The sequence below is a fragment of the Protofrankia symbiont of Coriaria myrtifolia genome (genome assembly GCF_900634755.1).
GTDB classification, from domain to species: domain Bacteria; phylum Actinomycetota; class Actinomycetes; order Frankiales; family Frankiaceae; genus Protofrankia; species Protofrankia coriariae.
Genome location: NZ_CAAAFS010000258.1, coordinates 1 through 47,281, shown reverse-complemented (window position 1 = coordinate 47,281; position 47,281 = coordinate 1). Strand labels below are relative to the sequence as shown.

Sequence of the window (47,281 nt, the reverse complement as noted above, 5' to 3'; positions counted from 1 at the left end):
GGCGGGGAGGCCGAGGTTGTCGCGCAGGGTTGTGCCGGTGTATTCGGTGCGTAGGGAGCCGCGTTCCTGGAGGAGCGGGACCACCCTGTCGACGAACTCGTCCAGGCCGGTGGGGGTCAGGTGGGAGCCGAGGATGAAGCCGTCCGAGCCGTCGTTCTGGACGAAGGAGTCGATGCGTTCGGCCACCTGCACCGGCGTGCCGATGAACTCGGTGCGGCTGAAGACGTGGATGGCTAGCTCGCGCAGCGAGTAGTTGTTCGCCTCGGCCAGCGCCCGCCAGCCGGCCACCGTCTCGTGCGGGTCCTGGGCCAGGCGCGCCCGGCCCTGGATCGTCAGGGGGGCCTCCGGGTCGGGGCCGACATCCGGCAGCGGGCCGTCGGGGTCGTAGCCGGAGAGATCACGGTTCCAGACGGTCTCGAGCAGGATCTGCGCCGTCCGGCCGCTGACCTGCGTCCGGGTGATCTCCCGGTGCCGTTCGACGGCTTCGGCCTCGGTGTCGCCGAGCACGAACGACGCCGAGGGCAGCAGCTTGACCGAGCCGGCCGGACGGCCCTGGCGCAGCGCCCGGGCCTGGATGTCCTGGTAGAACTCCCGCGCCTCGGGCAGGTGGCGGTAGGGGGAGAAGATCGCGTCCGCGCTGCCGGCGGCGAAGTCCCGGCCCTGCGGGGACACCCCGGCCTGCAGGACGCCCGGACGGCCCTGGGGGCTGCGCGGGACGTTGAAGTGCCCGGAGATGTCGAACTGCTCGCTGTGCTGGCTGAACGCGCCCACGGTGTCGTCGCGGACGAACCGCCCGCCGTTCTTGTCGGCCACCACGGCGTCGGCGGGCCAGGAGTCCCAGAGCTTCCGGGCGGTGGCGAGGAACTCGCCCGCGCGGACGTAGCGGTCGTCGCGGTGCAGGAAGCCGCCGCGGCGGAAGTTCTGCCCGGTGAAGGCGTCGAAGGAGGTCACCACGTTCCAGCCGGCCCGCCCGCCGGAGAGGTGGTCCAGCGAAGCGAGTTGCCGGGCCAGTTCGTACGGCTCGTTGAAGGTGGCGTTGATGGTGCCGACCAGGCCGAGGTGTTCGGTCACCGCGGCCAGCGCGGCGAGCACCGGCAGGCTGTCCGGCCGGCCGACGATGTCCTGGTCGAAGATCAGGCCGAGCCGTTCGCGCAGGATCAGGCCCTCGGCGAGGAAGAAGAAGTCGAACCTGCCGCGTTCGGCGGTCCGGGCCAGGTGCTGGAACGAGGAGAACGCGATCTGGCTGCCGGCGGCCGGGTCGGACCACACCGTGTGATGGTTCACGCCACCGAGATAGGCGCCGAGGATGATCTGCTTGCGGGGCTTGCTCATACGTACGCTCCAGGCGCTCGATATCAGCCGGCGGGTCGTCAGGCGGCGGCGTAGCGGTTGGCGGGCCTGGGCAGCCCGAGCAGGCCGCGCAGCGTGTCCGCCTCGTAGGCGGTGCGGAACAGGCCGCGCTGTTGTAGCTCCGGGACCAGCGTGCGGGTGATCGCTTCCAGGTCGTGCGGGATCGCCCCGGGCCGCAGCCGGAAGCCGGACAGGCCCGCGCGCTGCCAGTCCCGCAGCAGGTCGGCGAGTTCGGCGGGGGTGCCGGTGAACACCAGCGCGTCGCTGCCGTACTCGCTGCCGGCCAGTTCGTCCAGGCGCTTGCGGCGGTCGTTCGCCGCCGTCGCGGCGGTGTCGAGGAAGACGACGAGATCACCGAAGACGTGCACGTTCTCCGTCCGTCCGGCGGAGTGCTGCTCGGCCCGGACCTCCTCGACGATCGCGCGCGCGTCGTCGGTGTCCCGCGGGGTCACGTAGACGACGTCGGCCGAGCGGGCACCGAACCGGTAGGGCAGCGTGCTGTGCGCGAGCGCGGTGACCAGCGGCTGCCCCTGCGGTGGCCGCGGCACGATCGACGGGCCGCGGACGCTGAACCACCTGCCCTTGAAATCGATGTAGTGCAGTTTCTCGCGGTCGATGAACCGACCGGTGGCGGCGTCGCGGATCTCCGCGTCGTCCTCCCAGCTGTCCCACAGCTGGCGGACCACCTCGACGAAGTCGCCGGCCTCCTCGAAGTACTCGGCGACCAGCGCCTGGCCCTCGGGTGTCGCGTAGTCCTCGAGCCGCAGGCGGGGGATGTCGCGGCGGCCGAAGTGGGAGTTCTCGCTGGGACGCGACAGCTGCGCCCGCCAGCCGGCCCGGCCGGTGCTGACGTAGTCCAGGGTCGCTACCGCCTTCGAGACGTGGAACGGCTCGGCGTGGGTGACGGTCGCGGTCGGGACGAGCCCGATGTGCGCGGTCAGCGGCGCGACCCGGGAGGCGATCAGCACCGCGTCCAGGCGCCCGCGCACCTGGTCGGTCCGCCCGTCCGGCCCGTCATAGCGGGAGGACTGCACGCCGAGGGCGTCCTCGATGGTGACGAAGTCCAGCAGCCCGCGCTGGGCCTCGGCGACCAGGTCGACCCAGTAGCGCGGGGTGAACAGCTCGAGCGGGCGCGCCCGCGGCTCCCGCCAGGCCGCGGGATGCCAGCCGGTACCGTCCAGCGCGACGGCGAGATGAAGTGGAAAGAGCGCGGGCATCAGACGTGTCGTCCCCTTCTCTTCTTTTTCTCTTTTTACTTCTCGGGTGTTTCCTGGGTGCTTCCCGGGCTCCGGGTGTGTCTCGTCGGCCGGCAGGGTTCCGTGACGGCGCGGGAAACGGCCGATGCAATGGCATCGAAACGGCGTCCGACACGGGGTGTCGATCGGTGTCCGCTCATCTCGGCAGGCCGCCGGCAGCACGGTGGGATCTTTTTACTTCCGGGCCCGGGTTACCCGCCGGATCGCAGCCACTGCCTTTCCTCGCCGACGCCGCTGGTCAACAGGTGTCAGCTACGGGAAATCGGAACACGGCCGCCTGGAACGCGGGACGACATGAATGACATGAACGGCATGTACACGGGCCTGACATCGCCGTACCGCACTGACGGGTGGACCGGCTGACGCTCCGTCAACGACAACAGAGAGAGCTTGCGAGACGAGAGAAGTCGAGGTACCTGCGGGTGACGAACGTTCCCCGCGCCGACGCGCTCTTCAACGCCGGCATGCTCGTCACCGCTCCGGCACTTTTCGCCGCCCGCGTACTTTTCGCTGCGCACGTCACTGCACATGCACTCTTCAGTGCCACAACTAGACCGTAGCCGAGGGTCGCGCGCGGCGCAATGACGCCGGCTCACGGGATTGCCGCGGCCGCCCGCGCGGGACCGTGTATCCACGCCCGTCCGTCGCGCGGCGGCACGTCTTTCATTTATTCCCTCTGCGTCCTTGTCACTTCCGCATGTGTTCGTACTGCTTCCGTGTGTGTTCGCGCCACGATGTAGTGGGCGTTGCGCCCGCTGCTGGAGCCACGGACGAGCCGGTCCGGGACGAGCCGGTCGAGCGCGCGCTTCGCCCCGGCCTGGGTGAGGCCGGCCAGGGCCGCAAGGGCCGGGTAGCGGCATACCTGCGAGAGCAGGTGCGTGCGGCGGGCTGGCGGCTCGGCGTGGGGAGGACAATCAGCTCTCGTGCGGCCAGATCCGGTACAGCCAGATGCTGTACAGCCGGATCCCGCGCGGCCGGGCCCGGCGCGGCTGGGGGCGACGCGGCTGGGGGCGGCCGTGGCGAAGTACGAGCCGTGGATGCGCCGCGCCCTGGAGATGGCGCGGGCGCTGCCGGACCCGGGAGCCGGCGATCCGCCCGTCGGAGCGGTGATCTACGGCCCGGACGGACGGGAGATCACTGCCGCGCACCACGACCGGCAGCGGACGGCCGACCCGACTGCCCACGCGGAGATCACCGTGCTCCGGCGGGCCGGGCGCGCGCTCGGGACGTGGAAACTCGACGGCTGCACCCTGGTGACCACACTCGAGCCCGGGGTGATGGCCGCCGGCGCCGTCGTCCTCGCCCGGATGCCGCGGCTGGTCATCGGCTCGTGGGACGAACGCAACGGTGCCGTCTGCTCCCAGTGGGATCTCGTGCGTGACCCGAGACTGAACCACTTCGTCGAGGTCATCCCCGAAGTCCTCAAAGCCGAATGCGACGCGCTGCTCAACCGCCACCTCGGCCCACGCCAGTCATCCGGACGCGGCTGACCGGGTGGCCTCGATACGCGCGGCTTGGCGCCAGGATGAAACGCGGGTCAGCGCAGGCGGGTGGGGATGCCTGCGACGACGTGCCAGACCTCGTCGGACTCGGCCGCGACCGCGGCGTTGAGGCGGCCGAGGGCATCGCGGAAGCGGCGTCCGACCGCGGTTGCCGGCACGACCCCGGAGCCGACCTCGTTGGTCACCGCGATCACGTGCCGACGGGTGTCCCGCCAGGCAGCCAGCAACTCCCGGAGCCTGGTGGGCCATTCCCCGGCCGACGTTTCGCCAGTCGCCGTTTCGCCGGTCGCGCCGTCGTCGGACGGACTGTTCCCGGCCCGGTGGCCGTCGTCCGGATGCTCCTCGCTCAGGTGGGCGGTCAGCCACAGGGTGAGGCAGTCGATCAGCAGCGGTGGGCCGTCCGCGCGCAGCAGCGGTGGTAGATCGGTTGTCTCCAGCGTCGTCCAGTGGGACGGCCGGCGGGTGCGGTGGGCGGCCACCCGCGCCGCCCAGTCGGAGTCGCCCGGCGGGACCGGGCCCGCCGTGGCCACGTAGACCACCTCCGGCCAGGCGGTGAGCCGTCGTTCGGCTTCCGCGGACTTCCCCGACCGGGCACCCCCGGTGATCAGGACGCGATACGGCCGGGGCGGGCCCACCGGGGGCCGTGTTCCGCGGAACACGGTGCGCTCGGGCCGGCCGCCGCCATCGGTACCGGCGGTGCCAGTGCCGCCAGCGCCAGTGCCGGCTGGCCCGAGCACGCCATTGGACGTAGTGCTGCCGGGCGCGCCGCTGGCTACGACGGTGCCGAGGACGTCGCCGCCGGCGGCATCGAGGACGTTGCCAGGGGCGGTGGTGCCGCGGACGCCACCGGTGCCGGTGCCGGTGGCGATGACGGTGCCATCGGGATAGAGGTGCGCGCCCATCAGCGCCAGCCGCCGGGCGAGTTCGTCGCCGGGCGGGTTGCGGTGGCTGAGATGGACGGCGACGACCCGGGTCGTTTCGACCACGGCCTCCCGCCGCCGCAGCCGCGCGAGGACGTCGGCGAACGTCGCCAGGTCGAGATGGTCGCCGAAGCCGGGCCGGTCGCCGTTGTTCTCCTCCATCAGCACGACGTCGAAGGCGCGTCCGGTCAGCGCGTCCAGGGTCGCCGGTGGCAGCGGCGCGGCGGTGTCGCAGGCGTAGAGCAGGCGTCCGCCGTCAGGGGCCGTGATGTCGTAGAGCAGCGCCGGGCCCACGAACGCGGCCCCGTGGTTGGCCGCCAGCGCGCGGATCTCGAAACCGTCCAGTGACAGGACGTCACCGGCGTGTGCCAGCCGGAACCGCAGCGCCCCCGTGTCCCCGTCCGGGGGCGCCACGAAGGGACGGCAGGCGTCCAGCGAGGCGGGCGGCCCGACGACGTCCAACGGACGGGTGGCCACCGTCGACCACGTCCGCCACAGCAGGGCCGCGGGGCCGGTGTGATCGCCGTGGGCGTGGCTGAACAGCAGGTGACGCACGTCGGCGAGCCGCACCCCGAACCTGGTGGCGGCGCGCGGCACGTCCGGCCCGCAGTCGATGAGCAGGCGGTCGTCGACGAGCACCGCGGTCTGGGTGCGCACCTGGTGTTCGCGGGCCCACTCGCAGGACGCACACCCACACCACGGGTTGGGCCAGCCGTCGGCCGACCCCGTGCCCAGCAGCCTCAGGCGCACTGGCCCGGACGCCTACGGGTGCGGATGGCGCCTGCGGTCGGCCAGCGTCATGAGCGCGATCACGACGCCGAGGAGCACGATCGCGCCGATCGTGACCAGCCCGACCTGCCACCAGACCAAGGGCGCCTCGTGCGACTCGGCGGTAGCCTCCGCGAGCAACGTCGTGACACCGTGCGAAGTCATGATCACGGTCTCCTTCCTCTGTGTCGACTGGCCCGGCCGTCCGACGGATCGTATGGGGTGTTTCCGTTCACCGGCCACCTGTCCGCCCGGCTACCGCCGCTGACCAGCGGCCACGCTCCGGATCCGCCACCGGTCGTCTCCTCCGGGCCCACCGTCGGTGTTGGATGGTGTCCGACGGACAGCGCGACGAGGACCGACGACCTGGACAAGGGGGCCAACGGTGAGCTGGACCTGGCGTTTCGAGACGGAGGACGGTGGGGCGGTCACTCCCGCTGGCTCGTTGCCGTCGGAGTCGTTCCCGACCCAGAGCGACGCCGAGACCTGGCTGGGAGAGATCTGGCAGGAGCTGCTGGCCGCCGGCGTCCAACAGGTGGTGCTCCACGAGGGCGATCGCAGAGTCTACGGCCCGATGAGCCTGCGCTCCGTCGACTAGCGGCCGTCGACCAGCGGCCCTGCCGCCGAACGCGCCGATCGTGTCTTGCGGGCGTTCGGCGGCCCGTGCCTGGTAGACCCACCGGTCAGGCCCACGGCCGCGGGCCTGACCAGGCTGGCTGGGCCGGGCGGCTAGCCGACGATTTCCGGATCGGTGACGACCACGCCGTCGAGCACGGAGTCGATGCGGGCCAGCAGGTCGGGGTCGAGCTTCACTCCGGACGCCCTGACGTTCTCGTGGACCTGCTCCGGCCGGGACGCCCCGATGATCGCCGACGCCACGTTGTCGTTCTGGAGCACCCAGGCCACCGCGAGCTGGGCCGGGGACAGGCCGGCGTCGGCCGCGACGGGCAGCAGGTCCTGCACCCGGGCGAGGACGTCGTCGCCCAGCAGCCGCTGGATGAAGTGCCCGCCGGTCGTACTGGTGGCGCGGGTGTCCACCGGCGGCGGCTGGCCCGGCCGGTACTTGCCGGTGAGCACGCCCTGCGCGACCGGTGACCAGACGATCTGGGAGATGCCGGCGGCCCGGGAAGCCGGGACGACCTCGGCCTCGATCGTGCGCCACAGCAGCGAGTACTGCGGCTGGTTGGAGATGATCCGGTCGAAGCCCAGTTCGTCGGCTGTCCGCACCGCGTCCGAGATCTGCGCGGCGCTCCACTCCGAGACGCCGACGTAGAGGACCTTGCCGGCCCGCACGAGGTCGTCGAAGGCCCGCAGGGTTTCCTCCAGCGGCACGGTCGGGTCGTACCGGTGCGCCTGGTAGAGATCGACATAATCGGTGCGCAGCCGCCGCAGCGACGCGTGGCAGGACTCGATGATGTGCTTGCGGCCGAGGCCCCGGTCGTTCGGGCCGGGGCCGGTCGGCCAGAAAACCTTGGTGAACAGCTCGTAGGACTCCCGGCGGACGCCGTCGAGCGCCTCGCCCAGCACGGTCTCGGCGCGGGTGCCCGCGTAGACGTCGGCCGTGTCGAAGGTGGTGATGCCCTCGTCGAGAGCGGCCTGTACACAGGCGAGCGCCTGGTCCCGTTCGACCTGGTCACCATGGGTGATCCAGTTACCGTATGAGATCTCGCTGACGGACAGTCCGCTACGCCCGAGTCGTCTGTGCTCCACACAGTCACCTTAGAACGCCTGTGCCCCGAGACGCCCGGCCGTGAAATCACACGTTCATCGTTGGCCGTCCCGACGGCTCACCCGGGGCCGGGGCATCCGCCAGCGGGGAGGCAGGAGCGCGCGCTGCACCGAGTAGGCCCGGACCCGGACTCGCGAGTCCGGGTACTTCCGTGCCACCCGACGGCTGACCTGGCGGGCCAGGACCACCGAGTCGACGGCCACCGCGAGCAGGCCCAGCAGCATCAGCGAGGTGGTGACCAGCCGCACGTACGCGTTGGGGACGATGCCACCGAGGAAGTACACCAGGGCGGCGGCGAGGAAGAACGGCCCGATGTTGCGGCGGGTGTCGACGAAGTCCCGGGCGAGCGCCCGCTCGGGGGCGCGCTCGCGCGGCGGCAGCCTGCTGACGTCACCGGAGAGCATCGCCGCCCGGTACTCCCGGCTCGACCGGCGGCGCTCCTCGCGGACGCGGGCCCGGGCCTCCTTGCGGGACGTCGGGGTGGGCAGGGCGCCGCCGCGTGCGCGCGCCGCCCGCGCCTGGCTGCGCTTCGGGGTGGGACGGCCCTTCCCCACCCCGTTGCCCGGCCGGTTCCCACGTTCGGTGTCGGCGGTGGGGGGAGCGGAGTCGGCCGTGGCCACCGGTGTGTCCGCGGTGTCCGCGGTGTCCGCGGTGTCCGCGGTGTCCGCGGTGTCCGCGGTGTCCGCGGGATCGTCGGAGACGGACGTGCGTCGTTTCAACAGTGCCATCAGGGCAGCGCCAGCATCTGGTCGAGGGCCTTCCGGGCGTATGCCGCGACGTCGGGGTCGACCGTGATGCGGTTGACCGTCTCGCCGCGGACCAGGGATTCAAGGGCCCACACGAGGTGGGGCAGATCGATACGGTTCATGGTGGAGCAGTAGCACACCGTACGATCCAGGAAGACGACGGTCTTGTCAGGGTGCCGGTTGGCCAGCCGCTGCACCAGGTTCAGTTCGGTGCCGACGGCGAACCGGGAGCCGGGCGGGGCCTCGTCCACCGCCTTGATGATGTACTCCGTCGAGCCGACCAGGTCCGCGGCGGTGACGACCTCGTGCCGGCACTCGGGATGCACCAGTACGGTGATGCCGGGTATCCGGGCGCGCACCTCGTCGACGCAGCCGAGGCTGAACCGGCCGTGCACCGAGCAGTGCCCCTGCCACAGGATCATCCGGGCGTCCCGCAGCTGTTCGCGGGTGAGGCCGCCGCCGGGGCGGTGCGGGTTGTAGACGACGCAGTCGTCCAGCGACATCCCCATCTCCAGCACGGCGGTGTTGCGGCCGAGATGCTGGTCGGGCAGGAACAGCACCCGCTCGCCGCGCCGGGCCGGCCCGAACGCCCATTCCAGCGCCCGGCGGGCGTTGGAGGACGTGCAGATGGTGCCGCCGTGCCGTCCGGTGAACGCCTTGATGGCGGCGGAGGAGTTCATGTAGCTCACCGGGACGGTGCCCTCGGCGAGGCCGGCGTCCGCGAGCGTCTCCCAGGCCTGTTCGACCTGTTCGGCCGTGGCCATGTCGGCCATGGAGCAGCCGGCGGCGAGATCGGGCAGGATCACCTGCTGGTGGTCGCCGGTGAGAATGTCGGCGCTCTCCGCCATGAAGTGCACGCCGCAGAAGACGATGTGCCCGGCCTCGGGCCGGGCGGCGGCCTGCTGGGCGAGTTTGAACGAGTCGCCGGTGACGTCGGCGAAGGCGATGACCTCGTCCCGCTGGTAGTGGTGGCCGAGGACGAAGACGGAGTCACCGAGGGCGGCTCTGGCCGTTCTCGCCCGTTCGACGAGCGTCGGGTCGGACGCGGGCGGCAGCGCGCCGGGGCAGTCGACCCCGCGTTCACTGTCGGGATCCGAGCCGCGTCCGAGTAGCAGCAGCTCGAGCGGCCCGGCCAGGGGCCGGGAGCGTGGCGGGGCCGGCGGTGTGACCGGAGGTGTTCCCGGCGCCGCGACGCCGGCGCGTTCGAGCGCGGGATGGGTCGTCATGCTCGCTCCTGAGGTCGACCGGCTGTCCGTGGCCTGGCCGCACGCATGGGGACGTATGGTCGGTAAGACTCTAACTCGCCACGGCCCTGTACCGCACCGTCTGGGACCTTCTGCCGTACCGCGCGGGACGAGTTCGTGATCACAGCCGCGGGTCGTGTGCTTGGTCGTGCGCGGACGACCTGCGTACGATGGGAAGGCAATCGCGGCGGGCGGTGTTCCATCCAGGCGTGTGCAACGGCTCGCTGGTGAGGACGGGAGGACTGTCGTCGCGACGGCACGAACGGCGACCGTGCATGAAGGGTGGCGTCGCGGGCATCCCATGTTGTTGCCTACAGTGATGCGCACGTACTGGATGCGCACGTATTGCGAGTAGCCGAATACCTCTGGCATCCCTGCACACGTATCCAATCGGCCGAAGGAGGAGCGACGGTGGCTGCCGTCGTGACTCCCCACGCCCCAGGGAATATTCACTAGGGAGCAGCCTCCATGACAGTCCAGGACACGACGACCGATACGGCGACCGGCGTGGACACAGCGACTCGTTCGAACACCGTCATCCTGACCGACGTGGCCGCGCACAAGGTGAAGGGCCTGCTCGAGCAGGAGGGGCGTGAGGACCTCCAGCTGCGGATCGCCGTCCAGCCCGGCGGCTGCTCCGGCATGCGCTACCAGCTCTTCTTCGACGAGCGGCAGCTTGACGGCGACACCGTCCTCGACTTCTCCGGTGTCAAGGTCGCGGTCGACCGGATGAGCGGCCCGTACCTCGGCGGGGCGACGATCGACTTCGTCGACACGATCGAGAAGCAGGGCTTCACGATCGACAACCCGAACGCGGCGGGCTCCTGTGCCTGCGGCGACTCCTTCCACTGATCCCTGGCGCCCTGCTGGTTCCCGGGGTCGGGCGCTGATTTCTGGGGCCCGGCCGGGCGTGTTGCCATGGTCGGGGTGGCGGTAGGCGTCCGTCGCCGAGGCGACATCAGCCGGTGGGTCCGGTCCGGGGTGCCGGACAGCGCCGGGGTTGCCGACGGTGTCCGTTCGGTGTGGCGTCGATGGTGGCGTGGGTTGTGACGTGTGGCCGGCTGGGAGTGGCCAGCCGGCCACACGTCTGCCGTGTCCAGATGTCGGATGGACCCGGCAGTTACGGACGATGGCCAGGTAGAATCACGCATCGTGCCTATTGCCGTTACGGGTTCCATCGCGACCGACCATCTCATGCGCTTTCCGGGCCGGTTCGCCGAGCAGCTACTGGCCGACCAGCTGGACAGGATCTCCCTGTCGTTCCTTGTCGACGACCTGGTCATCCGGCGCGGGGGAGCGGCCGCCAACATCTGTTACGGGCTCGGACGGCTGGGCCTGCGTCCCGTTCTCGTCGGGGCGGTGGGCGAGGACTTCGCCGACTACCGGTCCTGGCTCGACCGCAACGGTGTCGACACGAACTCGGTGTATGTGAGCGAAATTGCCCACACCGCCCGTTTCGTGTGCACCACCGACGACGACCTCTGCCAGATCGCCTCCTTCTATCCCGGCGCGATGAGCGACGCCCGGCTGATCGAGCTGCGTCCGATCGCCGACCGCCTGGGCAGCCTGGACCTGGTGCTGATCAGCCCGAACGACCCGGAGGCGATGCTCCGCCACACCGACGAGTGCCGCGAGCGGTCGATCCCGTTCGCGGCCGATCCCTCCCAGCAGCTCGCCCGGATGGACGGCCCGCAGATCCGCCGGTTGGTCGACGGCGCGGCCTGGCTGTTGTGCAACGAGTACGAGAAGAGCCTGCTGGAGAGCAAGACCGGCTGGTCGGACACGCAGGTGCTCCAGCGGGTGGGCGTCCGGATCACCACCCACGGCGCGGACGGGGTCGCCATCGAGGCCGTTGGGCAGGCGCCGATCCGGGTGCCGGTCGTGCCCGCCCGGGTCACCCCGGATCCGACCGGTGTCGGGGACGCCTTCCGCGCCGGCTTCTTCGCGGGACGCGCCTGGGAACTGTCGTTGGAGCGCAGCGCGCAGCTCGGCTGCCTGCTCGCCACGCTGGCGCTGGAGACCATCGGCACCCAGGAGTACGAAACCGTTCCGGCCGAACTGGTCAAGCGCCTGTCGGAGACCTACGGCGCGGACGCCGCCGCACAGATCGCGGCGCACCTGTCCACGGCCTGACCAGGGCCCCCCGGGGGGCCGCGGTCCCCGGGGCCACAGCCTGACCGGGGATTCCTGACCGAGGATTCAGGTGAGCCGGCGGACGAGGTAGGCCGTCCCGCCCGTGGGCAGCGCCCGGGTCGCGACCAGCTCCTGAGCGCGCATCCGGCACCAGGCGGGGACGTCGAGGTCCGCGGCCGGGTCGTCCGCCCACAGCACCAGGGTGGCGGCGAGGTCGAGATCACCGATGCGGCGGGCCAGTTCGATGATCGGCAGCGGGCATCGCCGGCCCCGTGCGTCCGCGGTGAACGCCGCCACGTCCCAGTGGATGTCGTCCGTATTATCCGTTTTATTTATATTTTTTGTCATAGCCCGACTGTTCGTCATGGTCCGGTTGTGCATCACGGTCCGGTTGTGCATCGCGGGCCGGTTGTGTGTCACAGTCCGGCGGCCCCGGCCCGTTCGCGGACGCGGGCGACCGCGTCCGGCAGGACCGCCAGCAGGGCGTCGACGTCCCCGCTGTCGGACTCCCGGCCGAAGGACACCCGAATGTTCCCCTGCGTCAACGCACCCATCGCGGCGAGCACGTGGCTCGGGGTGAGCGTGTCGGAGGTGCAGCTGGAACCGCTGCTGACCGCGATGCCCGCCCGGTCCAGTTCGTGCAGCAGCGACTCGCCGTCGACGTATAGGCAGGAGAAGGTGATCATGTGCGGCAGCCGGCCGGCCGGGTCGGGGTCGCCGAGCACCTCGACGTCCGCTATGAGCTCGGGCAGTCGGGCCTGTAGCCGTTCCACATAGCCGGCCAGGCGTGGACCCTCGGTGATGATTTCGTTGGCCCGGGCGTGCAGGGCCGCGGCCGTAGCGACGATCCCCGCGACGTTGGGGAAGCCGGCGACCCGCCCGCCCTCGCGCTCGTCCGCGGGCAGCGGGTTGACCCAGCGGCGTCCGGTGCGCACCACCAGGATGCCCACGCCCGCCGGCCCGCCGAACTTGTGCGCGCTGGCGCTGAGCAGGTCGGCGCCCAGCGCCGTGACGTCCACCGGTATCCGCCCGAGCGACATGGCCGCGTCCACGTGCAGCGGGACGCCCATGGCGTGCAGGACATCCGCGGCCGCAGCCACCGGCTGGATGGTGGCGACCTCGTGGTTGGCGTGCTGCAGGCTGGCCACCGCCGTGTCCGGCGGGGGAGTGAAGCTCACCGGATCGACACGGCCGAACCTGTCCACCCCGATGGTGCCGACCAGGCCGCCGGCGTGCTCGTGCCACTCGGCGGCGTGCAGGACACAGGAGTGTTCCACGGCGCTGACCAGGATGCGGCTGCCGGCGCGGCGGCGGGCCCGGGCCGCGCCGAGCAGCGCGAGCTGGGCCGCCTGGGTGCCCGAGGCGGTGAAGCTGACCTCGTCCGGCCGGGCGCCGATCACCCCGGAGACCGTCTCCCGGGCGGCGTCGAGCAGCATGCGGGCCTGCCGGGCGTCGCGGTACAGCCGGGCCGGGTCAGCCCACCCCTCGTCGATCGCGGCCAGCAGGGCCGCCCGGGCCGTCGGATGCAGAACGGCCGTAGAAGCATGATCGAGATAGGCCGGCACGCCTCCCACGGTATGCCGCCACGTTCACGCCATGCTGGCGCGCGGGCCCGTCTCGCCGCAGGCCCGAAGCGGCGGCCGAGAGCCACGACATAACTGTCCGACCCAGGAAAGATCGCCAAAAGTTTGTCGTTGACGGCCGTTCTGCCGGTCGATGTATCGTCCGGCTGCCCGGACACATCCTGAGAGCCGCCTTATGGATCCGGATGGTCACGACATTTCGTCCAGGCGCTGGTAGACGGTGGGGCGTCCTCTGCCGCCGAGCTGGACGATCAGACCTCGACCGCGCAGCCGACGAAGTGCCCTGCGGATGGTGGGGGCGGTCAGTCCCGGGTCTCTTTCCAGCTCCGAAACGGTCCGCGTTCCCTTGGCGAGAGCCTGGTGGATCCGCAGTTCCGTGGTGTTCAGATCCGTCTCGGCCGGCGTGGCTGTCCTCCGCTGGAGAACGACGGTGAACCGGATGCCGCTGTCGATGTAGTGGGCGGGCGGCAGATGGTATGCGGCGAGCGCGTCGGTAATGGTCGGGATGCCGCTTGCGAGAGCTTCGATGACGCGGGCCCCGGTCTCCGGGGAACGGACGTGCTGGCAGATGGCGACCAGCCTGGCGTTGCGTGCCGAGGTGACGGTGTCCCGGCTGAGGCGGTCGACGGTGATGCCGTACAGCCCGCCCGGATCCGCCACGACGAGGCGGTCCCGCCGCAGCCGTACCTCGACAGCGAGGCCGGCGGACCAGTGGTCGAGATCACGGTGGACCAGGGCGTTGGCGACCAGTTCACGGAAGGCGACGAACGGATAGGTAGGACTGTCGTGCTCGGTACCGTCCGCCTCGGAGACGATCGACGTGTCGAACGTACGTCTGGCCCACAGCAGCGCGGCGTCGAGCATCCGTGGAATGGATCCGGTGATCGTGACCTGGTTCCTGGCGCGTGTTCCAGCGGGATCGGTCGACAGCGGCTCGGCCGATGCCTGGATGACGTACCGGGGAAACCACTGCTGAGGGTGGACGTCGAGCGCGAGCAGGCCGGCGACGGTGGGCCGGCCGTCGGTGAGGACGACGAACGGTTCGCACCTGCCCGCGCGGGGGTTCCGGCCATGTCGTGGTCGCTCAGAACCTCAGCGAGGTCAGGGCTGGGCCGGGCGTGGTGCGGCGGCGCTGTTTCCGGCAGACGCGTCTCCGTTCGCGGACGCCGGTGGGCCGCACGGCGCGTCGGCGTCCATGTGACGTCGATCGATGCGAGCGATGTGGAGTCGTATCTGATTTTCAGACATGCTGGTGGTCGTGCGCACCGTAACGGCGACCGAGGCGTCCCGCGGGTTCTCGGATCTGCTTGACGCGATCGAGGCCGGCGAGACCATCGTGATTACACGAGGCAATCGACCAATTGCGGAAATTGGGCCGGCGCGTCGGCGAACCGGAGCCGATCTTCGAGCTGTGCTTGTCGGCACCACGCCACCGGATGACGCCTTCGAGGCGGACATCGCGCAGGCGGTCGGTCACCTGGCCGTGGACGAGGGCGACCCGTGGGCCGCCGCCTGATCCTCGACACCGGCATCCTCATCGCCTACGAACGGGGAACGGTCGACCGCGCCGCCCTGGACGACGACGAACTCGCGGTCGCGGCCGTGTCGATCGCCGAGTATCGGGTGGGGATCGAACTGGCCGACATCGCAGCCAGGGCCACCCAACGTTCACAGGCACTGGCCGCCATGACATCCGTGCTGGACGTGCTGGACTACACGCAGGGCACGGCCGCTCACCACGCCCGTCTCATCGCGGCCTCACGCCGGATCGGACGGCGTCGCGGCGCCCACGATCTGATTATCGCGGCCCATGCGGCCGAGACCGGACGGATCGTCCTCAGCCGCGACGTCAAAGCCCGTTTTGCCGATCTTCCTGGCGTCCTCGCGGCGGAGGTATAGGCATCCTCCCGCCACGGATTCGGGAAGGCCCCGTCGCCGCGGGTTGTGGCGGGCCGTCTGTCGCACCACAAGCCGACGGCGGGGCGAAAAGGTGGTCCGGCGGGTTGTCCGGGATGCCTTCGTCGGGGCGGGAGGGCTCACCTGTCGGGGCTCTGGCGTGATGCCGGACGGGTAGCTGGGATACGCTCCTGCCGCAGCATCTACAGCTTGTCGAAGAGCCCTGCGTCGACCGGGTTGGTTCGCCCGGGCCGACGCATTCGTGGGAGGCAGGACCTGGTGACCCGATCCTTCGGCCGACCTCGGCCGTTGCCCGCCGATGTCGAGGAAGCGGCCGCCTCCGACGCTGCCCGGGCGGGGAGTACGAACCGCGCGCGAGGTTCTGATCACCGCGCCGCCCGTGCCCGGCCGCGGCGGCGCCGCTTGGCCCTGACGGCCGGGCTCGCGCTGCTCGTCATGACCGCGACCGGGTGTGATGTTCCCAACTTCGGTTTCCCCGACGGAGTGACGGACCAGACACCGCGCATTCTGAACCTGTGGCAGGGCTCCTCGATCGCGGCGCTCGCCGTGGGCGTGTTCACCTGGGGTCTGATCTTCTACGCGATCATCGTGTTCCGGAAACGGTCGGACGACCTGCCGCGGCAGGTCCGGTACAACCTGCCGGTCGAGATCCTGTACACCGTCGTGCCCCTGGTCATCGTCGCCGGGCTGTTCTACTACACGGCCCGGGACGAGATCGAGATCAACCGGCTGCCACCCGACCCGGACGTCACCGTCAACGTGATCGGTTTCCGCTGGAACTGGCAGTTCCGCTATCTCGACACCGGTCGCGACGGCACCGCCCCGATAGAGGTCACCGGCAGGCCCGGCGAGCCGGCCGTCCTGGTGCTCCCGCAGAACCGGACGATCCGCTTCATCGAGACCTCGCCGGATGTGATCCACTCCTTCTGGGTGCCTGAGTTCCTGTTCAAACGGGACGTGGTCCCCGGCCGGATCAACCAGTTCCAGCTCACGATCACCAAGACCGGTACCTTCGTGGGCCGTTGCGCGGAGCTGTGCGGAGTCGACCACGACCGGATGAACTTCTCCGTCAAGGTGGTCCCCGGTGACGAGTACGACCGGTTCATCGCCGAACGGACCCGCCCGGCCTCGGACGTGACCCCGGCCACAGTCACCGCCGCCGGGGCGCCCGCGCAGACATCCGCCGCACCGAGCACCTCCGGGAGCCGACAGTGACACTGGTGCACGAGCCGCCGGCCGGCCACGTCGAGGATCTCCACACCAGGCCGCGGACGAACCTGCTCGGCTACCTGCGGACGACGTCCCACAAGGACATCGCCCTGCTCTACGGCGTGACCTCCTTCATCTTCTTCCTCTTCGCCGGGATCATGGCCGAGCTGATGCGGATCGAGCTTGCCCGGCCTGGTCTGCAGATCGTGTCGAACGAACAGTTCAACCAGTTGTTCACGATGCACGGCACGCTGATGCTGCTGATGTTCGCCACGCCCATGGCGTTCGCGTTCGCGAACTTCCTGATACCGCTGCAGATCGGCTCGCCGGACGTGGCCTTCCCCCGGCTGAACGCGCTGTCCTACTGGTTCTTCCTCTTCGGTAGCCTGACCGTCGTCACGGGCTTCCTGACCCCGGGCGGCGCGGCGGACTTCGGCTGGTTCGCCTACGCCCCGCTGAACAACTCGCTCTATTCGCCGGGGGCCGGCGCCGACCTGTGGATTCTCGGCCTGGCGCTGTCCGGTCTGGGTACCATCCTCGGCGCGGTCAACATGATCACGACGATTCTCTGTCTGCGGGCGCCGGGTATGACGATGTTCCGGCTGCCCATCTTCTGCTGGAACTTCCTGATCACTTCGATCCTGGTGCTGATCGCCTTCCCGGTCCTCACCGGCGCGCTGCTCGCGCTTGAGGCGGACCGCCGGCTGGGCGCGCACATATTCGACGCGGCCAACGGCGGCGCGATCCTGTGGCAGCACCTGTTCTGGTTCTTCGGCCATCCCGAGGTCTACATCATCGCCCTGCCGTTCTTCGGCATCATCAGCGAGGTCCTGCCGGTCTTCTCCCGCAAGCCGCTGTTCGGGTACAAGGGGCTGGTCTTCGCGACGGTCGGTATCGGCGCGCTGTCGGTGGCGGTGTGGGCACACCACATGTTCGCCACCGGGGCCGTCCTGCTGCCGTTCTTCGCCTTCCTCTCCTTCCTGATCGCGGTGCCGACCGGGATGAAGTACTTCAACTGGATCGGCACCCTGTGGCGAGGGCAGATCACCTTCGAGACGCCCATGTTGTTCGCACTGGGCTTTCTCGTGACGTTCCTCTTCGGCGGCCTCACCGGCGTGCTGCTGGCCAGCCCGCCGATCGACTTCCACGTCAGTGACAGCTACTTCGTGGTCGCGCACTTCCACTACGTCGTTTTCGGCTCGGTGGTCTTCGCCGCGTACGCCGGGATCTACTTCTGGTTTCCCAAGGTCACCGGGCGGCTGCTCGACGAGAAACTCGGGAAGATCCATTTCTGGGCGTTGTTCTTCGGCTTCCACCTGACCTTCCTGATCCAGCACTGGCTGGGCGTGAAGGGTATGCCGCGCCGGGTCGCCGACTACTCGCCCACCGACGGTTTCACCACCTACAACACGATCTCCACGGCCGGCGCCTTCCTGTTGGCCACCTCGACCCTGCCGTTCATCTACAACGTCTGGCGTTCGTACAAGAAGGGCGAGCTGGCCGTCGTGGACGACCCGTGGGGCTACGGGAACTCCCTGGAATGGGCGACGTCCTGCCCGCCGCCGCGCCACAACTTCCGCTCGCTGCCGCGTATCCGCTCGGAACGGCCGGCTTTCGACCTGCACTATCCGCAGGCGGCGGGCAGCGTGGACTACCACGCCACGCCTGAAATCAAATAGCCGACCCGTGGGCCGGCAGGAGACCAGCCGAAGCCGATGCGATGATTTTTTCGCGTCGGCGGAGGCCGCAAGGGAGGAGCGGTAGCCATGAAGATCGAAGGCGTGGTCTTCCTCGTATTCACAATCTTCTGCGCGGCGGTCGACGTGGTCTACTGGTTCACGTCACAGGATCCGACCGGCACCGTCGCGTTGGCGCTGTGCGGCAGCCTCGGCCTGCTGGTCGGTGGATATCTGCTGTTCACCGCCCGCCGGATCGGAGCGCGGCCACAGGACCTGCCCGACGCCGAGGTCGCCGACGGAGCCGGGGAACTCGGGCACTTCACACCGGGTAGCTACTATCCGATCTTCATCGCGTTCAGCGCCAGCCTGGTTGTCTTCGGCATCGTCTTCGGCGTCTGGCTCGCTCTGATCGGCGGGCTCCTGACGCTGTTCTTCGTCACAGGCCTGCTGTTCGAGAACCTGTGGCACCCACCCGTCCCCGAAGACTGATCCTGTTTCCGGTGGGCCGGACGCCGGCCCACCGGGAACAGGCGGCCCTGGGCTGGGCCGGCCGCCCACGCGCGGGACAGCCCAGGTGAGACAGGTCCTGACCTGCTCTGGATGGAACTTCCGCCTGTCGGCGCCCATCGGTACGGACGTACGCGAACGGACATACGCGACAGGTCCTCCGGCAGGGGCCGGATCTGTCCTGGGTGAAAACCGGCCTCTGGGTGAACCGGTGCTGCCCTGGCCTCAGACGCCGCTGGACGCGGCGGCGGCAGCCGCCTGGCTCGTCCTGACCCAGCGCCCCAGCGCGGCTTCGGCCGCGCCGGAATCCAGCGACCAGGCGGCCCGGCTGAGCTGACGCTGGATCTGCTCGCTCACCGGTGCGGCGGTCGGCCCGGTGGAGGCGACCAGAGCCGTCGCGGCGGCCAGCAGGACGGCGTCGCGTACCAGCCCACGACGTCCGGCCAGCAGAACACGGGCGACCTCGGCGTTGTGGGCGGCGTCACCACCCCGCAGCTCCGCGGGGTCGCCGGGCTGAATGCCCACCGTTCGTGGGTCGAAGGCCTCCTGCCGGACCGTGCCGCCACTGATCACCCACACCGTCGACGTGGTCGTCGGCGTGAGCTCGTCGAGGCCGTCGTCGCCCCGGAACACCAGGCCCCGGGTGCCGCGCGCGGCGAGCACGCCCGCGACGACCGGGGCCAGCTGTGGATCGGCGACCCCGATGGCCTGGGAGGCGGGCCGGCCCGGGTTGGTCAGCGGCCCGAGGATGTTGAAGAAGGTGGGCACGCCGAGCTCACGGCGCGTCCCGGCCGCGTGCCGCATGGCCGGATGGAAGACCGGGGCGAAACAGAAGGCAGCACCCGCCCGGGCCAGGCAGGTGCCGACGGCGGCCGGCGGCAGGTCGATGACGACGCCGAGTTCCTCCAGCAGGTCGGCCGTGCCGCACCGCGAGGACGCGGCCCGGTTGCCATGCTTGATCACGGGGATGCCGGATCCGGCGACCACGAGCGCCGCCATGGTCGATATGTTCACCGAATGTGATCGATCTCCGCCGGTGCCGCAGGTGTCCACCGCGCGTTCCCGAACGTCGTCGGAGACCTCCAGCGGCGCGGCGTGGTCGAGCATCGCTTCGACCAGGCCGCGGACCTCCTCGGCGGTCTCACCCTTGGCCCGTAGCGCCACCGCGAAGCCGGCGATCCGGGCGGGTGACGCCGCGCCGGACATGATCTGCTGCATCGCCCAGCCGGCATCCTCGGCGCGCAGTGAGTCCCCGCGCAGGAGCAGCGTGAGAAGTTCGGCCCAGCTCGGCTGGCCGGCGGGTACGGGTACGGCCGGCTCGTCCCTCTCCGTGCCTGTTGGCTCCGTGCCTGTTGGCGTGGCCATCATCCCTGTCTTCCCCGTTGTGATCGTACTTGGTTGTTCCTGGCGTCCGGTCGTTCCCGCTGCCCCGGCTGCTCCCGGACCACCGAGCTGTTCGTGCCGTCCGGCCATCCGGGTACCGCGCGGACTGTTTCTCGGACGGATCGCGGGTAGTCCGACCGGCCGGGCCGGCGTGCCGGGTGGGGCCGTGGCCGGGCGTTGGGCGCCATGGCCCCAGGGCACTGCCGTCAGCAGGGAAGGGACGTGTCAGTGAGCGGGGGAGGACTGCGCGCGGGGCGCCGGCGAGTGCCGGCGGCGCAGCAGCGTGACGACGACCTCGGTGAGCTCGGCGGGGCCGACCGGATGAGCGACCACCGCGTCCGCCAGCGACCAGCTCGCCAGCCAGCGGTCGTCCCGACGGGCGACCAGCAGGACGGTGGGCGGGGGGTTGGAGATCTCGTTCTTGATCTGCCGGGACAGGCCCATACCCCCGCTGGGGGCGGCCTCGGCGTCCAGGACGCAGATGTCGGCTTCCCCGTGGTCGACCGCGTCGATCACGGACGGGCCGTCCGTGGCGTCCAGGAACTCCAGGATGCCGAGTTCGCGGTCGGGAAGCGGGCCGATGGCGAGCTTCACCCGCTCCCGGACTTCGGGCTTGTCCGCGTACACGAGAACGGTACTCATGCGACCGCAGGCCTTTCACTCGAAGCGGCCGTTGGCAGGATGGCGCCCGATGGGAGCGTCGAGGAGTCACACACCGCGACCGCGGCAGTGTGCGCCCATGGTGGGTGTGCGCCCATGGCGTGATGTGTGCCCATGGTGAGGGACCCGCCCGCAGGGTATCCGATCGTGCTGACAGGTGACGCCCACGGTCGTGGCACCGGGAGCTGTGCGGGACACGCAGGGGAGATGCCGATGTGTCATCGCCCGGTCCGCCAGGCTGGGCGTGGCGGGTTTGCGGGACTGCCGTCCTCTAGTAGAGAATGAGACTCGTTCTCAAGGGTGTCGACCGCAGCAAGATTCAGTCGCGGCCAGCCATGACCAAACGTCACAAGACAATTGCGGACGGTTTGCTAGGGCAGGGCGTGTCTACCAACGGCATCGGACGTGACAGCATCGGATGTGACATGGACGGTCAGCAGGCTCTCCGTCTCACCCCCCAGCGCCGCGCGGTGCTGGAGGTGCTTCAGACTGCCCACAACCATCCGACAGCGGCCGAGGTCTACGATCGCGTCCGAGAAGTCGCGCCAGGTATCGGCGCTGCCACCGTCTACCGGTCTCTGGGGCTGCTCGTCCAGGCCGGACAGGCCCTCGAGCTCAGTCTCGGCAACGGTACGGCCGCCCGCTACGACGGGAACACCAGCCGTCACGACCATCTGGTCTGTGACCGCTGTGGACAAGCCGTGGACATCGATCTGCCGAGCCCGGTGGAGATGATGGTCGACGAGCTCGCGCACAGCACCGGCTTCGCGATCACAGGCTACGACCTGCAGTTGCGCGGCCTGTGTCCGTCCTGTCGACCGGGTGGTTGATCACCGGAAGCCCTGAACACCATCGGTTGTCGCGCGGCCGGTGTCCCACTCGAGGTTTCCCGCGCCGCCGCGAGCCACTCATCCGAGCGGTCGTCACCATCCTGGACGGCCGCACCCCAAGGGCGTCGCCTCGCACCAGAGGTGACCGCACTTGAAGAAGGTCACCAGAGACGACCGCACCCGAAAGAAGGTCACCAGAGGTGACCGCACCCGAAAGAAGGAGCATGTATGTCCAAGCTTGACGGCACGAAGACGCACGACAACCTCAAGGAGGCGTTCGCCGGCGAGAGCCAGGCGAACCGCCGTTACCTCTACTTCGCCCGGGTGGCGGACATCGAGGGCCTGACCGATGTCAGCTCGCTCTTCCGCGACACCGCCGAGGGTGAGACCGGTCACGCTTTCGGCCACCTGGACTTCCTCGCCAAGGTCGGCGACCCGGCGACGGGGAGCCCGATCGGTGACACCGCCAAGAACCTTGCCAGCGCCGTGGCGGGGGAGACCTACGAGTTCACCGCGATGTACCCGGGCTTCGCCAAGACCGCCCGTGAGGAGGGCTTCGAGGAGATCGCCGACTGGTTCGCCACCCTCGCGCGCGCCGAGAAGACCCACGCCGGCCGCTTCCAGAAGGCCCTGGACACGCTGGACACAGTCGCGGCGGAATAACTCCGGCAGGCCGTACCGCTTCGGGCTGTCACCAGGGCGGAGCCGCCTGCCGCCGAGAAGGTAGCTGGCCGGGGTGGACGCACAGGTCGCGTCCGCCCCGGCCACTACACGTTGTCGGCGCGTGACGTTGTCGGCGCGTGCCCGGCGGACGGCCTCCCGGCCGCTTCATGATCTGGCGGATGTCGGCGTAACATCCGGCGCGCCGCCCATGCCTTCGATGATCGTCAGGGAGTCCCAACGATGGCGCTCAGTGTCGCCGACATCATCACCGACCCCGAGGTCTACTCCGCCCAACGGCCGAGCCTGCGCGCCCGCATCCTGCCGGTGAGGGCGGAGCGCCGAATCCGGGTCGGCGACATGCTCCTGTTCGAGTTCGAGAACGAGCAGACCCTGCGCTACCAGGTGCAGGAGATGGTCTACACCGAACGGCTGCGCGACCCCTCGGAGGTCGCCCACGAGATCGACATCTATTCCCGCCTGCTGCCCTCCAGCCACACGCTGACCGCCACCCTGTTCATCGAGCTTGACGTCCTGGACGCCGTGCGCGCGGAGCTGGAGCGGCTGGCCGGCGTGCAGCGCAGCATCCGGCTGGAGATCGGCGGCGTACCGGTGCCGGCCGAGGAGATTCTCGGCCCCGACGAGGACCCGGACGTCCCGAGCCAGACCGTGTCCGTGCACATGCTGCGGTTCCTCCTCAACGACGACACCCGGGATGCCTTCCGGGATCCGGCCGTGCCGGTCGAACTGGTGGTCGACCATCCCGCCTACAACGAGGCGACACCGATCACCGGCACGACCAGGACGTCCCTGATCGCGGACCTCGCGCTACGCGGCTGACCGCCCACGCGGCTGGTCGTCCGCCACACAGCCGGCTGCCGGCGCTCCGGCCCGGCCTTCCTGTCGGCCTGCCTGGCCTGGCTCGTCAGCCCTGCTCCGTCCCCGGTGTCCTGTCGCGGACGGTCGCGGGCCGCCGTGGGGCGGCGGTGTCGTTCGCGGCGAGCCGGGCGAGCCAGGCGTTGTAGGCGGCCTCCCGGGCGAGCAACTCGGCTTCCGGATCCGCCTCCGGAACGGGCCCGAGCTCCCGATCCGCATTCTGTTCCGTCTCCCGCGCCCGTCCGGCTGTCCCGTCCCGCTCGGTCGCGGGGTGCCCGGGTGTGCCCGGGCGTGCTCGGGCGGGGCCCGCGGCGGCGTCGAGCAGCCGGTCCAGGCGGCGGTCCTCGCGGGCGGCCTCCCGGTCGTCCGCCCGTGACCACTGGATGAACAACGCGACGAACACCATGGCGCCGACCACCTCGCCGGCGGCCCACATCAGCCCGGCGCCGGTCTGCTGGTCGCCGAGCGGGCTGGACCCCCAGGTCCGGCCGAGCTCGGCATACCAGTCCGCGGCGAAGACCTCGTTGGTGGTGAACATAGCCAGCGCCCACAACGCGTGCATCGGGAAGGTCACGAACAGCAGGAGCAGCCGTCCCCAGTACGGCAGCCGTCCCGGCATCGGGTCGAGTCCGATGATCGGCCAGTAGAACAGGCAGCCGACGGCCAGGAAGTGCACGTGCAGGAACAGATGGAGCGCCGTGTGCCGCATCGACGCCTCGTACAGGCCGGTGAAGTACAGCCCGTAGAGGCTCACGATGAACGCGGCGAAGCCGACCAGCGGGAAGGTGACCACCCGCGCCACCCGGCTGTGCAGCAGCCGTACCAGCAGCCGGCGGGGACGCAGCGGCAGGGCCCGCAGCGCCAGCGTCACGGGGGCGCCCAGCGCGAGCGGGATGGGCGCGACCGTGCCGAGCAGCATGTGCTGGACGGCGTGCGCGCTGAACAGGGCGGTGTCGTAGGCGGCTATCCCACCGACGAGCGCGTAGGCGACCACCACCAGGCCGGCCAGCCAGGAGGCCGTCCGCCAGCGGCTCCAGGCGTCTCCACGATCTGTGAGTCTGCTCACTCCAAACAGGTACAACCCGCCCATGAGGGCGACCAGTAGCAACGGGCCGGGCTCCGGCGAGATGTGCAGCAGCATTCGCCCGACGGTCGGTGGCGGTGGAAGTTCTCCCTGCCCGGACGATGCGAGCAGGCTTCCCGCGCCTGCCGTGGCAAGGGCGCCGGGACTGGTCACAGGCCCTGTCACCTCACTCCGATCGGGGTCGGACGGGGGTTCGGCCGAACCCTCGACAGCTCGTAGTCCTACCGAATGTCGAACCTACGGTGGCGCCTGACGGATCGCGTGCCAGAATGACCGACGTGGCCTCCGCCTCCGTCCTTGAGAAAGCTCCGCCGCCGCACCCGACGGCCAACCGTCCCTCGATGGTTTCGGTCGGAACGATCGTGTGGCTGTCATCGGAGCTGATGTTCTTCGCGGCCCTGTTCGCGATGTACTACACGATCCGATCGGTCGACAGCGACAACTGGCCGCCGACCACCGGCGTTCCCGCGGGGTCCGAGTACGGTCCGGTCCACCTGCACGTGGGTTTCGCGCTCTTCTTCACGACGATCCTGGTGCTCTCCAGTCTGACCTGCCAGCTCGGCGTGTTCGCCGCCGAGCGCGGTGACGTCTACGGGCTGCGCCGCTGGTACGTCATCACCCTGATCATGGGCCTGGTGTTCGTCGGCGGCCAGGCGTGGGAGTACTTCCGCGAGAACGAGTTCTCGATCTCGTCCCATGCCTACGGCTCCGTGTACTACCTCACGACCGGCTTCCACGGCCTGCACGTCATCGGTGGGCTCGTCGCCTTCGTGATCGTGCTGGCCCGGTCGACCTACGGCAGGTTCACGCCCGAGAAGGCGACGTCCGCGATCGTGACGTCGTACTACTGGCACTTCGTCGACGTCGTCTGGATCGGCCTGTACGCGACCATCTACCTCCTCCAGTGAGCCAGTGAGCGACATGACTGCATCTACGGGCGCTGCCCGCGCATCCGTACGCCGGCGTCGGCGTTCCTCGGCCGTGGTCCTGCTGGTGGCGCTCGCGGCCACCGGCGTGTTGTGGACGGCGTTCGCTCCGCGTGGGACGGCCGAGGACACCGCGGCGACCAACGAGGCCGTCCGGGCGGGGCAGGCCCTCTACCTCCAGGGCTGCTCAAGCTGCCACGGCCTGCAGGGCCAGGGCGGCAACCAGGCCCCGAGCCTGATCGGCGTCGGGTCGGCCGCGGTCGACTTCCAGGTCAGCACCGGGCGGATGCCGCTGGCGGCGCCGGGCGCGCAGGCCAAGCGCAAGGACCCGATCTACAGTCAGACGCAGATCGACCAGCTGGCCGCCTACATCGACAGCCTTGGCGGCGGCCCGCGGAAGCCGGTCATCGACGAGGCCGAGTGGAGCGACGCCGACCTGGCCCATGGCGGGGAGCTGTACCGGGCCAACTGCGCCCAGTGCCACCAGGCCGCGGGCGCGGGCGCGCCGCTGACCTACGGCAAGTACGCGCCGGACCTCAGCCACGCCACCCCGGTCCAGATCATCGAGGCGATGCGGACCGGTCCGGAGTCGATGCCCCTGTTCGGCCCGGGGCAGGTCGACAATGCCGACGCGGTCGCGATCGCCAAGTACATCCGGCACGTCAGCGAGGCCCCGGCCGCCGGCGGCCACGGTCTTGGTAAGTACGGCCCGGTTCCTGAGGGGCTGCTGGCCTGGCTGGTCGGAATCGGTGGCCTGCTCGCGGTGTGCCTGTGGATCGGAGCGAGGCAGAAGGTATGAGCAAGCAGGACGACGACAACGCCGGCCCGGGCGCGCCCGACGACAGCGGCGGCAGCATCTTCGACCGGGCCAAGCACCCGGTGAAGCCGTCAGGGGAGCCCGCACCCGGGTCCGACGTCAGCGCTGGCGGACCCGAACTGCGTCAGGGCCACGACGACGGTCCCGAGCGTCTCGGTACCCCTGAGCACCAGACCGACGCGACCCGCGCGGGGTCGACGGTCCTGCTGGCCGAGCCGCCCGAGCGGGGCGTGGGTGTACGTGATCCCCACGCCGAGGCGCTCGACCGCCGGGCCGAACGCCGGGCCGAGTGGCAGGCCGCGTTCTGGTTCGTGATCTCGATCATCGGGACGGTCGGGTTCGTTGTCACCAACTTCGTCGGTGACAAGCACAAGGAGTACTACACCCCGGCCCTGGGCACCGCGCTCGCCCTGGCCATGGGCGGCATCGGGTTCGGGATCATCATCTGGGCCAAGCGGCTCATGCCGCACGAGGAGGCCGTCCAGGAACGGCACCCCTTCAGGTCCGCGGACGAGGAGATCGCCGCCACCGAGGAGACGGTCGCCCTCGGCTACGCCGACACCGGGCTGGCCCGCCGGCCGCTGATCCGCCGGACCCTGCTCGGCGCGGGCACGGTGCTCGGCGCCCTGCTGGTGGTACCGCTGCTGAACCTGACCAACCGCAAGCCGGGCAAACAGCTCGACCACACCCACTGGGTGAAGGGCGCCCGGCTGGTCACCGGGGAGGGCACCCCGGTCAGGCTCGGTGACATCTCCATCGGCGGCATCGAGACGGTGTTCCCGGCGATCCCGGTCACCGAGCCCGACGGCAGGGTCCGTTACGAGCCCCAGCGCACCCTGCACCAGAAGGCCGACAGCGCCACCGTCCTGATCCGGCTCGGGCCGGACGAGAACCGGCCGCGGCCGGGTCGGGAGGACTGGGCCTACGACGGCCACGTCGCCTACTCCAAGATCTGCACTCACGCGGGCTGCCCGGTCAGCCTCTACGAGGCGCAGACCCACCACCTGCTGTGCCCCTGTCACCAGTCCGTGTTCGATGTGTTGGACGGATGCCGAGCGATCTTCGGGCCGGCCAGCCGGTCCCTGCCGCAACTGGCGCTCGGAGTCGACAAGGACGGATATTTCATCGCACGAGACGGTGACTACACCGAGCCCATCGGTCCCGCCTTCTGGGAGCGCTCATGACCACCGTCCCACCACCACCTCTGGTCAAGAGGCCGGGTCCCGTCCGCGCGCTCAACCGGGCGGCCGACGAACGGTTCGGCACGCAGGCGGCGTTGCGGCGCAACCTGAACAAGGTGTTCCCCGGCCACTGGTCCTTCATGATCGGGGAAATCGCTCTCTACAGCTTCGTCATCCTGGTCCTGACCGGCATCTATCTGACGCTGTTCTTCGACCCGAGCAACACCGAGGTCGTCTACGACGGCTCGTACGTACCGCTCAAGGGCGTCGAGATGAGCCGCGCCTACGCGTCGACCCTGGAGATCAGCTTCGACACCCGCGCGGGCCTGATCTTCCGCCAGATCCACCACTGGGCCGCGCTGCTGTTCGTCGCGTCCATCCTGGTGCACCTGATGCGGGTGTTCTTCACCGGTGCCTTCCGCAAGCCCCGCGAGGTCAACTGGCTGATCGGCGTCGGCCTGTTCGTGCTGGGCATCCTCGAGGGCTTCGCCGGCTACTCGCTCCCGGACGACCTGCTCTCCGGCACCGGGCTGCGGATCGCCGCGTCCATCGCCCAGTCGATCCCGGTCGTCGGCACCTGGGCGTCCTTCCTCGTCTTCAACGGTGAATGGCCGGGCGAGAACTTCATACCCCGGCTGTACGTCGTCCACATCCTGCTGGTGCCAGGCGTCCTGCTGGCGCTGATCGGCGCCCACCTGGGCATCCTCTGGCACCAGAAGCACACCGACTTCCCCGGTCCGGGCAAGACCGAGCACAACGTCGTCGGGCACCGGGTCTTCCCGGTCTTCGCGGCGAAGTCCAGCGGCTTCTTCATGCTGGTGTTCGCGATGCTCGCCCTGCTCGGGGGTCTCGCCCAGATCAACCCGATCTGGGCCTTCGGGCCGTACGACCCGGCGAACGTCAGCTCCGCCTCCCAGCCGGACTGGTACATCGGCTTCCTCGACGGGTCGACCCGGCTGTTCCCGCCGTGGGAGTTCCGCGGGCTCGGGCACACGGTCCCGGCGGTGTTCTGGCCGACGCTGATCCTGCCCGGCATCCTGTTCACCCTGCTGGCGGTGTACCCGTTCATCGAGGCGAAGGTCACCGGCGACAAGGAGTCGCACAACCTGCTGCAGCGTCCGCGCGAGACGCCCACCCGCACCGGCCTCGGCGCCTTCGCCATCACGTTCTACCTGGTGCTGTGGATCTCGGGTGGCAACGACGTCATCGCCAAGACGTTCGACATCTCGCTGAACGCGATGACCTGGGCGGGTCGGGTCGGCGCCATCGTCCTGCCGCCGATCGTCTTCTACTTCACCAGGAAGCTGTGCATCCACCTGCAGGAACGTGATCGTGAGATCGCCGAACACGGCATCGAGACCGGGATCATCCAGCAGCTGCCCAACGGGGAGTTCGTGGAGGAGCACCGGCCGAAGCTGCCACCGGTGCCCGACCACCCCCGGGTGCCGACCGACCGGGTGGCCCTGCCGTCCGCGGGGGACGCGCATGCCAAGGGCGCTCTCGTGCGTCGCGCGGGCCGGGCTGTCAGCGGCTTCTTCGTCGAGGAGGAGGAACGCCAGCCGGAGCCGACCGGCTCCTCCCCGCAGCGCTCCGAGGGCGGGCACTGACCGGCTGAGGTCTTCTTACCGCGAGGTTTACCTGGGGCCTTCCACCTCCGTCATCCGGAGGCGGGAGGCCCCAGACCTTTTGTGGGTGTTCGGGTGGATGTTCGACCGGGACAGATGACGCGACAACCGTGGGGGTGGATAGTTAGTTGCAGAAAGAAAAAGATATGGAGGTCGAATGTCCATCGATCATTCCGTGTCGCCGACCGCGTCCACGCCCGCGCCAGCCCCGGATGACCCGCCGGCGCTGGACGTCCGAGGGCTGACCTACCGGTTCGGCGAGAAGACCGCGGTCGACTCCCTCGACCTCACCCTCGCCCCCGGGGAGATCGTCGGCCTGCTCGGGCCGAACGGTGCCGGCAAGACCACGGCGATCCGCGTCATCGTGACTCTGCTGCGGCCGGCGGCCGGCTCGGTTCTCGTCTTCGGGGTGGACGCGGCCCGCCAGCCGATCCGGACCCGGCGGCTGATGGGCTACGTACCGCAGATGCTCTCCGCGGACAGCGGGCTGACCGGACGCGAGAACGTCGCGCTGTTCGCCGGCCTGTTCGACGTCCCGCGCCGGCACCGACGGGCCCGGGTCGACCAGGCGCTGGCGGCCATGGGCCTGACCGACGTCGCCGACCGGCTGGCACGCACCTACTCGGGCGGGATGGTCCGCCGTCTGGAACTGGCCCAGGCCCTGGTCAACGCGCCACGGCTGCTCATCCTCGACGAGCCGACCGTCGGACTCGACCCGATCGCCCGCGACAGCGTCTGGGAGCACGTCCTGCGCCTGCGTGAGGAGCACGGCATGGCGGTACTGCTGACCACCCACTACATGGAGGAGGCCGACGTCCTCTGCGACCGGGTCGCGCTGATGCACGCCGGCCGGGTGCGGGTCACCGGCGTGCCCGGCGAGCTGAAGGCCGAGCTGGGCGCGCGGGCCAGCCTGGAGGACGTGTTCCGGCACCACACCGGCGATGCGCTCGCCGGCAACGGCAACGAGGCAGGTGATTTCCGTGGCGTCCAGCACACCCGCCGTGCCGCCCGCCGGGTTGGCTAGCGCTCCGGGGGAGCGGGATCCCCGGACCGCCGGGAACGCGGCCGACAGGGCCTGGCCCGGCGGCCTCGTCGACGACGACTTCGACACCAGCCGGCTGGGCGCGGCCCGGCTGCTGCTGCGCCGGCTGGCCACGCTGTCCCTGGTGGAGCTGCAGAAGCTGCGCCACGACCGGGTGGAGCTCTACACCAGAGCCGTCCAGCCCGCGCTGTGGCTGCTGGTCTTCGGTGTGACGTTCAACCGCGTCCACGCCATCCCGACCGGATCCGTCCCGTACCTGGACTACCTGGCACCGGGGATCCTCGCCCAGTCCGCGCTGTTCATCTCGATCTTCTACGGCATCCAGATCATCTGGGACCGGGACGCGGGCGTGCTGGCCAAGCTCATGGTCACGCCCACGCCGCGCACCGCACTGGTCACGGGCAAGGCGTTCGCCGCCGGGGTGCGCGCGCTGATCCAGGTGTTCGTCGTCGTGCTGCTCGCGGCGGTGCTCGGCGTCGGGCTGACCGCCAACCCGTTGAAGCTGGTGGGCGCCGCGGTGGCGGTGGTGATCGGCGCGGCGTTCTTCGCCTGCCTGTCCATCGTGATCGCGGGGCTGGTGCTCTCCCGGGACCGGCTGATGGGCATCGGCCAGGCAATCATGATGCCGATGTTCTTCGCCAGCAACGCCCTCTACCCGGTCGACATCATGCCGTCCTGGGTACGCGTGGTCAGCTATCTCAACCCGTTGAGCTATCTGGTCGACGCGCTGCGCGGCCTGCTGATCGGCACGCATTCCCACCTGCCGCTCGACTTCGTCGTCCTGATCGGCTCCGCCGGGGTGACGATCCTGGCGGCGAGCGCCCTGCTCGGCCGGCTCGCGCGGTAGCGGCGCCGACGCCATCCGGCCACTTGGTCGCCGGGCCGCCTGGTCGCCGGGTCGCCGGGCCGGCCGGCTGGCCGCGCCAGTGGAGCCCCGCGACCGGCGCGGCGGTCAGCCGCCCAGCAGGGCGATCTGCCTGGCCGCCGTGGTCACCGGGGAGGCCCAGCGGCCGTCGAGACCGACCAGACGCACGCCCGCGCCGGTCAGCCAGCGGTGGATCAGTTCGGTCTCCTCGGCGCTCGCGCAGGGCGTGGGGCCCGGCCCCGGGCGCACGGTCTCGGCGCTGGCCCGGGTCGCCGTCACCCAGGGCCACGGATCGGTGCGTGCCGGTGCGCTGGCCGCCCCGGCGAGCCGGCCGTGGCGGATCACCGCGATGTCCCAGCCGCCCTCGTCGGTGGGCGCGGCGGCGGTCATCTCGGCCACGCCGGTCAGCGCCGCCAGGCGCTGGAGCCGCTGTGACGCGTGCAGGAAGGCCAGCAGCCGGTCGCGGACGACCGCCGCGTCCTCGTAGCGCTGCTCGGCGGCGAGGGCGGCGATGCGGGCCCGCGCGGCGTCCACGACCACCTGCGGGTCGGCGGTGATGGCGGTCACGGCCGCTGCCACGTGCCGGGCGTACTCCTGCGGGCTCTCCCGGCCGTCGCAGGGCGCCCCGCAGCGGCCCAGCTCCACCAGCGCGCACGCGGCGGTGGGCCGGCGCGGTGACAGCCTGGTGGCGCACTGGCGCAGCGGGATCGCCTCGTGGATCGCGGCCGCGGCGAGGTCCGCCGCGGCCATGCTGGGGAACGGGCCGAGGTAGGTACCGTCGTCCCGGGCCGCCCGCACCCGGGACAGCCGCGGATACGGCTCATCGGTGATCTTCAGGTAGACCGCCCGTTCCGGGTTCCGGGAGCGGCGGTTGTACGGGGGCTTGTGCTCGGCGATCAGCCGGACCTCCCGGACCTGCGCCTCCAGCGCGTGCGCGCACGCGATCGCGTCCACCCGCTCGGCTGACGCGACCATCGCGGTCATCCGCTGCCGCGGCTCACCGGCGGTGAAGTACGACCGGACGCGGGCCCGTACCGACCGGGATGTCCCGACATAGAGGGGCCGGTCGGTGCTGTCCCGGAAGATGTACACCCCCGGGCCGGTCGGCAGGTCGTCCGCCAGGTGCCGCTTGCGCCGCCGGGCGGGGGAGACCTTGCGGGAGAATCCGTGCAGTTCCTCCAGCGTGGTCACGCCGAAACCGCCGAGACGCTCGAACAGCCCGTGCAGCACGGCGACGGTCGCCCGCGCGTCCGCCAGCGCCCGGTGGCAGGGCCCGGCGTCCGCGGGGAAGAGCCGGGCCAGCGAGGCGAGCTTGTGGTCCGGGGTCTCGTCCCGTCCCAGCACCTGCCTGGCGATACGGAGTGTGTCCAGATGCTCCCAGTCAGGGACGGGATGGCCGCAGCGTACACACGCCTCCCGCAGGAATCCGAGGTCGAAGGGCGCGTTGTGCGCGACCAGCACGCTGCCGTGGGCGAACTCCAGGAAGGTCGGCAGGGCCGCGTCGATGCGGGGCGCGGTGGCGACCATCGCGTCGGTGATTCCGGTGAGGACCGAGATGAACGGCGGGATCGGCGCGTCCGGCCGCACCAGCGTCGCCAGTTCCGCGAGGACCTCCCCGCCGCGGATCTTCACCGCGCCGATCTCGGTGATCTCGCTGTCGGCCGCCCGGCTGCCGGTGGTCTCCAGGTCCACCACGACGAAGGTGACCTCCCGCAGGGGACGGCCGAGCTCCGCCGGTGGCACGGGCAGCTGGGCCGCCGGCAACACGGGACGAACATGATCGTGCTGCCGGCGGCCCGCCGGGGCGCCCTGATGGAGCGGGGACTGGTGCTCGGCGGGCGGCGTGGGCGGTGCGTCCGGGTGGCCGCCGCCCGGCACGGGGAAGAACCGGCGCATGTCCGGGTACGGTAGTCCCTGCTCACGACAGTTTTCCGGCCCTGTTCCCGGGACGGGCTCCCGCTCACGCCCGCCGGTCACCGGCTGGCCGCCAGACGCCGGTGGCCTGTCACGTGAACAGCCGGGCGAACCCGTCCTGACCCGCCGTGGTGACCCGGAACTCGTTGCCCTCCGGGTCGGCGAGGATGAAGCCGCTGTCGGCGCCGTCGGTGTAGCGTCCGACCTCGCGGGCGCCCAGCGACGACAGCCAGCCGACCACGCGTGCGGCGTCCACCGCGTACAGGTCCAGGTGCAGCCGGCCCGGGCTCGGCACCGACCCGGACACGCGCCGTAAACGCAGCTTGGGACCGGCGCCGGCCGGGTGGCGCAGGACGGCCGAGTCGCCGTCGTGCCGCGCAACCTCGTAGCCGAGTGCCGACGACCAGAACCCGACCATCAGCTCCACGTTGACGCAGTCCAGGCCCACCTGGGCCATGCGGATGCCATTCGTTTCAAACCAGGCCACAGGCGCATGATTCCGCATGGCTGACCGGTCTGTGTCGGTGTGTCACCCTGGGCCCGCCGGCCCGTCCACGGCAGCGCCCCGCAGCCGCCGTGCCGGTACCGTTGCGCTGCCCGGCCCGCAGCCGCGCTGTCGACCCGCCGTCGTGCTGCCGGCACGGCACCAGCACGCTGCCAGCGCGGGGCGGGGCCGAGCGGCGCGAGTGCCAGCGTGGATCTCAGCCGGCTACTGTCCGGATACAGATACCGTCCAGGCAAAGTCAACGTCCAGATAAGGTCACCGTCCGGACATGTACTGTCCGGGCATGGCCAGCGTCTTCACCCGGATCATCAAGAGGGAGCTGCCCGGGCGGATCGTCCACGAGGACGACCACAGCGCGGCGTTCCTGACCATCGCCCCGATCCGGCCGGGGCACACCCTGGTGGTGCCACGGCTGGAGGTCGACCACTGGATCGACCTGCCGCCCGACGTCCTGCGGGAGCTGTGGAGCACCGCGGCCCTGGTAGGGCGGGCCATCGACACCGCCTTCCGTCCCCGCAGGGTGGCCGCGCTGCTCGCCGGGCTGGAGGTGCCGCATGTGCACGTGCACCTCATCCCGATCGACTCCGAGGCAGACATCTCGTTCGAGGCGGCCGATCACAACCCCGACCCGGCCGCGCTCGACGACGCGGCCGAACGCATCAGGGCCGCTCTCGCCCGGTAGCTCCCGGCAGGCCGGCCCTGTCCCGACCGGGGGCGGCCCTGTCCCGACCGGGGCGCTGTGACCTGGACGAACCGGCCGAGAACCCATGCGATCCGGAGGGATCGGGCTGGCCCGATACGCTGGGGTGTCGTCGTCGTTGTTCCCAACGTGCCCCGGAGTCTGGCCGTGTCCCTCGATCTTCCCGAACCGTCTACCCGCATGCGGTGGGGGACACGCGCGGATCCGCTCCGTTGCGCCGTGACGGGGAGGTTGTGGCACCGGGAGCGGGCCCGTGCCCAGACCACTCCCGGCGCTCCTGCCGGTCTCGGCAGCCCCGGCCGGTGCGGGGGACGAGGGGCGGTGGCCGGGGAGACCGCGGGCTTCCGGCATCGTCGGTGTGGCGTACCGGACGGCACCATGGCGACCAGTGCCATAGCGACCGGCGGCAGGCCGGGCGGTGACCTGCCGGTTGGCGGCAGGCCGGACGGCGCGCCGCGTGATCTTGCACTGGCGTCCGGGTGAGCGAGCCGCTTCCCTCCAGCGTCCGGGCACAGATTGTGGCGTTCGCGGCCGACACCCTCGCCGATCTCCCGGAACAGGATGTGCCGGCCACGCTCGTGGCCGTCCGCCGCTTCATCCCGTCCCGGCGGTCCCGGCTCGGGGCGACCCCGCTGGCGGCCGCCATGGCCAACGACGCGGTCTTTCGCGGCCGGGTCGCCGAGCGGCTGCGGCTGGCCCTGCCCGAGCTTGTGGCGTCGCTGGAGTCCGACGAGGGGCCGCCCGAGGCGGCGCCGCCCGAGGAGATCGCGGCCGTAGCCTACGTCCTGCGGCTGCCCGGCTGGGAACGGATGGTCGAGGCCGCGGCCCAGGAGGTGGCCGAAGCCGCGGCGTCGGCCCGCGCGGCCGACGCCACCGAGACGGTCACACGTCTGCGTGAACAGCTGGACGCACTCCGGCAGGGCGCCAAGGTCGAGAACGACCAGTTGCGGGAGCGGCTGGCGGTTGCCCGCTCCGAGGTGGAGGACGCCCGCCGCCGGCTGCGCTCCTCCTCCGACCGGCTCCGCCGGGTCGAGAACACGGCGAACGATGCCGTCGAGGTGGCGGAGAAGGCCCGCGACGAGGCGGTCGCCGCAGCCCGGGACGCCGAAGCCGAGACCCGGCGGCTGCGACAGCGGGTCGCCGAGCTCGAAGCCGCCCTGACCGCGTCCCGGCGGGGCAGCCGGGAGGCCCGCTCGGCCGAGGACGTGCGCCTGCGGGTCCTGCTCGACACGCTGATGGCCGCGGCCAACGGCTTCCGCAAGGAGCTCGCGCTGCCGACCGCCGTGCTGCACCCGGCGGACATCGTCAGCCGTGGCGAGGACGACGCCGCGCCCCTTGACCCGTTCTGCGGGGTCAGCGCCCGCGGCCTGGCCGAGGACGACCCGGCCGTGATCGACGAGGTGCTCGCCGTCCCCGGTGTGCATCTCATCGTGGACGGTTACAACGTCACCAAGCGCGGATACGGCTCGTTGACGTTGCAGGCGCAGCGCGCCCGGCTGCTGTCCGGGCTCGGCGCGCTGGCCGGCCGCGCGTCCGAGAGCGAGATCACGGTCGTGTTCGACGCGACCGCGGTCACCGCCAGGCCGGTCGGGGTGGCGGCGCCCCGCGGGGTACGGGTGCTCTTCAGCCGCTCCGGCCAGCTGGCCGACGAGGAGATCGTCCGCCTGGTGCGGGCCGAGCCGGTGGGGCGCCCCGTCGTCGTCGTCACCTCGGACCGCGAGGTGGCTGACACCAGCCGTCGCTCGGGCGCGCGCCCGATCCCCTCCGCCGCCCTCCTGGCCCGCCTCGACCGCTCCTGACCGCCGGAGGCGCCCGATTTCGTGATCGTTACAACGCTCCCATATTTTTGATCATATTGCTCGTGCTTCGTAGGAGCCCGCGCCTGGCAAGCGCTCGATCCACCCACAGGTCTCCGGCCATACCCGGAGGCGGCGCATGCCTCCCGGATGACGTGCGGGGTGTCGTGGTCTGGTGGGTGGCTGCGTTGGGTCTGACATCTGGACTGCCCTGTTCGGGGCATAGCATCGCCGCTATGGCCTGGGGTACCGTCGAGCTGGAACCGGAAGTCCGGGACTGGCTGGAGCGGTTACCGACCGCGCAGTTCGCCACGGCGGCGTTCTACGTGGACCTGCTCGCCGAGCAGGGGGCGCTGTTGGGCGAGCCGTACACGTGGCAGCTCGACGGCAAGCTGCGGGAGCTGCGGTTCCATCTGGAGGGCCGGGCGGTGCGGATGACCTACTGGATCGCTCCAGGCCGGCGGGTGGTGTTGTTGACGGTATTCGCCAAGACGCGGATGCGGGAGGCCGCCGAGGTGTCCCGGGCGAGGCGCGCGCTGGCGCGCTGCCTGGCCGAGTCACACACGGTGAGTGAGGACGAGGGAGAGGATGGCGATGCTTGAACGGACGGACTGGGCGGAGCTGAGGGAACGGCGGATGGGTGAGCCGGGCGCGTGGGAGGCGTACCAGGCGGCCAGACTGGCGTTCGAGCTGGGCCGGGCGGTCCGGGAACTGCGCCAGCGGCGTGCCTGGAGCCAGGCTGAACTGGCTCGGACGGCAGGCATGACCCAGTCGGCGGTGGCCCGGTTCGAGGCTGGCGGGACAGTACCCACGCTCCCCGTGCTGGGGCGGCTGGCCGAGGCTCTCGATGCTGACCTCGACGTTCGCGTCACCCCTCGCTCCGCGGCGTAGGCGACAGGGGTGCCACGGGATTCGCCGGGGGCGTGATCTCGCCAGGTTCACGGAACGTATGTTCGACGACATCGACATCGACATCGACATCGGCGGCGTGGGGATGGTTGCCGGCTATACCTTGATGATCGTGAATGGCCGGGCGTTCGGGAGGTATTCGGCCAGATACTGAAGATCACCAGGGTCGGATGTGTAGACGACTCCGCCGTGGCGGGCCGCTGCCAGCACGACGACGGCGGCGGCTCCGTCGGTGGTGTGGGCGCGGCCGAGCAGCTCGCCGGCGGAGCGGGCCGTGGTCTGGTCGACCGGTTCGACGATGCAGCCCCGGAGCAGACGGGCGAGCCGTGCCTGGCGTGCCCCGTCGCGCCAGACCTGCCAGACGACAGGCGCCGGGACAACGGGGGCGACGTCACCAGCCAACGCCTTGATGTGGCGGGCCCACATGCGCTCGTCGTTGCGTTCGGCGGCGACGAGGGCACCAGCGTCGTAGAGCAGATTCACGCGGTACGGCGGGGGAGGATGCCGGCGTCTTCCAGCTCACGCTGGGCTTCGTCGAGAACGTCCCGCGGCAGCGGACCGTGTTCGGCCTCCCACTCCCGCGCGGCTGCCAGGCCGTCCGTAATGACCGCCTGCCGCTCCAGCCGCTCCGTGATCGCTTCGCGTACCCACGCCGACAGCGAGGTGCCCGCGGCCCGTGCGGCGTCTTCGGCGCGGGCGCGGAGGTCGTCGCCGAGGTAGAGGGGAGTCGACGTCGTCCTGGCCACGTCCGCCAGCATACCCGATGCGAATCGCTTGCGAATCTATGTTGGTCGTCGTTGGTCGTCGCGGCTCGGCTGGCGGCCGAACGGCGTCTACATGGCCCGCGATTCCGGTATCGCTGTGGAACGGACCTGGTCCAGCACGGATTCGACGGTGTCGATGTCGGACGCCGTGAAGAACTTTTCGGGTCCGCTGGGCGTGAGCTGGGTGAACGGGGGGTCGTAGAGCTGGCCGACGTCGACCAGGCCGCGGCGCGCAAGAATATCGATGAGCATCTTCAGGAAGTGGAGCTGGTTGGCGGTCAGCGTGCGGCCGGTCTGGAACTGGTCGAACGCGCGGGCCGCGGCCTCGCGGTCGAGGCCGGTGAGGGAGCGCAGGAAGAGGCCGAGCCCCTCGTGCCTGGCCTTGGCCTGCTCGATGTCCTCCGTGGTACCGAGGCCGGAGTCGAGGAAGACCTGCTCCAGTTCGTCGAGGTCGGTCGTGGTGATCTGGCGGTTGCGGCGCAGCTTCTGGACAGCGAGCTGGTTCTCATGGCTGCGCAGATAGGTGCGGATCTTCTTCTCGAAGTCGTCTCCGAGTGGCTGCCAGGTGATCCCGCCCTCGCTGATCTCGCCGAGTTCGTCCTCGAAGTCGGTGTAGACGACGTTGCGCTTGCCCTTCTCGATCAGCCGGATGAGTCCGCGCAGGCGGAGGCGGACCGATTCGAGCATGGGCAGCGTGACGTCCTGCCACCACGCGTCGGTGGTCAGCTCCTCGAGCAGCTCCGCCTGGGCCCGTACCAGCGGGATGGTGGTCTGGCCGAGCAGCGCGGTAGCGATCTCCTGGACGCGGACGCGCATCCTGGTGAACCCGGTCTCGGTGCCGAGGCAGGCCAGTTGCAGGCGCAGGATCAGCAGGTCGAAGCGCCTGGCCTCTTCACCGGCGGGATCGTCCTGGTAGGCGCTGGGCAGCCCGGCGAGCTTCTCGAGATCGGCGTAGACCCCGGGGGCGATCCGCTGCCAGCGGTCGGGCAGCGAGTATGCCTCGACCTGCTCGCGGTATGGGCGGACCAGGAAGTTCTCGGGGTTCATTCCCGCCACCTGCTCGCGCAGCCGGCGGGCCAGATCGGCCCGCAGTTCGGTGACTTCCCCAACCGGTTCTGCGTCGGCCGTGGCCCGGGCGGCATCGGCCGGCGCACGTTTCTCGTCCAGCTCGAGCAGCAGGTCGGCGCGGCGCTGGAAGATCCGCTGGCCGAGGGACGGCGGGAGCGCATGCTCGACGGCGGGCATGTTCTGGTTGAAGTAGTCGACGTTCTGGCAGAGGTCGAAGACGAGGAACTCGGCATGGCATCGCGAAGCGATGTCATGGGTGCTGGTCCACCGAGATCCTCGACGAACTCGACCGCACCCTCCGCCTGTTCCTCGCAAGCGAGGGACGTCACCGGAAGAAATCGACGCCTGTCTCACCCGCTTCACCCGAACGGCGACCGCCTTCCCGGACACCCTCGTCACCGGCTGGGAGCCGCTCGTCCCGACCCTCCACCTACCCGACCCCGACGACCGGCATGTTGTCGCCACAGCATGAGCCGGCCGAGCCGACGTGATCGTCACCGACAACCCTGCGGATTTTCCGCCCAGCGCGCTGCCCGCACCACTCACCCGGCAGTCTCTCGACGACTTCCTGCTCGACGAACTCGATCTTCACCCGGGTCGGGTCGTCACCGCCGTCCGTGCGATCGCCAGCAGGACCCGACGGTCGGGCCCGGCCATGACAGCCCACGACATCGCCATATACATGCACACACAGCACCCCGGCCTTCGGCGAGCGCCTGCCGACGGCACTCGACAGTCCACGCACAGCCTGATGACTGTTCTGACCCAACGTCAGGCGAAGACCTCGACAGCGCACGCGGCCGTGCCGCTGCGCGCGATGCGGGTATCGCTGGTGATCAGGGGCAGCCCCAACGCCTCGGCGAGCGCCACGTACTGCGCGTCGTACGCACTGAGGTTGTGATGCAGCTCATGGACCCGCCGCCAGAGGATCGGCGTCTCATGCCGCACGAGCGGCAGTATCTGGTAATCGGCGACGGCCTTCGTCGTTTCTCGTTTGGTGATCTTGTTGCCTCGAAGCATCCCGAACAATGCCGAAACTATTTCGTAGTCGAGTAGGCCGGGTGCCGCGAGCGACTCGAGGCCGGCGAGCCGGCGGCGTACGGCGACTCCACCCGCACCCTGGTCTGTCAGCGTCCGTACCAGCGCCGAACAGTCGATCACGGCCGCTACATCGCTCAACGGCGTTGCCTGCCCTCGTCGATCGCGGCAAGGATGTCCGAGGTGCTGACGTCGGACCGTGTCTCGCGGTCGAGGCGGGTCATCATGTCCGCCAGGGACGGCGTCCGTGCGTCGCGCGTGACCAGGTCGAGCAGGTACGTCTGTAGGCTGCGTCCCCCCTTCGCAGCCTTGATTTTCAACGCTTCGAGGGTCGACTCGGAGACGTCGCGGATAGTGATCGCAGTCATGTCTGCATTTTACCTACAGTGCCTGCAATACGCCATCGAGATCGTTAGTGGCGGGCGGGTGGACGGGGAGCGCGTCCGAGATCGTCTCATCCGTGGGCAATGATCGTTGAGGATCGGTCCGACTACCCGAGACGGCGGCGTTACGCTGGTTCGGGAGGATCAGGCCGTCGGGTCGCCAGGAGGAGGTGTGCCATCGCCGCGGAGATGATTGCTCCCGCCTGGATGCACCAGCAGATCACGGTGGAGCAGTACGACTCCTGGTCCGAGGAGCAGTGCGCGGGCATCGAGATCGTGGACGGGATGGTCGTCGTGAGCCCCGGCGCGTCCAAACGTCACAACCGGCTGGCCAAGATCCTCGCGGTCGCGTTGGAGACCGCCGCCGGGCTGGGCTGGAACGCGGATTTCGGCTTCGACGTGCGGCTTCAGGACGTGCCGCTGACGAATCAGCGCCCGGACGTCGTCGTGTACCGCGCCGACACGATCGACATCATGCCGGCCCGTCCCGAGCACATCCTGCTTGTCGTCGAGGTCGTCTCGCCGGGCTCGGAGACGACCGACAGGATCGTCAAGGCTGAGCAGTACGCGCGGGCCGGGATCTCGTACTACTGGCGGGTCGAGCAGCTCCCCGCGGGCGTCCCGGTCGTCCATACCTACGTCATCGATCCGGCGACCAGGACATACCGTGACGATGAGGTCTTCACGGGTGTCGTTGACGCCGTCGCGCCTTTCCCCGTCAAGATCGACCTTACTCGGCTGTAGCGGCGTCACGCCTGGGCTTTCTGGTGGGGTCAGGGGCTGGGTAGTCAGGTCTCGTTCTTCGTCCGGGCTGTGCTGGGTTCTCCCGCTGGTCCCGGCATCTTTCGCTCTTGGTGGCCTCGGCATCATTCCTGATTCCCGCTCCCGATCTGGTCGTCGCACTGTCCGGTGGACCGCTGGAGGCGTTGGGGCGGAAAAGTTGTCGGACCTGGTGCCTACGGTGGGTCCCGACGCGGTCGCGTCACCCGTGGCGGTCATGTCATGACCGTTCGGGTCGGCTCGAGGCGGCCGGTTCCGGCCGGGAAGGCGGAGACGATGCTGATCGACTGTGGCACCTGTGTGGTGCGTGGGGCCGCGTGTGGGGACTGCGTGGTGCGTGTTCTGCTGGAGCCCGCCGGCGGCGTCGTCGACTGGGACGACAGCGAGCAACGGGCCGTGGACGCCCTCGCCGCCGGCGGCCTGATCCCACGCTCCCGGTTCGTCCCCCCGGTGGCATCCGCGACGCCCAGGAAGGCCGGGGACGTCAGGAATGCCGAGAACGTCGCGTCCACGGCGCCGGCGCTGGTGCCGATGGCGCAGGTGCTGCCGTTGCCCCGTCCCGTGAACGGCCCCCGTGAACGCACCCGCCGGACCGGTTAGCCCACCGCCTTCCCCCGCGGCGGCGCGTCACGGCCGGATGAGTCGGGCCGGGCGGTGGCTCCGGCGGCGCGTGCTGGCGGCGTCGGTGGTGACGCTGGCGGTCTGCGTGGTGGTCGCTGTCGGGGTGGGGCTGGCTGTCATCAACTATGCCGGCCAGGAACGCGCTGGTCAGGAACATGATGATCAGTGGAACGCCGCTCATGAGGATGCGGCCGGTGCGGCCCGGTTACAGCCCACACCAGAGCCGGCTGGGCAGGGGGCTGCTGGGCCTCTGACGGTCGTCGGGGACCTGCCGACCTCACGGCTGGTCGAGATACGTCGTGACGCCGACGAGGCCCTGCGCTATGTGCGTACCGTCTGGGACGGGCCGTGGGCCGACCGGGTCGTGGTGGAGGTTCCCGCGGGCGGCGCCGGCTTCCGCGCCGAGTCAGGACGGGCAGGCGCCGACGGTGAGGCCGCGGTCGTGGTGCTTCCGCGGGAGGCCCGGGGGCCCGGAGCGTCCGCGGCTGCCAGGGCACTGTCCGGTGGCGGCAGCGGGGACGCCACTGACGGCGGCACCGCGTCACCAGGGTGCCCGCCTGGTGGATGTGCTCCTGGCGTGTCGCCCGGTGGTACCGACAGCGGCATCGGAGGTGGCGGCTCGGGCGTCGGCCGTGTGATCGTCAACCCGGAGGTCTACGACCGGTTGAGCGTCGAGGGACGGCAGGTGGTGCTGCGGCACGAGTTCACCCACCTGGCCAGCGCCGACGTGACCGGGGCAGGCACCCCGACGTGGCTGGTGGAGGGGCTGGCCGAGGCCGTGGGCCATGCCGGCGTACGGCTGGCGGTGGCCCGGGCAGCCACGGAACTGGCCGCCGAGGTGCGCGCGGGCCGGTTACCGGACGCGTTGCCCGACGACGCGGCGTTTTCTGCGACGGACGGCAGCGTCCCCGTCCGGTATCAGGAGTCGTGGCTGGCCTGCCGGCTGATCGCGGACCGGGTCGGCCTGGACGGGCTGATCAGGTTCTACCGGCAGGTCGGGACCGGCGCCGGCGATCCACGGACGCGGCTGGCCGATGCGCTGCGGGCGGTTCTGGGCGTCACCGAGGCCGATTTCATCGCACAGTGGAGATCATATATGGACGTACAGTTACATTCCTGACTGTTCGATGGTTGTCGGGAGGCTACGGACGCGCTGCCGTACATGCGTGCCGCCGTGTGAGGGCTGTCTGCGTACGGCGGTCGGCCGCCACTACGGCGGCGGGGCAGGCGGGGCGATACTCCGAGTGCCCCGGGCCGTCGCTCGGCTGCCGTCGCGGCGGGGGAGGCGTCCGGCGCCGCTCGGGATGTCTCCTGTCGCAGGCTGCCCGTTACCGGGGCGGCCTGGCGGGATGCTGGAGGATGGCCCGATGCGGGTACTGGTCGTAAGCAATGACTTTCCGCCACGTCCCGGTGGAATTCAGGCATATGTGTACAATTTCGCCAGTCGGTTACCCGCCACGGAGATGATCGTCTACGCTCCCGCGTGGCGGGGCGCGTCAGCGTTCGACGCGGCAGCGCCCTTCCCCGTGGTGCGGCATCCGACGACCCTGATGCTGCCGGTCCCGGACGTGCTGCGCCGGGCCCGGGCGATCGCCCGCGCGGAGAAGTGCGACGCCGTCTGGTTCGGGGCGGCCGCGCCGCTGGGCCTGCTCGCGGCCGGCCTGCGCCGCGACCCGGGGGTGGGCCGGATCGTCGCGAGCACGCACGGTCACGAGGTGGGCTGGGCGGTGCTGCCGGGCCCGCGGCAGGTACTGCGCCGCATCGGGCGGACGGTCGACGCCGTCACCTACCTGACCGACTACACCAGGACGCGGCTCGCGCCGGCCTTCGGCCGCCGGCCGGCCCTCGTCCGGCTGCCCGGCGGCGTCGACACCGGGTTCTTCCGGCCGGGCGTGGGACGCGACGACATCCGCCGGCGACACGGCCTCGCCGGCCGTCCGGTCGTGGTGTGTGTGAGCAGGCTGGTCGAGCGCAAGGGGCAGGACATGCTGATCAGGGCACTGCCGGCCTGGCGCCGCCGGGTGCCCGGGACGGCGCTGCTGCTCGTCGGCGGGGGCCCGCACCGGCCGGCGCTGCAACGGCTGGCCCGGGACGCCGGGGTGGCCGAGCACGTGGTGATGACCGGTTCGGTCCCCTGGGAGGAACTGCCCGCCCACTACGCCGCCGGTGACGTCTTCGCGATGCCGTGCCGGACGCGGCGGGCGGGCCTGGAGGTCGAAGGCCTCGGGATCGTCTACCTGGAGGCGTCGGCCGCGGGTCTGCCGGTCGTCGCCGGGCGCAGCGGTGGGGCGCCGGACGCGGTGCTCGACGGCCGGACCGGGACCGTCGTCGACGGTGGCGACCTGCGGGAGGTGACCGATGCGGTCGGCGGTCTGCTGGCCGACCCCGACCGGGCCCGGGCCATGGGCGCGGCCGGCCGCGCCTGGGTCGAGCAGGCCTGGCGCTGGGACGTTCTCGCGGCCAGGCTGCGCGACCTGTTGCTGCTCCCGGGCACGGCACAGGCATGATCGCGACGGGCATGATCGCGTCGTGTCCCGTCCACCGGCGCTCGGCCGCTGGGGCCCGACCGATGCGCTGGCCGTGCGCGACTGCGCTGGCCGTGCGCGACGGCCGCCGCGGCCGTGTCCCGCCCGCCGGGGCCCGCTGTCTGACATGATCCCGGACGTGAGTCCCTCGCCCGTGCAGATCGATCTCGTCGACGAGGTCTTCCTGGCCGTCGACCCGGCTGTGGCGTCCGCGGCGGTCCACGATCCGGCATGGTGGCGCGTGTTGTGGCCGGATCTCGAGCTCACCGTCTTCCAGGACCGTGGCGCCGAGGGGCTGCGCTTCACGGTGACCGGCGCGCTGGTCGGGACCAGCGAGATCTGGCTCGAGCCGTGGGGTGACGGTGTCGTCGCGCACGTCTTCCTGCGGGCGGACGTCACCCGCCGGGGGCGGCCGGCCGAGGTTCGCCGGCTGCGTCCACGCGCCGCGGCACGCTGGGCACAGCACCGCTCGCTGCACACCAAACGCCAGCTCAACGTGCTCAAGGACGTCCTTGAGGCGGGCCGCGCGCCCGGCGAGCCCGCGGCGGCGCCTCCACCGCAGCCCGCGGCATCCACCGGGCCCGCTCCTGCTGGGCCCGCTCCTGCTGGGCCCGCTCCCGCTGGGCCCGCTGTGGGGCCGGTGGAACCCACCGGGCGACCCGAGCGGTTCGCAGAACCTGCCGTACGGTCCGCGGAACCGGCGGAATCCGTGGCGCCCACCGCGGAACTCGTGGAATCCGCGGAACCGGTCATGCGCGCCGTGAAACCGGCGGAACCCGTGGGGCCCGCTGTGCCACGGGCGCCGTCCGCCGATTCCCCAGGGCGCCCCGTACACCGTTGAGGCGCGTCTGGGGACGTCCACCGGGGCGACCATCCGGTGTGCTGGAGCCCGCCGAGGGACACGGCGCACGAAGAGCAACGATCCGGCATTTCACCGAGCGACGGCCCGTGGTCCGGATCAGCCCCCGCGCGATCCTCCAAGAACCCACAGAACACCCGGGCAGCGGCAGCCTCACATCCACCAGCAACCGCCCCACCAGCAACCTCCCCACCAGCACCGCCCGGGAAGCCGGCCCAGCGCCCGCGCGGGATCCGCCGGCCCGGCGAACGGAGCCGTGACGTCGAAAACGGGGCCGGAAAGAGACGGAAGTTACGTCATCGCTCCGTTCGCGGGCTTGCCCGTCGATCTGGGCGCGGGTACGGGGCGGGGGTTCTCGGGTGGCGGCCGGGTTGCGTCAGGTGGGTTTTTCGGACGGGGTGACCGTAGGCTTGGCTGGTATGAGGGTCCATGTGGTCAGTGATGTTCATGGCCGCGCAGACGCGCTTGCCGCCGCCGGGCAGGGGGCCGACGCCTTCATCTGTCTCGGGGACCTTCTTCTTTACGTGGACTACCGGGATCACCGCCGCGGGATCATGGGTGACCTGTTCGGCCCGGAGGCGGTCGGGAAAATGATTCGGCTGCGGACCGAGCAGCGTTTCGACGAAGCCCGTGAATGGTCCCACGGGTTGTGGGCCACCTTGGGCGACGACCGGCAGGCGATCATCGAGCAGGCGATCCGCCGGCAGTACGAACAGTTGTTCGCGGCCTTTCCCACGCCGACTTTCCTGACCTATGGCAACGTCGATCTCCCGCATCTCTACCTGGACTATCTGCGGGACGGTGTCACGCTGCTCGACGGCGAGACGACCGAGATCGGCGGGCTGCGGTTCGGTTTCGTCGGCGGGGGCTTACGCACCCCCATGCGCACCCCGTACGAGATCGACGATGAGACCTACGCCGCGAAGGTCGCGGCGGTCGGGGAGGTGGACGTGCTGTGCTGCCACATTCCGCCGCACCTGCCCGAGCTTGTGTACGACACGGTGGCCCGGCGTTACGAACGGGGCAGCGTCGCGGTGCTGGAGGCCATTCACGACATGAAGCCTCGTTACGTTCTGTTTGGACATGTTCACCAGCCGTACCGTGATGTGCTCGACATCGGGTCGACTCGCTGCGTCAACGTCGGGCATTTCAACGCCCGGGGGACGCCGTTCGTACTCGAGTGGTAGGCAGCCCACCGCGGGTGCTCGAGCGGTCGGCGGCCCGCCGCAGGCGCTGGTCGTCCGGGTGTCGGGCCATGCGATCGGCAGCCTGTTGACGATCTCCGGCGATTTGTCAACGACCCGTGGATGGCCTGCAGATGGCCCGTGGATGGCCTGGGGATGGCCTGCGGACGACCCGCCGGCCACGGACACACCCGGTGGTAACCCGCCGTGTCCGTGGCCGGTCCGGTAGCCTCGTCGACTGGTCAGGATGATTATCCTGGCGTGTGGAGAGATCCTGGATGTCTCAGTAGCCAGGATGCAACCGGGATGCCAGCAGTGTCGGGTATGCCCGGGCGAGTTGTGGAGGCAGTGTCACCAATGGCGGAGCACGCCCGAGCCAGCACCACGATCAATGCCAAGCCCGCGGCTGTGATGGCAGCGATTGCCGATATAGGTGCATATTCGACCTGGTCAGGGCCGGTGGAACGGGCCGAGGTCGTCGCGCCCGGCCCGGACGGCCGTCCCCGACAGGCCCGTTTCCTGGTCAACGCGGTGGTGGCGAAGGAGGAATTCGTCACGGAATACACCTGGTGCGGTGACGATTCGGTGAGCTGGACCCTCGTCGAGGGAAAAAACCTGGTCGCGCAGAACGGCAGCTACGTTCTGCGCGACCTCGGTGACGGCCGGACCGAGGTCACCTACGACCTCACCGTCGAGCTGAAGGTCAAGATTCCGAGTCTGATCCGGCGCAAGGTGCAGAACGGTGTCGTCGACGCCGCGCTGAGGGATCTCAAGAAACACCTCGAGAGCTGACCACGCGTGCGATGCGTGCTCTTCGCGGGCAAGGGGGGCGTCGGGACGACCACGGTCGCCGCTGCGACGGCCACGCTGGCCGCCCAGCGCGGTAACCGGACGCTGGTGATGTCCGCGGACCCGGCGGGAGGTCTCGCGGCGGTTCTCGACCATCCGCTGGACACGGCTCCCATCGAGATCGAAACCGGCCTGTTCGCCCAGCATGTGGACACCCAGCGCGCCTTCGAGGACCGCTGGTGGACGATACGGGCCGCCCTGGGCCGGCTGTGGGAGGCCACCGGAGCGGATCCGATCGAGCCCGGTGAGCTGACGGTGCTGCCCGGCGCCGGCGAGGTACTGGCCCTGGTGTACCTGCTCGACCAGCTCAGATCCGGGGACTACGACGTCGTCGTGGTCGACGCCGGCCCGATCGCCCGTTTACTGCGTCTGCTGACCCTGCCGGAAACGCTGTTGTGGTATCTGCGCCGAGTCGTCCCGATCGACGGCCGGCTCGCCCACCTGCTGCGCGGCAGCCCGTGGCGGCTGGGTCGTCCCACCTGGCCGGACTCCGTGGCCGGACCGCTCGCCGGGGCCACCGCGCGGCTTCAGCAGATCATGGATGAGGTCCGTGACGTCCTGTCCGACCCGGCGCGCTCCAGCGTGCGGCTCGTGCTGACCCCCGAGACCGTCGTGGTCTCCCGGACCAGGGCGGCGGTGGGCGCGCTGGCGCTGCACGGGTTCGGGGTGGACGCCATGGTGGCCAACCGGGTGCACACCGCAGCCGGGGGCGATGCCTGGCGGGCCGGCTGGGCGGCCGCCCACCGTGACCAGTTGGCGGCCGTCGAGCTGTCCTTCGCGCCGATCCCGGTCCTGCGCGCGGCCTACCGAGCCGGGGAGCCGGTCGGCCTGGAGGAGCTCGCGGCCTTTGCCGCGGGCACCTATTCGGCCCTCGACCCGGTCGCCGTCCTCGGG

General features: G+C 70.5%; 52 protein-coding genes. 31 read left to right on the top strand and 21 right to left on the bottom strand.

The features are described 5' to 3' along the window. Together CM1CMNOD_RS14795 and CM1CMNOD_RS14790 are read right to left on the bottom strand one after the other, a co-directional pair. Positions 1–1,332: NtaA/DmoA family FMN-dependent monooxygenase (locus tag CM1CMNOD_RS14795; RefSeq protein ID WP_131774039.1), on the bottom strand; the 1,332-nt coding region annotated here is incomplete at its 3' end. 38 nt (positions 1,333–1,370) lie between these two features. After that, positions 1,371–2,567, bottom strand: coding sequence for an LLM class flavin-dependent oxidoreductase (locus CM1CMNOD_RS14790; protein WP_013874407.1), 1,197 nt, complete (start codon positions 2,565–2,567; stop codon positions 1,371–1,373). Positions 2,568–3,622: 1,055 nt separating this feature from the next. Here CM1CMNOD_RS14790 and CM1CMNOD_RS14785 point away from each other — a divergent pair. After that, positions 3,623–4,096 (top strand): nucleoside deaminase, encoded by a 474-nt coding sequence (locus CM1CMNOD_RS14785; protein WP_013874406.1) that lies wholly within the window; start codon positions 3,623–3,625, stop codon positions 4,094–4,096. 47 nt (positions 4,097–4,143) lie between these two features. Here CM1CMNOD_RS14785 and CM1CMNOD_RS23210 read toward each other — a convergent pair whose 3' ends face one another. Next, positions 4,144–5,778 (bottom strand): bifunctional adenosylcobinamide kinase/adenosylcobinamide-phosphate guanylyltransferase, encoded by a 1,635-nt coding sequence (locus CM1CMNOD_RS23210; RefSeq protein WP_013874405.1) that lies wholly within the window; start codon positions 5,776–5,778, stop codon positions 4,144–4,146. Between the two features lie 12 nt (positions 5,779–5,790). Then, positions 5,791–5,961, bottom strand: a complete 171-nt coding sequence (locus CM1CMNOD_RS21880) for a hypothetical protein (RefSeq protein WP_013874404.1) — start codon at positions 5,959–5,961, stop codon at positions 5,791–5,793. A 220-nt stretch (positions 5,962–6,181) separates the two neighbouring features. Here CM1CMNOD_RS21880 and CM1CMNOD_RS14775 point away from each other — a divergent pair, with 220 nt between their 5' ends. Next, on the top strand, positions 6,182–6,394 hold the full coding sequence (locus CM1CMNOD_RS14775; RefSeq protein WP_013874403.1) for a hypothetical protein: 213 nt from the start codon (positions 6,182–6,184) through the stop codon (positions 6,392–6,394). Between the two features lie 131 nt (positions 6,395–6,525). Here CM1CMNOD_RS14775 and CM1CMNOD_RS14770 read toward each other — a convergent pair whose 3' ends face one another. The 3 genes from CM1CMNOD_RS14770 to nadA are packed head-to-tail and all read right to left on the bottom strand — an operon-like array spanning position 6,526 to position 9,497. Continuing rightward, positions 6,526–7,506: an aldo/keto reductase family protein gene (locus CM1CMNOD_RS14770; RefSeq protein ID WP_013874402.1), complete on the bottom strand. Its 981-nt coding sequence runs from the start codon at positions 7,504–7,506 to the stop codon at positions 6,526–6,528. A 54-nt stretch (positions 7,507–7,560) separates the two neighbouring features. Next, the gene (locus CM1CMNOD_RS14765; protein WP_131774038.1) at positions 7,561–8,253 is read right to left on the bottom strand and encodes a DUF3043 domain-containing protein; all 693 of its coding nucleotides are present in this window, start codon (positions 8,251–8,253) and stop codon (positions 7,561–7,563) included. Further along, complete coding sequence (gene nadA, locus CM1CMNOD_RS14760; RefSeq protein WP_013874400.1) at positions 8,253–9,497, bottom strand: quinolinate synthase NadA; 1,245 nt, start codon at positions 9,495–9,497, stop codon at positions 8,253–8,255. The genes CM1CMNOD_RS14765 and nadA overlap by 1 nt, the downstream gene beginning before the upstream one ends. A 486-nt stretch (positions 9,498–9,983) precedes the next feature. Between nadA and CM1CMNOD_RS14755 the strand changes: the two genes are divergently transcribed. Together CM1CMNOD_RS14755 and CM1CMNOD_RS14750 are read left to right on the top strand one after the other, a co-directional pair. Beyond that, a complete protein-coding gene (locus CM1CMNOD_RS14755; protein WP_013874399.1) occupies positions 9,984–10,367 on the top strand; it encodes a HesB/IscA family protein in 384 nt (127 codons plus the stop codon). A 300-nt stretch (positions 10,368–10,667) separates the two neighbouring features. After that, positions 10,668–11,648, top strand: a complete 981-nt coding sequence (locus CM1CMNOD_RS14750) for a carbohydrate kinase family protein (protein ID WP_043603795.1) — start codon at positions 10,668–10,670, stop codon at positions 11,646–11,648. Between the two features lie 66 nt (positions 11,649–11,714). On the opposite strand, the gene CM1CMNOD_RS14745 is transcribed toward CM1CMNOD_RS14750, so the two are convergent. From CM1CMNOD_RS14745 to CM1CMNOD_RS14735, 3 genes are all read right to left on the bottom strand, one after another. Further along, positions 11,715–12,014, bottom strand: a complete 300-nt coding sequence (locus CM1CMNOD_RS14745; RefSeq protein WP_237702798.1) for a sulfurtransferase TusA family protein — start codon at positions 12,012–12,014, stop codon at positions 11,715–11,717. Between the two features lie 50 nt (positions 12,015–12,064). Beyond that, positions 12,065–13,213, bottom strand: a complete 1,149-nt coding sequence (locus CM1CMNOD_RS14740; RefSeq protein WP_043603789.1) for a cysteine desulfurase family protein — start codon at positions 13,211–13,213, stop codon at positions 12,065–12,067. Between the two features lie 207 nt (positions 13,214–13,420). Continuing rightward, entirely contained in the window at positions 13,421–14,095 is a 675-nt protein-coding gene (locus tag CM1CMNOD_RS14735; protein ID WP_237702795.1) for an ATP-binding protein, read from the bottom strand. A gap of 394 nt (positions 14,096–14,489) precedes the next feature. Here CM1CMNOD_RS14735 and CM1CMNOD_RS14730 point away from each other — a divergent pair, with 394 nt between their 5' ends. From CM1CMNOD_RS14730 to CM1CMNOD_RS14710, 5 genes are all read left to right on the top strand, one after another. Further along, a complete protein-coding gene (locus CM1CMNOD_RS14730; protein WP_043606757.1) occupies positions 14,490–14,747 on the top strand; it encodes a type II toxin-antitoxin system Phd/YefM family antitoxin in 258 nt (85 codons plus the stop codon). Next, the gene (locus CM1CMNOD_RS14725; RefSeq protein WP_013874394.1) at positions 14,732–15,130 is read left to right on the top strand and encodes a type II toxin-antitoxin system VapC family toxin; all 399 of its coding nucleotides are present in this window, start codon (positions 14,732–14,734) and stop codon (positions 15,128–15,130) included. Before CM1CMNOD_RS14730 ends, CM1CMNOD_RS14725 begins: the two co-directional genes overlap by 16 nt. 276 nt (positions 15,131–15,406) lie before the next feature. Then, entirely contained in the window at positions 15,407–16,363 is a 957-nt protein-coding gene (gene ctaC / locus CM1CMNOD_RS14720; RefSeq protein ID WP_013874393.1) for an aa3-type cytochrome oxidase subunit II, read from the top strand. Beyond that, a complete protein-coding gene (gene ctaD / locus CM1CMNOD_RS14715) occupies positions 16,360–18,036 on the top strand; it encodes an aa3-type cytochrome oxidase subunit I (protein ID WP_013874392.1) in 1,677 nt (558 codons plus the stop codon). The genes ctaC and ctaD overlap by 4 nt, the downstream gene beginning before the upstream one ends. Positions 18,037–18,123: 87 nt before the next feature. Further along, positions 18,124–18,525 (top strand): cytochrome c oxidase subunit 4, encoded by a 402-nt coding sequence (locus CM1CMNOD_RS14710; protein WP_013874391.1) that lies wholly within the window; start codon positions 18,124–18,126, stop codon positions 18,523–18,525. A gap of 243 nt (positions 18,526–18,768) precedes the next feature. Here CM1CMNOD_RS14710 and trpD read toward each other — a convergent pair whose 3' ends face one another. Together trpD and CM1CMNOD_RS14700 are read right to left on the bottom strand one after the other, a co-directional pair. Next, on the bottom strand, positions 18,769–19,911 hold the full coding sequence (gene trpD, locus CM1CMNOD_RS14705; RefSeq protein ID WP_013874390.1) for an anthranilate phosphoribosyltransferase: 1,143 nt from the start codon (positions 19,909–19,911) through the stop codon (positions 18,769–18,771). Positions 19,912–20,151: 240 nt separating this feature from the next. Next, positions 20,152–20,568 carry a response regulator transcription factor gene (locus CM1CMNOD_RS14700; RefSeq protein WP_013874389.1) on the bottom strand — a complete coding sequence of 139 codons (417 nt, stop codon included), beginning with the start codon at positions 20,566–20,568 and terminating at the stop codon, positions 20,152–20,154. Between the two features lie 443 nt (positions 20,569–21,011). On the opposite strand from CM1CMNOD_RS14700, the gene CM1CMNOD_RS14695 reads away from it, so the two are divergent. The 3 genes from CM1CMNOD_RS14695 (at position 21,012) to CM1CMNOD_RS14685 (ending at position 22,916) form a co-directional block, all read left to right on the top strand. Continuing rightward, positions 21,012–21,416 (top strand): Fur family transcriptional regulator, encoded by a 405-nt coding sequence (locus tag CM1CMNOD_RS14695; RefSeq protein WP_043603786.1) that lies wholly within the window; start codon positions 21,012–21,014, stop codon positions 21,414–21,416. A 228-nt stretch (positions 21,417–21,644) separates the two neighbouring features. Then, positions 21,645–22,079 (top strand): rubrerythrin family protein, encoded by a 435-nt coding sequence (locus CM1CMNOD_RS14690; RefSeq protein ID WP_013874387.1) that lies wholly within the window; start codon positions 21,645–21,647, stop codon positions 22,077–22,079. 240 nt (positions 22,080–22,319) lie between these two features. Next, positions 22,320–22,916, top strand: coding sequence for a DUF3501 family protein (locus tag CM1CMNOD_RS14685; RefSeq protein WP_013874386.1), 597 nt, complete (start codon positions 22,320–22,322; stop codon positions 22,914–22,916). Positions 22,917–23,001: 85 nt separating this feature from the next. Here the strand turns inward: CM1CMNOD_RS14685 and CM1CMNOD_RS14680 are convergent, their stop codons facing one another. Further along, positions 23,002–24,189 carry a cytochrome c oxidase assembly protein gene (locus CM1CMNOD_RS14680; RefSeq protein ID WP_013874385.1) on the bottom strand — a complete coding sequence of 396 codons (1,188 nt, stop codon included), beginning with the start codon at positions 24,187–24,189 and terminating at the stop codon, positions 23,002–23,004. A gap of 116 nt (positions 24,190–24,305) precedes the next feature. Between CM1CMNOD_RS14680 and ctaE the strand changes: the two genes are divergently transcribed. The 6 genes from ctaE (at position 24,306) to CM1CMNOD_RS14650 (ending at position 30,474) form a co-directional block, all read left to right on the top strand. After that, positions 24,306–24,944: an aa3-type cytochrome oxidase subunit III gene (ctaE, locus tag CM1CMNOD_RS14675; RefSeq protein ID WP_013874384.1), complete on the top strand. Its 639-nt coding sequence runs from the start codon at positions 24,306–24,308 to the stop codon at positions 24,942–24,944. Positions 24,945–24,957: 13 nt separating this feature from the next. After that, on the top strand, positions 24,958–25,761 hold the full coding sequence (qcrC, locus tag CM1CMNOD_RS14670; protein ID WP_043606755.1) for a cytochrome bc1 complex diheme cytochrome c subunit: 804 nt from the start codon (positions 24,958–24,960) through the stop codon (positions 25,759–25,761). Next, a complete protein-coding gene (gene qcrA / locus CM1CMNOD_RS14665; RefSeq protein ID WP_131774037.1) occupies positions 25,758–26,963 on the top strand; it encodes a cytochrome bc1 complex Rieske iron-sulfur subunit in 1,206 nt (401 codons plus the stop codon). Before qcrC ends, qcrA begins: the two co-directional genes overlap by 4 nt. Then, the gene (gene qcrB, locus CM1CMNOD_RS14660) at positions 26,960–28,567 is read left to right on the top strand and encodes a cytochrome bc1 complex cytochrome b subunit (RefSeq protein ID WP_013874381.1); all 1,608 of its coding nucleotides are present in this window, start codon (positions 26,960–26,962) and stop codon (positions 28,565–28,567) included. The genes qcrA and qcrB overlap by 4 nt, the downstream gene beginning before the upstream one ends. A gap of 175 nt (positions 28,568–28,742) precedes the next feature. Next, positions 28,743–29,609 carry an ABC transporter ATP-binding protein gene (locus CM1CMNOD_RS14655; protein WP_013874380.1) on the top strand — a complete coding sequence of 289 codons (867 nt, stop codon included), beginning with the start codon at positions 28,743–28,745 and terminating at the stop codon, positions 29,607–29,609. Next, positions 29,566–30,474: an ABC transporter permease gene (locus CM1CMNOD_RS14650; RefSeq protein ID WP_013874379.1), complete on the top strand. Its 909-nt coding sequence runs from the start codon at positions 29,566–29,568 to the stop codon at positions 30,472–30,474. The genes CM1CMNOD_RS14655 and CM1CMNOD_RS14650 overlap by 44 nt, the downstream gene beginning before the upstream one ends. Before the next feature lie 105 nt (positions 30,475–30,579). On the opposite strand, the gene CM1CMNOD_RS14645 is transcribed toward CM1CMNOD_RS14650, so the two are convergent. Beyond that, positions 30,580–32,259 (bottom strand): DEDD exonuclease domain-containing protein, encoded by a 1,680-nt coding sequence (locus tag CM1CMNOD_RS14645; protein ID WP_237702793.1) that lies wholly within the window; start codon positions 32,257–32,259, stop codon positions 30,580–30,582. Between the two features lie 9 nt (positions 32,260–32,268). Here CM1CMNOD_RS14645 and CM1CMNOD_RS23700 point away from each other — a divergent pair, with 9 nt between their 5' ends. Further along, positions 32,269–32,403, top strand: a complete 135-nt coding sequence (locus CM1CMNOD_RS23700) for a hypothetical protein (protein ID WP_258165202.1) — start codon at positions 32,269–32,271, stop codon at positions 32,401–32,403. Between the two features lie 94 nt (positions 32,404–32,497). Here the strand turns inward: CM1CMNOD_RS23700 and CM1CMNOD_RS14640 are convergent, their stop codons facing one another. Next, positions 32,498–32,911: a VOC family protein gene (locus tag CM1CMNOD_RS14640; protein ID WP_013874377.1), complete on the bottom strand. Its 414-nt coding sequence runs from the start codon at positions 32,909–32,911 to the stop codon at positions 32,498–32,500. Between the two features lie 283 nt (positions 32,912–33,194). Here CM1CMNOD_RS14640 and CM1CMNOD_RS14635 point away from each other — a divergent pair, with 283 nt between their 5' ends. The 4 genes from CM1CMNOD_RS14635 (at position 33,195) to CM1CMNOD_RS14620 (ending at position 36,298) form a co-directional block, all read left to right on the top strand. Further along, positions 33,195–33,593 carry an HIT family protein gene (locus CM1CMNOD_RS14635; protein ID WP_043603782.1) on the top strand — a complete coding sequence of 133 codons (399 nt, stop codon included), beginning with the start codon at positions 33,195–33,197 and terminating at the stop codon, positions 33,591–33,593. Positions 33,594–34,090: 497 nt separating this feature from the next. Then, the gene (locus tag CM1CMNOD_RS14630; RefSeq protein ID WP_013874375.1) at positions 34,091–35,410 is read left to right on the top strand and encodes an NYN domain-containing protein; all 1,320 of its coding nucleotides are present in this window, start codon (positions 34,091–34,093) and stop codon (positions 35,408–35,410) included. Between the two features lie 233 nt (positions 35,411–35,643). After that, complete coding sequence (locus CM1CMNOD_RS14625) at positions 35,644–36,009, top strand: type II toxin-antitoxin system RelE/ParE family toxin (RefSeq protein WP_013874374.1); 366 nt, start codon at positions 35,644–35,646, stop codon at positions 36,007–36,009. Continuing rightward, entirely contained in the window at positions 36,002–36,298 is a 297-nt protein-coding gene (locus CM1CMNOD_RS14620; RefSeq protein ID WP_043603779.1) for a helix-turn-helix domain-containing protein, read from the top strand. The genes CM1CMNOD_RS14625 and CM1CMNOD_RS14620 overlap by 8 nt, the downstream gene beginning before the upstream one ends. A gap of 114 nt (positions 36,299–36,412) precedes the next feature. Here CM1CMNOD_RS14620 and CM1CMNOD_RS14615 read toward each other — a convergent pair whose 3' ends face one another. From CM1CMNOD_RS14615 to CM1CMNOD_RS14590, 6 genes are all read right to left on the bottom strand, one after another. Continuing rightward, positions 36,413–36,799 carry a hypothetical protein gene (locus CM1CMNOD_RS14615; RefSeq protein WP_013874371.1) on the bottom strand — a complete coding sequence of 129 codons (387 nt, stop codon included), beginning with the start codon at positions 36,797–36,799 and terminating at the stop codon, positions 36,413–36,415. Then, entirely contained in the window at positions 36,796–37,062 is a 267-nt protein-coding gene (locus CM1CMNOD_RS14610; RefSeq protein WP_131791237.1) for a hypothetical protein, read from the bottom strand. Before CM1CMNOD_RS14610 ends, CM1CMNOD_RS14615 begins: the two co-directional genes overlap by 4 nt. An 87-nt stretch (positions 37,063–37,149) precedes the next feature. After that, a complete protein-coding gene (locus CM1CMNOD_RS14605; protein WP_242625456.1) occupies positions 37,150–38,463 on the bottom strand; it encodes a type I restriction-modification enzyme R subunit C-terminal domain-containing protein in 1,314 nt (437 codons plus the stop codon). 115 nt (positions 38,464–38,578) lie between these two features. Beyond that, positions 38,579–38,740 carry a hypothetical protein gene (locus CM1CMNOD_RS21875; protein ID WP_157491032.1) on the bottom strand — a complete coding sequence of 54 codons (162 nt, stop codon included), beginning with the start codon at positions 38,738–38,740 and terminating at the stop codon, positions 38,579–38,581. A gap of 179 nt (positions 38,741–38,919) precedes the next feature. Continuing rightward, positions 38,920–39,327: a type II toxin-antitoxin system VapC family toxin gene (locus CM1CMNOD_RS14595; protein ID WP_131774035.1), complete on the bottom strand. Its 408-nt coding sequence runs from the start codon at positions 39,325–39,327 to the stop codon at positions 38,920–38,922. Next, positions 39,324–39,554, bottom strand: coding sequence for a FitA-like ribbon-helix-helix domain-containing protein (locus tag CM1CMNOD_RS14590; protein ID WP_013874367.1), 231 nt, complete (start codon positions 39,552–39,554; stop codon positions 39,324–39,326). Before CM1CMNOD_RS14590 ends, CM1CMNOD_RS14595 begins: the two co-directional genes overlap by 4 nt. A 204-nt stretch (positions 39,555–39,758) precedes the next feature. Here CM1CMNOD_RS14590 and CM1CMNOD_RS14585 point away from each other — a divergent pair, with 204 nt between their 5' ends. The 8 genes from CM1CMNOD_RS14585 to CM1CMNOD_RS14550 all read left to right on the top strand — a co-directional run. Beyond that, complete coding sequence (locus CM1CMNOD_RS14585) at positions 39,759–40,313, top strand: Uma2 family endonuclease (protein WP_013874366.1); 555 nt, start codon at positions 39,759–39,761, stop codon at positions 40,311–40,313. 369 nt (positions 40,314–40,682) lie between these two features. Then, complete coding sequence (locus CM1CMNOD_RS14580) at positions 40,683–40,949, top strand: hypothetical protein (protein ID WP_237702790.1); 267 nt, start codon at positions 40,683–40,685, stop codon at positions 40,947–40,949. Positions 40,950–41,019: 70 nt separating this feature from the next. After that, entirely contained in the window at positions 41,020–42,090 is a 1,071-nt protein-coding gene (locus CM1CMNOD_RS14575; protein ID WP_050803560.1) for a hypothetical protein, read from the top strand. A 247-nt stretch (positions 42,091–42,337) separates the two neighbouring features. Further along, a complete protein-coding gene (locus tag CM1CMNOD_RS14570) occupies positions 42,338–43,477 on the top strand; it encodes a glycosyltransferase family 4 protein (protein ID WP_013874363.1) in 1,140 nt (379 codons plus the stop codon). Between the two features lie 157 nt (positions 43,478–43,634). Next, on the top strand, positions 43,635–44,336 hold the full coding sequence (locus CM1CMNOD_RS22490; protein WP_193353071.1) for a hypothetical protein: 702 nt from the start codon (positions 43,635–43,637) through the stop codon (positions 44,334–44,336). A 437-nt stretch (positions 44,337–44,773) separates the two neighbouring features. Further along, the gene (locus CM1CMNOD_RS14560) at positions 44,774–45,541 is read left to right on the top strand and encodes a metallophosphoesterase family protein (protein WP_013874361.1); all 768 of its coding nucleotides are present in this window, start codon (positions 44,774–44,776) and stop codon (positions 45,539–45,541) included. 354 nt (positions 45,542–45,895) lie between these two features. After that, on the top strand, positions 45,896–46,330 hold the full coding sequence (locus CM1CMNOD_RS14555) for an SRPBCC family protein (protein ID WP_013874360.1): 435 nt from the start codon (positions 45,896–45,898) through the stop codon (positions 46,328–46,330). Between the two features lie 6 nt (positions 46,331–46,336). Beyond that, positions 46,337–47,281 (top strand): ArsA family ATPase (locus CM1CMNOD_RS14550; protein WP_131774034.1); only part of this gene is annotated, 945 nt, incomplete at its 3' end.

Excerpts from the sequence above, each read along its gene's own strand:
- CM1CMNOD_RS14640 (WP_013874377.1), bottom strand. The coding sequence starts at position 32,911 with ATGCGGAATCATGCGCCTGTGGCCTGGTTTGAAACGAATGGCATCCGC.
- trpD (WP_013874390.1), bottom strand. The coding sequence starts at position 19,911 with ATGATGGCCACGCCAACAGGCACGGAGCCAACAGGCACGGAGAGGGAC.
- CM1CMNOD_RS14570 (WP_013874363.1), top strand. The coding sequence starts at position 42,338 with ATGCGGGTACTGGTCGTAAGCAATGACTTTCCGCCACGTCCCGGTGGA.
- CM1CMNOD_RS14620 (WP_043603779.1), top strand. The coding sequence starts at position 36,002 with ATGCTTGAACGGACGGACTGGGCGGAGCTGAGGGAACGGCGGATGGGT.
- CM1CMNOD_RS14635 (WP_043603782.1), top strand. The coding sequence starts at position 33,195 with ATGGCCAGCGTCTTCACCCGGATCATCAAGAGGGAGCTGCCCGGGCGG.
- CM1CMNOD_RS23700 (WP_258165202.1), top strand. The coding sequence starts at position 32,269 with ATGATCGTGCTGCCGGCGGCCCGCCGGGGCGCCCTGATGGAGCGGGGA.
- CM1CMNOD_RS14765 (WP_131774038.1), bottom strand. The coding sequence starts at position 8,253 with ATGGCACTGTTGAAACGACGCACGTCCGTCTCCGACGATCCCGCGGAC.
- qcrB (WP_013874381.1), top strand. The coding sequence starts at position 26,960 with ATGACCACCGTCCCACCACCACCTCTGGTCAAGAGGCCGGGTCCCGTC.
- CM1CMNOD_RS14590 (WP_013874367.1), bottom strand. The coding sequence starts at position 39,554 with ATGACTGCGATCACTATCCGCGACGTCTCCGAGTCGACCCTCGAAGCG.
- CM1CMNOD_RS14585 (WP_013874366.1), top strand. The coding sequence starts at position 39,759 with ATGATTGCTCCCGCCTGGATGCACCAGCAGATCACGGTGGAGCAGTAC.
- qcrA (WP_131774037.1), top strand. The coding sequence starts at position 25,758 with ATGAGCAAGCAGGACGACGACAACGCCGGCCCGGGCGCGCCCGACGAC.
- CM1CMNOD_RS14625 (WP_013874374.1), top strand. The coding sequence starts at position 35,644 with ATGGCCTGGGGTACCGTCGAGCTGGAACCGGAAGTCCGGGACTGGCTG.
- CM1CMNOD_RS14655 (WP_013874380.1), top strand. The coding sequence starts at position 28,743 with ATGTCCATCGATCATTCCGTGTCGCCGACCGCGTCCACGCCCGCGCCA.
- CM1CMNOD_RS14710 (WP_013874391.1), top strand. The coding sequence starts at position 18,124 with ATGAAGATCGAAGGCGTGGTCTTCCTCGTATTCACAATCTTCTGCGCG.
- ctaE (WP_013874384.1), top strand. The coding sequence starts at position 24,306 with ATGACCGACGTGGCCTCCGCCTCCGTCCTTGAGAAAGCTCCGCCGCCG.
- CM1CMNOD_RS14690 (WP_013874387.1), top strand. The coding sequence starts at position 21,645 with ATGTCCAAGCTTGACGGCACGAAGACGCACGACAACCTCAAGGAGGCG.
- qcrC (WP_043606755.1), top strand. The coding sequence starts at position 24,958 with ATGACTGCATCTACGGGCGCTGCCCGCGCATCCGTACGCCGGCGTCGG.
- CM1CMNOD_RS14560 (WP_013874361.1), top strand. The coding sequence starts at position 44,774 with ATGAGGGTCCATGTGGTCAGTGATGTTCATGGCCGCGCAGACGCGCTT.
- CM1CMNOD_RS14685 (WP_013874386.1), top strand. The coding sequence starts at position 22,320 with ATGGCGCTCAGTGTCGCCGACATCATCACCGACCCCGAGGTCTACTCC.
- CM1CMNOD_RS14735 (WP_237702795.1), bottom strand. The coding sequence starts at position 14,095 with ATGCTCGACGCCGCGCTGCTGTGGGCCAGACGTACGTTCGACACGTCG.
- CM1CMNOD_RS14745 (WP_237702798.1), bottom strand. The coding sequence starts at position 12,014 with ATGACGAACAGTCGGGCTATGACAAAAAATATAAATAAAACGGATAAT.
- CM1CMNOD_RS14695 (WP_043603786.1), top strand. The coding sequence starts at position 21,012 with ATGGACGGTCAGCAGGCTCTCCGTCTCACCCCCCAGCGCCGCGCGGTG.
- nadA (WP_013874400.1), bottom strand. The coding sequence starts at position 9,497 with ATGACGACCCATCCCGCGCTCGAACGCGCCGGCGTCGCGGCGCCGGGA.
- CM1CMNOD_RS14555 (WP_013874360.1), top strand. The coding sequence starts at position 45,896 with ATGGCGGAGCACGCCCGAGCCAGCACCACGATCAATGCCAAGCCCGCG.
- CM1CMNOD_RS14755 (WP_013874399.1), top strand. The coding sequence starts at position 9,984 with ATGACAGTCCAGGACACGACGACCGATACGGCGACCGGCGTGGACACA.
- CM1CMNOD_RS14790 (WP_013874407.1), bottom strand. The coding sequence starts at position 2,567 with ATGCCCGCGCTCTTTCCACTTCATCTCGCCGTCGCGCTGGACGGTACC.
- CM1CMNOD_RS14700 (WP_013874389.1), bottom strand. The coding sequence starts at position 20,568 with ATGAGTACCGTTCTCGTGTACGCGGACAAGCCCGAAGTCCGGGAGCGG.
- CM1CMNOD_RS21880 (WP_013874404.1), bottom strand. The coding sequence starts at position 5,961 with ATGACTTCGCACGGTGTCACGACGTTGCTCGCGGAGGCTACCGCCGAG.